This is a genomic window from Pseudomonas sp. BF-R-01 (genome assembly GCF_019946615.1).
Lineage (GTDB): Bacteria > Pseudomonadota > Gammaproteobacteria > Pseudomonadales > Pseudomonadaceae > Aquipseudomonas > Aquipseudomonas migulae.
Genome location: NZ_JAGYFX010000042.1, coordinates 1 through 53,203, shown reverse-complemented (window position 1 = coordinate 53,203; position 53,203 = coordinate 1). Strand labels below are relative to the sequence as shown.

The window sequence follows — 53,203 nt, the reverse complement described above, 5'->3', positions numbered from 1 at the left end:
GCCGCTGATTTATTGACTGGACGGACGCCATCGCCAGCAAGCCGGCTCCTACAGTGGGGGGCACCTCACTTCCGGGGTTTGATTCGTGCGGTCGCTTCGGCCACCAACGGATCATCCGGCCAATAATGCTTCGGATACCGCCCCTTCAGATCCTTTTTCACCTCGGCATAGGTGCTGCGCCAGAAGTTCGCCAGGTCCTGTGTCACCTGCACCGGCCGCCGCGCCGGGGACAACAGATGCAACTTCACCACCTGCCGCCCGCCAGCGATGCGCGGGGTTTCGGCCAAACCGAACAACTCCTGCAACCGCACCGCCAGAATCGGCGGCTGCTCGCTGTAATCCAGACGAATCGACGACCCCGACGGCACGCTCAAATGATGCGGTGCCAGCTCATCGAGCCGTTGCGGCAGCGGCCACGGCAATAGGTTATGAACAATGCTTGAGAGATCCAGATTGGCAAAATGACTGAGCCGCGAAACCTTCCCCAGATACGGCATCAACCAGTGCTCAAGGCTTTTGAGCAGCGCAGCATCACTGACATCCGGCCACTCACTCTGATCCTTGCTGGCCATGTCCAACTGCCGCAACAACGCCACCCGCGCCTGCCACTGACGCAACTCCGGCGTCCACGGCAACAGCTCCAGCCCCTTGCGCCGCACCAGATTCACCAGCGCCTGACTGCGCGCGGTTTCATCGAGCCCGGTCAACGGTTCACGGCTTAGGATCAACTCGCCAACCTTGCGCTGACGCTCGGCGCGTAACACGCCTTCGCGCTCGTCCCAATCCAGCTGATCGACCACCCGCACCTGTTCGGCGAGCACCGAATCGAACAACGCCGGATCGAAATCCGCCGCCAGATAAATCCGTTCCTCACGCTGCCCCTGACGGCTGCCGAGATCGGCGATTACCAGCCACGGTTGTTTCATCAAACTGTCGGCTTCGGCGAATAACGCCGCGCGACCGTTGGCCAGGCGATATTCCGCACCACCCGCTCGACGTTGCTGCGCGACACGGTCGGGATAGGCCAGCGCCAGCAAGGCGCCGAGCCAGCGCGGGTGCTCCGGATCGCTGACCGGCTCCGACGCCTTGCCACGCAGATAACCACGGTATTGACGCGCCAGTTGCCGCGCTCGCTGAACACCGCCCTGAGCACCGCGTGCGGCACGCTCTTCGCCGGACAACAGCACCAGTCGACTGTGCAGATCGGCGCCGGCACCGCGCAAGATATCCCGCTCGCCGAGCAACGCCGCAACATCGCACGCCATGTCCGCCAAGCCCAGCGCCTGACCGCGCAGCAGCAAATGGGCGATGCGCGGATGCGCCGGCAATTCGGCCATGGCCTGACCGTGGCGGGTCAGCGACTCACCGTCCAGTGCGCCAAGGCGATCAAGCAAGTCCTGAGCCTGGGCATACGCGGCGGCGGGCGGCACGTCGAGCCACACCAGTTGCGTCGGTGTCACGCCCCAGCGGCCAAGCTGCAACGCCAGACCGGCAAGGTCCGCCGAAAGAATTTCCGCACTGGCATACGCCGCCAGTTGCTCGTGTTGATCCTGCGACCACAAGCGATAACACACGCCCGGCTCCAGCCGACCTGCCCGCCCCGCACGTTGCGTGGCGCTGGCGCGAGAGATGCGCTGCGTGTCGAGGCGGGTCATGCCGCTGCCCGGATCGAAGCGCGGCACTCGTGCCAACCCGGCATCGATCACCACACGCACGCCGTCGATGGTCAGGCTGGTTTCGGCGATGTTGGTCGCCAGCACCACTTTGCGTTTGCCCGCCGGGGCTGGATCAATCGCGGCACGTTGCGCGGCGAGGTCCAGTTCACCGTGCAACGGGCAGAGCAACACCTGCGTGTTTTCGCCCAGCGCATCGGCCAGTTGTTGATGCACCCGGCGGATTTCCGCTTGTCCCGGCAGGAACACCAGGAGGCTGCCGGTTTCATCGTTCAAGGCTTCGAGGATGGTTTGCACCAGGCGCGGTTCGATGAATTCACCGGGCTGGAACTGTCGGCCCCAGCGCATCGCCACCGGGTACATGCGCCCTTCACTGCGCAGGATCGGCGCGTCATCGAGCAACCCGGCCAGGCGTTCGCCTTCAAGGGTGGCCGACATCAAAAGAATTTTCAGCGGTTGATCATCGCGGAACAGTTCCCGGCCATTCAGGCTGAGGGCCAAGGCCAGATCGGCATCAAGGCTGCGTTCATGAAATTCGTCGAAGATCAGCAAGCCCACGCCTTCCAGCGCCGGATCATCCTGCAAGCGCCGGGTGAGGATGCCTTCGGTGACCACTTCAATCCGCGTCCGGGGCCCGACTTTGCTGTCCAGCCGAATGCGATAACCGACGGTTTCACCGACCTTCTCGCCCAGCTCACTGGCCAAGCGCTCCGCCGCCGCACGTGCAGCCAACCGACGCGGTTCGAGCATCAGAATGGTCTGCCCGGCCAGCCATGGCTCGTTGAGCAGGGCCAATGGAACACGGGTGGTTTTACCGGCACCGGGCGGTGCTTCGAGCACGGCTTCGTGGCGTGTCGCCAAGGCTTCACGCAGGGCGGGTAAAACTTCATCAATCGGCAAAGAAATCATGCTGGCTCCCAAACAGAGGGCCGAGTATAACGGCGAACTGCTCGGCGTTTATCAGGGTCCTAATTCATAGAGACGCCCTTTCGTTTTGAAATTACCCAGGAGATTTCATATGCGTGTTCCCTTTCGCCTGATTGGCGGTGTATTGGTTGCCACCTTGCTGACCCAGGTAACCGCTTGCGGCTCGATCTTCTACCCTGATCGCCGCGGGCAGATCGAAGGCAAGATTGACCCGGCCATCGCCGCGCTGGATGCCGTGGGCCTGCTGTTCTACATCATCCCCGGCCTGATCGCGTTTGCCGTGGACTTCGCCACCGGCGCGATCTACTACGCACCGGGCGAGACCGCGCAGGTGGCACCGGAAAAACTCAAGGAAGCGATCGGTGCCGACGGCAAGGTCGATACCCACAAATTGCAGACTATTCTTGAAACCGAACTGGGCCGCAGCTTCCCGCTGGACGATCCACGTTTGATTCAACACAAGGGCAGCACTCAGCAACTGGCCTTGCTCGGCCTGCAACCTGCCGCGTAATCCGTGCACATAAAGGAATAGCCGCACTTATGATTTCCAGCTCCGAACACGCCCGCCTGCTGCGGCTGGCGACCCGTGCCTCGGTGGCGGTGGCGTGCACGTTGATCGTCGCCAAAGCCATCGCGTGGTGGTTGAGCGGTTCGGTGAGCATGCTCGCCGGGTTGACCGACTCGGCCCTCGACGGTATCGCCTCGCTGCTCAACCTGCTGGCAGTGCATCACGCCTTGCGCCCCGCCGATGAAGATCACCGTTACGGGCACGGCAAGGCCGAATCGCTGGCGGGCATGGCGCAGGCGTTGTTCATTGGTGGCAGTGCGGTGCTGATTGCGTTGCAGGCGTTTGATCGGCTCAAGCATCCGGAACCGGTGGGTGCTCCGTGGATCAGCATCGGCGTGATCGTGTTTTCCCTGGCGCTGACATTGGTCCTGCTGATGTTGCAGCATCGGGTCGTCAAGGCCACCGGCTCCAACGCGGTGCGCGCCGATTCCCTGCATTACCGTTCGGACTTGCTGCTCAATGGCAGCATTCTGGTTGCGCTGGTGCTGGCCGGGGTTGGCTGGCATCAGATGGACGCGTGGTTTGGATTAGGGATCGCCGCCTACATCTTCTGGAGCGCCATTCAAATCGCCCGGGAAAGTTTTAAGGTGCTGATGGACGAGGAGCTGCCGCCAGACGTCAGCCAACACATGCTCGAACTGGCCTGCAGCGTACCGGGGGTGTTGGGCGCGCATGACCTGCGCACACGGGTTTCCGGCAACCAGTGGTTCGTGCAATTGCACCTGGAATTGCCGGGGGAGCTGACCCTGTCAGTCGCTCACGGCATCAGCGATCAGGCGGCCGATGCAATTCACGCGGCGTACCCGCGAGCCGAGGTGCTGGTGCACGCCGACCCGCAGGAAGTGGTGAAGGCCGCCAGGGCAAATCAGAAACTCACCTGATACCCGCGACTGCTCAGGCAGTTGCCCTGGGCCTGGCGGTAGGCTTGCACCACCGACGGATCCGGCTGGTAGGTGGCCGTGCGCGGATCGAAGCCACTCTGCTGCACTGCGTATTGATAACACTCGTAGCCGTCCTGATTGACCTGCTGTGGCGACTGCCCGTTGGCGGGATACGCCACCACGTCATAGCCATTGCCGGTCGGTTGCGGTTGCACGGGCGGCTCGACCACCACGTAATCCTGAGTGCTTTCCTGATAGGCGTAGTACGAGCCCGCCGCCAGGAACAACAGCGCGCCACCGATCCACACTTCACGGGCGTAATCAGGCAGGTAGCTGACGCGAATCCCGCGCGGCGGCTGCACCACGACATAACGCGGGCCGAGCGGGCGATACCAGTAGCCGCCGGAGAAGAAATAATCCTGCCCACGATACGGCACGCGATAGTCGCGGTCCGGGAAGCGGTCGATCACATGCCCGGGACGGTACTGCGGGCCTGGCCCCCAACCGTTACCGTGGCCATTCGGACGACCGGCCCAATGATGATCGTCGGGACGTGAACCCGGCCCGACGGTCTGCCATTGCTGGTTGTAACCATTGTTTCGCGGGATGTCCTGATAGTAACCACGTTGCGGCTGCTGGGTCTGGCGCACGGTGTCGGGCCGGCCCTGGATCGGCAAGTCGTTGGCCGGCAATTGCGGCGGCGGCGGTGGTGGCCGGACGGGACTGTTGAAGTCGCGCGGCGGGTTGTCTCGCGGCTGATTGTTTTGCCACTGCCCGCCATTGCGCGACTGGCCGTTGTTCTCGAACTGACGACTGTTGTCGCCACGAATGATGTCGTTGTTTTGCGGACGCGGCTGATTGTTGCCGCCACGGCCCTGATTGTTGCCCTGATGACCGTCACCGCGTTGTCCATTGTCGGAACCCCGGTTCTGCGGCTCATCGGCCAGCGATTGCGCAGTGACACTGACACACAGCAAACCAACACCGGCCAAACGCCAGATGCGCGACTTCATGCTTTTCCTCACTGCGGGTTAGGGCCTGTACGTAAGACTGGGAAAGCACAGGCCGGTTCTGCAACAGGTTATCAGTCGCGCAACTTATTTATTGAGGGCGGGTGAAAAATTGCGGGCAAAAGAAAAGGGAGACCCGTCGGCCTCCCTTTGAGAACTTCGTCCGTGCTCGACGCTTATGACGTCGGCTCACCTCACGCCGTCTTCTGGACAGTGTGCAGCTCGGGGGCCGGCACATCCCCGGTGGGGGTGGCGGCCGCGACTGGCCTGATTGGGCGAGCCGCTGTGGACTGTTTGTCCGAGCAGTGATTCTGGTGATAAGAATAGGCCTGGGGCGCCGGCAGAGGATTGCGAAGATTGCTCAAATAAACATGACTTGCGCAATTTTTAACCCTGGATAGATAATCTGCCGCAATCGATATGACAAAGGCCTGATTGATGAGCAAACTCGACCGATACGACCTGAGCATTTTGGCGGAATTGCAGCGCGACGCGCGCATCTCCAACCAGGAGCTGGCCGAACGCATCGGCCTGTCACCTTCACCGTGCTCGCGCCGGGTCAAGCAACTGGAAGACGACGGCTACATCACCCGCCAGGTGGCCCTGCTGGATCGCAAAATGCTTGGCCTGAGCCTGACTGCTTACGTGCTGATCGGCATGGACCGGCATACGCCGGAGCGATTCGAGAACTTCGAAGCGGCGATTCGCACCTTGCCGCAAGTGCTTGAATGCAGCCTGGTGACGGGGATGGATGCGGACTATCAGCTCAAGGTGGTGGTGCCGGACATGGATCACTATCAGAAATTGCTGCTGGGGCACCTGACAAGGATTGAAGGGGTGACGAGTGTGCGGTCGAGTTTTGTGTTGAATCAGGTGCTCAACAGCACCGAACTGCCGCTGACTCATCTGCGTAGCTGAGGACGCCTTCGCGGGCAAGCCTCGCTCCTACAGGTTTTGCGCGAGCCTTTGTAGGAGCGAGGCTTGCTCGCGAAGGGGCCGGAACAGGCGACGAATAGCTGCGACACGCTGCCGCAGGTCAATGCCGCACCAATCCCCCATGCCGTATACTCCAGCGCCTTTTAGCCCCGCCCCCGCTGGAGATGTCCGATGGATCCTGCAGTATTCGAAGAGTGGATGATGACCGGACTGGTCAGCATTCTGATCATTTTCATGGGTTTCATCGTCTGGGATCTGGCAAAGAAATCCAAGGCCGGGCGCTTTGGCTCGTTCATCCTGTTCTTCGTGCTCGGTCTGGGCGTGGCCGCGTTCGTGATCAAGAGCGTGGTGATCGGCCTGATCGAATCCGGCACGTTATAAGCGCGCCGGCACTTCTTTCCACTGGCCCTGATCGAGCCCTTCGATCGACCAGTCGCCGATCCTGACCCGCACCAGCCGCAACGTCGGCAAGCCGACTGCGGCGGTCATGCGCCGGACCTGACGGTTACGCCCCTCGCGAATCACCAGTTCCAGCCAACTGGTCGGCACGCTTTTGCGAAAGCGCACCGGCGGATTGCGGGGCCACAGTTGCGGCTCATCCAGTTGCCGCGCTTGCGCGGGCAAGGTCATGCCGTCATTCAGCTCGACGCCATCACGCAAACGCTGTAACTGCTCGGCACTCGGCTCGCCCTCCACTTGCACCCAATACGTCTTGGCCAGTTTGTGCTTGGGGTCGGCAATCCGCGCCTGGAGCTGGCCGTCGTTGGTCAGCAGCAACAACCCTTCGCTGTCACGATCCAGACGGCCTGCCGGGTAAATCCCGGGAATCTCGATGAAATCCTTGAGCGTCGCCCGCCCTTCACCGTCACTGAATTGCGTCAGCACATCGAACGGTTTGTTGAACAGGATCAGCTTCGGCTCGGCCGGCGGCGCTTTGGCGACACGGCGCGGGGCTGATGACGGGGTGTTCGCGCCAGGGCGGCGAGAAACGGGACGTTGGGGACGGGACATGGCGAAGAGAACATCTAACGGTCAGGGCTGCTAATGCTAGTGCCCTGACCGCCAAATGACCATGACAACTCTCAATCAGCGGAACGGCGGCTCGTCGAAGCTGCGCAGTTTGCGCGAGTGCAATGAGTTGAGTTCGGTGCGCAACAAGTCCACCGCCTCGATACCGATCTTCAAGTGCTGGCTGACCGCGCGCTCATAAAAGGCGTTGGCCGAACCCGGCAGCTTGATTTCGCTGTGCAGCGGTTTGTCCGAGACGCAAAGCAATGTGCCGTACGGCACCCGCAAGCGATAACCTTGCGCGGCGATGGTGCCGCTTTCCATGTCCACCGCCACGGCGCGGGACAGGTTGATCAGCGGACGTTCCTGGGCCCAGCGCAATTCCCAGTTACGGTCGTCGTAAGTCAGCACGGTGCCGGTGCGCAGGCGTTTCTTCAGCTCGTCACCCTTTTCGCCAGTGATGTTGGCCGCCGCTTGCTGCAACGCCATCTGCACTTCGGCCAGGGCCGGAATCGGAATGTTCGGCGGCACGACCCGGTCGAGAATCCCGTCGCGGCGCATGTAGGCGTGAGCCAGCACGTAATCGCCAATGGTCTGCGACTGACGCAGACCGCCGCAGTGACCGATCATCAGCCAGCAATGCGGACGCAATACCGCCAAATGGTCGGTGATGTTCTTGGCGTTGGACGGGCCGACGCCGATGTTCACCAGGGTCACGCCATGACCGTCGCTGGCGATCAGGTGATAGGCCGGCATTTGATAGCGATGCCAGACCACGCCGGCCGCAATCGCCGACGCTTCGCCGTGATCCATGCTCTTTTCGATGATCACGTTGCCCGGTAGCACCATGCGCACGAAACGCGGATCGCTGCGCAACTGCTCGAGGCCATGAACAATGAACTGGTCAACGTAGCGGTGGTAGTTGGTCAGCAGAATCCACGGCTGCACATGGCGCCAGTCGCTGCCGGTGTAATGCACGAGGCGGCGCAGGGAGAAATCCACCCGCGCGGCGTCGAACAGGGCCAGCGGCAGCGGATCGGTGTTTTCCCAATCGTACAAACCGTCAGCGATACCATCGGTGGCGGCGGACAGGTCGGTACTCGGGAACACCCGCGCCAGCACGGCCGCGGTGACGCCGGAGCCGGCCAGTTCATCGCCCTGCTCGACCACGTACGGATAAGGGATGTTCTGCTGGCTGATGCCGACTTCCACGGTCACGGTGAAGTCGTGCATCAACGGCACGAGCTGTTCCAGCAAGTATTTACGGAAAGCCGCCGGATGGGTGACGGTGACGCTGTAGGTCCCCGGCAGCTGCACCTTGGCGTAGGCGCGGGTGGTTTGCGGGACTTCGCCCTGGCAGTGGTAGGTCAGACGCAGTTCAGGATAACGAAACATCGCACGCTGTTCGGCGTCCGGTTCAACTCGATCCTTGAGGTAACGCTTGAGCGCCTGGCTCAGCGCGGTGGTTGCGCGATTGTGCAAGTGAGCAAGCCGGTCCACGGCTTGCTCGGCGGTTTGAACGATAATAAAAGCTTCGGTCACGATCAGCATCCTGTGTTCTGACTTGCAGGCCTTCATCTTGCCTGCATCGTCGCTTCACGGGAACAGTGGTGGCTACACAAATGCCAAGTCCACAGTAGATCCAATGTGGGAGCGAGACCGGCTTGCCGGCGATGACGGTGTGTCAGTCAATGAATAAGTTGACTGCCAGTCCGCTATCGCCGGCAAGCCGGTCTCGCTCCCACAGGGGGTTTGTGTTGGTTATAGATGCGGGGTCGAGCGGGCGACGATCGCTTCGACATCCAGCCCACGCGGCAAAGCACCGTATACGCGACCAGCGTCGCCAAGTCGGCTGGCGATGAACGCATCGCTGACCGCCGAATTGCCGGCCTCCAGCAACAACTTGGCTTGCAGCCCCAACGCAATGTCCTCTGTGAGCTGCCGCGCACGATACTGAATGTCGCCGGTGTCCTTGAACGCCGCCTGCAACTGGCTGATGTGTGCGGCCAGCCGTTTGTCGCCGTGACCATCGCCCAACTCGCTGAACAGCACATCCAGCACACCCGGTTCTTTCGACAGCGCCCGCAACACATCCAGGCATTGCACGTTGCCGGAACCTTCCCACGTTGAATTGACCGGTGCCTCGCGGTACAAGCGCGGCAGGATGCTGTCTTCGACATACCCGGCACCGCCCATGCATTCGGCGGCTTCGTTGATCATCGCGGGCGCGCGCTTGCAGATCCAGTACTTGCCCACGGCGGTCACCAGCCTGGCGAATTTGGCTTCGTGCCCGTCATCCAGATGATCCAGCGCCTTGCCCATGCGCAGGCTCAACGCCAACGCGGCTTCGCTCTCCAAGGCCAGATCGGCGAGGACGTTCTGCATCAACGGTTGTTCGCTGAGCAGCTTGCCGCCGACGCTGCGATGGGCGCAGTGATGACTGGCCTGGGTCAGCGCCTGACGCATCAAGGCGCTGGAACCGACCATACAATCGAAGCGGGTCATGGCAACCATTTCGATGATGGTCGGAACGCCGCGCCCCTCTTCTCCGACCATCCACGCCAGCGCACCGCGAAACTCGACTTCGCTGGAGGCGTTGGAGCAATTGCCGAGTTTGTTTTTCAGGCGCTGGATGTAGAACTGATTGCGCGTGTCGTCGGGGCGATGGCGTGGCAACAGGAAGCAGGTCAAACCTTTGTCGGTCTGGGCCAGCGTGAGGAAGGCATCGCACATCGGCGCAGAACAGAACCATTTGTGGCCGACCAGTTCGTAGGCCTGGCCCGGTCCGCTGGCACCCACCGGATACGCCTTGGTGGTGTTGGCCCGCACATCGGTGCCGCCCTGTTTCTCGGTCATCGCCATGCCAATGGTGACACCGGCCTTGTGGGCCATGCCGACATTGCGCGGATCGTATTCGGTGGCGAGGATTTTCGGCAGCCACTGCTTGGCCAGGTCCGCTTGCAAGCGCATCGCCGGCACACTGGCGAAGGTCATGGTCAATGGGCAACCGCTGCCGGCTTCAGCCTGGCTGTGCAGGTAGGTCATGGAAGCGCGGGCGACATGGGCGCCGTCCTGTGGATGCGCCCAGGGCAGCGAGGTCAACCCGTGCTCGATCGCCGTGCGCATCAGCTCGTGATACGCCGGGTGAAATTCCACCAGATCGATGCGATGACCGTAGCGGTCGTGGCTGCTGAACACCGGTTTGTTCTGGTTGGCCAGGAACCCCGCTTCCATCAGCGGCCCGCCGGCCAGCGCGCCGTAAGCGTCGATCCGCGACTCGGCCCAACCGGCCCCGAAACGCTGCGACCACTCCTGCAAAGGCAGATCGATGCGATACAGGTTGGCGCCGTCCAGCGACGGCGGCTGGTTGGTGACTTCATGGGTTTCGGCGAACTGATGCAGGTTCATGACGGGGCTCCTTTGGTCAGCCAAGGAGTTCAGTTAAGCACTGCCCCGAGGCCGAACAAAGTGGCATATCCGCCTAACTGTCGGCGCTTTCGCCTTGTTTTGGACAAAGCACCCGTCGATACAACGCGGCCTGCAAATCTTCGAATTTCACCGGTTTGCTCAGGTAATCGATCAAGGCACCGGTTGGGCAGCGCTCCCGATCAGCACTCAAGGCAATCATGAACACCGGCAATTCGGCACACCCCGGCAAGTCCCGGATCTGGCAGCAGACAGACTCCCCGTCGAGGGGCGGTAGCTGACAATCGAGGAGTACAGCGTCGAAGGTTTCACGCTGCAGGACTTCCAGTGCGGCCACCCCGTTGTCCGCCGTACGGACCCGAAACCCGAGCTTGAGCAACATGCCACGCATCACCAATTGATTGATGCTGTTGTCGTCCACCAGCAGCACCGTGCAGTCCTGAGGCAGGCGCAGGCGCGGGAACTCCCGGGTCATCAATGGCGTTGTCACGCGCTCGACCACCGGCAATTCAAACTCGACGTCAAGCTGGAAGCGGCTGCCGCGACCTGGCTCGGAGCGGTGCGTGAGGTTCCCGCCGAGCAGGTCGACCAGTTGTCGACAGATCGCCAGGCCGACACCAAGGCCGCCATATTCACGGGTCATCGAGCCGTCGAGCTGGAAGAACCGCTGATACAGCGTCGCCTCGCCCAGATCGGTGAAACCGATGCCGGTGTCGATCACCGCAAAGGACAATGCCAGCTTGCCGGGCTCCGCGTTTTTACCCGAGACCCGCAGCGCCACCCCGCCCACTCGCGTGAACTTGATCGCGTTATCCAGCAGGCATTCCAGGCATTGCGCCAACTTGACGTTATCGCCGTACAAGCGGTCCGGCAGGCCCGGTGTCACCTCGACCTTGAAGTCCAGCGACTTGCCCGACGCGTTGCCTTCGAACTGCACGCGCAAGGTATCGACCACGCTGCGCAAACTGAAGGTGGACGCCGAAGCCTTGAGCTTGCCGGCCTGCAATTCGGTCAGGGTAAGAATGCCGTTGACCATGCGCATCATGTCGCGCGCCGAACCGGCGGCCGTTTGCTGGTATTGCTCCAGCTCCGGGTCCATCTCGACGGTTTGCATCAATTCCAGCGAACCGATCACGCCGTTCATGGGGGTGCGCAATTCGTGGGTCAGCGTGGCGAGGAATTCATCCTTGAGCTTGTTACTGTGCGCCAGTTGCTGGTTGAGCACTTCAAGCTTCTGCCCTGCATCGAACAAGGTTTGCGCCTGTTGCTCGCGCATGGCGTTGATGCGGTCGGCCAGGGCCAGGGACAGCAGCGCCACTTCAATCGCCGAACCGATCTGGCTGGAATACATGGTCAGGAATACGTTCGGCAGGTAACCCAGCACCATCATCGTATTGATGATGCCGCCGAGCAAAAACGCCGACCAGGCGATGATGAAATAGCGCGCCACCCGCAAGCCGCGCCACCAGGCGAAAAACCCTGCGGCGAAAATCACCACGGTGAACGACAGGGCCAGCGTCGTCGCCAGGCGCAGGGCCAGGGCGTAACTGGTCATCAATGACAACCCGACGACTACCGCACTGAACGCAATCAACGCCAGCAGCAGGCGATCGAGCCAGCGGCTGAGGGTCGCCGTTTGCAGGAAGCTGCGGGCGAACTGGCTGCCGAACAGCCCTGCGCAACCAATGAAGAACGGCGTCGCGGCGTTGGCCCACCACGGGTTGTCTGGCCAGAAATACTCTACGGCCGCGCCATTCACCGACAGCTGATACAGGCCGAACGAGGCAATATAAAAGATGTAATAGAGGTAGCTGGTGTCGCGCACGCTGAGGTAGATGAACAGGTTGTAGACCAGCATCCCCAGCAATACGCCGTAAATCATGCCCAACACATAAAGCCGCACCGGCTGTTCTTCAAGAAACGCGGTGCTCGACCACAACGTGACCGGCGCCTGGATCGACCCTTCGCTTTGCAGGCGCAAGTACACGGTTTGCGTTTGGTCGGGCGTGAAGTTCAGATCGAACAGGTAGTTGTTCTGGCGAATCTCGCGGCTGCTGAACGGCAAGGCATCGCCGGTCTGACGGGCCAATTGATAGCCACCGCCGGCATCAGGCAAATACAGATCAAGGTGATCGAGGGGCGGATAGGCCAGTTCCAGCAGCCACGTCCGCTGTGCAGCGGGATTGGTCGGGCGGTAATGCAGGTCGATTTTCAGCCAGAATACCGAACGCGAGTAACCGGCGTTGAGCGTGGCCTTGTCATGGGGCTTGAAGTGTCCGGCAGCGGCTTGCGCGCGGATATCGGCAATGCTCGCCTGACCATCGGCGTCTTCGAACACTTGCAGGGTTCGGCCCAAGGGCAGGCTTTGAGTGAACTCATCGAACTCGACTGCGCTTGCCATGAGGGGCAAGCAAAACAGCAACATCAGCAAATAGCGCATTTAAGCCCCAGCGTGGCCTGTCCGGTTATCTCAGGAAGCCCCTCATTCCTTTTGAGTAGACGTAAAACCGGCATTACCTGTTATTGGTTTGGATCCACTCTAGCATAGCCGTTGATGGCCATTGAACACCATTGAAATTTTTCTTGAAAAGGCTCTAGCACGGGCGTTCCAGCGAAGCATATCGAGCCATTACTGTTTGCTCGGTCAGATTATGACAATCCCGGAGGGCTGCATTGCCAGCCCATGACTCTCTATCGGCAGACCTGGCGGGCACTGCACCCGAAAATCGATGTTTGGTGGTAAGCTCGCGCACCATGAATATCTACAGCTCTCGCCCCGTTGTCCTCTGTCTCTCCGGCCACGACCCAAGTGGTGGCGCCGGCTTGCAGGCAGATATCGAAGCCCTGCTTGCCCAGGGATGTCATGCGGCTCCGGCCGTCACCGCCCTGACCGTGCAAGACACGGTCAACGTCACGGATTTCCGCGTCCTCGACCGTGAGTGGGTGCTGGCTCAGGCCAACGCCGTGCTCAACGACTCCGAAGTCGCCGCCGTCAAGCTGGGCATGCTCGGTTCCCTGGAGATGGTCGACACCGTCGTCGAACTGCTTCAGGCGCACCCGCATTTGCCGATGGTCTGCGACCCGGTGCTGCGCGCCGGCGGCGGCGGACGACTGGGCAAGGACGAAGTCGGCTACGCCATGCGCGAACGCCTGCTGCCCCTGGCTATCATCGCCACCCCTAACCTTCCCGAAGCCCGCATCCTCGCTGAACTGCCAGAAGGCACCGCCGACGAGTGCGCTGAAAAACTCCTGCCGTTCGTCAAACACCTGCTGATCACCGGCGGCCACGGTGATGAACACGAAATACACAATCGCCTGTACAGCCGCGACGGTCTGCGCGAAACCTATACCTGCCAGCGCTTGCCCGGCAGTTACCACGGTTCGGGTTGCACATTGGCGAGCGCCCTCGCCGGTCGTCTGGCCCAGGGTGAAAACCTCATCAGTGCCGTGCAGAGCGCGCTTAACTACACGTGGCGCACCCTGCGCGATGCCGAGCAGTTGGGCAAAGGCCAGTTCGTGCCGCGCCGTCTGCCACTGGATTTCTGTTCGTAACGCCATGAGGCATGCCCGATGAAACTACGTGGCCTGTACGCCATTACCGACAGCCAGTTACTGGCCGGTAAATTTCTTTCGTACGTGGAGGCGGCGCTGGAAGGCGGCGTCACCCTGCTGCAATACCGCGACAAGAGCAGCGACGAGGCCCGCCGTCTGCGTGAAGCTGAAGCCCTGCGTGATTTGTGCGAACGCTACAAGACCCATCTGATCATCAATGACGATGCCGAACTGGCCGCACGCCTGAACGTCGGCGTGCACCTGGGCCAGACCGATGGCCCGCTGACCCCGGCCCGTGCGTTGCTCGGTCGCCAGGCGATCATCGGTTCGACCTGTCACGCGCAACTCGAACTCGCCGAACAAGCGGCCAAAGAAGGCGCCAGTTATGTCGCCTTCGGCCGTTTCTTCAATTCCAGCACCAAACCCGGCGCACCGACTTGCAGCCTCGAACTGCTCGACCAGGCCCGCAGCACATTGCACCTGCCGATCTGCGCGATCGGCGGCATCACCCTGGAAAACGCCGCCCCGCTGGTGGCCCACGGGGTCGATCTGCTGGCGGTGGTCCACGGCCTGTTTGGCGCCGAGAGCACGGCTGAAGTGACCCGTCGCGCCCGCGCATTCAACGAATTACTAAAAATCTGATTTGAGAGCCCCATCATGTCTCGTTCCGAAACGCTGTTTGCCAATGCCCAGAAACACATTCCCGGTGGCGTGAATTCACCTGTTCGCGCGTTCAAGAGCGTTGGCGGCACCCCCCTGTTTTTCAAACACGCTGAAGGCGCCTACGTCACCGACGAAGACGACAAGCGTTATGTGGATTACGTTGGTTCCTGGGGGCCGATGATCCTCGGCCACAGCCACCCGGACGTGCTGGACGCGGTGCGCAAGCAGCTGGAACACGGCTTGTCCTATGGCGCCCCGACCGAGATGGAAACCGAGATGGCGGACCTGGTCTGCTCGATCGTCCCATCGATGGAAATGGTGCGCATGGTCAGCTCCGGCACCGAAGCGACCATGAGCGCGATTCGCCTGGCCCGTGGTTTCACCGGTCGCGACAGCATCATCAAGTTCGAAGGCTGCTACCACGGCCACTCCGACAGCCTGCTGGTTAAAGCAGGTTCCGGCGCCCTGACCCAAGGTGTGCCGAGCTCGGCCGGTGTACCGGCGGCCTTCGCCAAACACACCCTGACCCTGCCGTTCAACGACATCGACGCCGTGGCAACCATGCTCGCTGAAGTGGGCCAGGACGTGGCCTGCATCATCGTCGAGCCGGTGGCCGGCAACATGAACTGCGTACCGCCGGCACCGGGCTTCCTCGAAGGCCTGCGGACCCTGTGCGACAAGCACGGCGTGGTGCTGATTTTCGACGAAGTGATGACCGGTTTCCGCGTTGCCCTCGGCGGTGCTCAAGCGCATTACGGCGTTACGCCGGACCTGACCACATTCGGCAAGATCATCGGTGGTGGCATGCCGGTTGGCTGCTTCGGCGGCAAACGCGCAATCATGTCGCACATCGCGCCACTGGGCCCGGTGTACCAGGCTGGCACCTTGTCGGGTAACCCGCTGGCAATGGCGGCCGGCCTGACGACCTTGCGCCTGATCAGCCGCCCAGGCTTCCACGCCGAACTGAGCGACTACACCAGCCGCCTGCTCGATGGCCTGCAACAGCGCGCCGACGCTGCCGGCATTCCGTTCGTGACCACCCAGGCCGGTGGCATGTTCGGCTTGTACTTCAGCGGCGCCGACGACATCGTCACCTTCGATGACGTGATGGCCAGCGACGCGAAGCTGTTCGGCCGCTTCTTCCACCTGATGCTCGAAGGTGGCGTGTACCTGGCGCCAAGTGCATTCGAAGCCGGCTTCACCTCGATCGCCCATGGCGAAGCCGAGTTGAAACTGACCCTGGATGCCGCCGAGCGCGCCTTCGCTGCATTGAAATAACGTTGTACCGCTGACGTTGGCGATTGCCAGCGTCAGCTTTCACCTACATTCCCGCCTCTTTTCCTACTCACCTGCCAATAATCCCCCGTAAAGTGGGCGATATATTCCCCGTGCAGCAGAAAAACGAGTAAAGACTTTGTAAGGTTGGCCCTGCTTATTTCATAATGCGCGCTTATTGGATCCCCTCGTTGGGTCCGCGCGCCCTTCAGAGGTAAGTCGATTCCCATGAACCGCACCGGCCGCGCCCTTGCAATGGGCTGCCTGTTGCTCCTTCAGCCCCTGCTCGCGCTCGCACAAGCAGGCGGCAACTCGTTGTTAATCCCAGCGATGGGTCGCTGCACCCTCAATACCCAGCCGCAAGACCTGGCACAGGCGCTCGCCGCCTGTCAGAAAGCGTCGGATGAAGGGGATGCGCAAGCGCAATACGAGTTGGGTGAGTTCTACTACGACGGCAAAAACACCCCGCGCGATCTGAAAAAAGCCCTGGATTACTTCGAAAAGGCCTCGCTGCAAGGCCATGCCCAGGCGCAATTCAAACTCGGCACCATGTTCTTCCACGGCGAAGGTGTACCGGCCAATAACGTTCAGGCATACATCGTGCTGAAAATGGCGGCGGTCAATGGTGCGGAAGAAGCGCTGGATACGGCGGATGAAGTCGCCGAGAAGATGCCGCGTGAAGAGCTTGAAGTGGCGACTCAGGTGCTTGGGCAGATCTTCCGCAAGTACCTGATGGAATTGCAAAGCGCCGATGGGCGTACGCCGTTTTCGCCTCTTCCCTGATTTCTGCCTCGATCTTTCTGGCCCCTTCGCGGGCAAGCCTCGCTCCTACAGGTCTTATGTGCACACATAACCTGTAGGAGCGAGGCTTGCCCGCGAAGGGCGCGACCCGGTCTTGAGCCTTACTTCTCAGGCATCGGCATCGGAAACGGCATCACATTGCCGACCGCGCCACGGGCTTCGCTGATTTTCGGGGTGCCCAGACGCTCGACTTCGTCGATGCGCACGATCGAATGCATCGGCACAAAACTGCGCACCACGCCCTCGAACTGAGCCTTGAGCTTCTCTTCGCTCGGGTCGACGACCACTTGCGTGCGCTCGCCAAAGACGAACTCTTCCACTTCCAGGAAGCCCCACAGATCACTTTGATAGATCTGCTTGGCGTACATTTCGTACACCTGGCCCTGATTGAGGAAAATCACCTTGTAGATTGGAGCTTCACGTTTGGTCATGGTGGGCGAGCAACACATCGGGGGATAAAAATGAGGGCGCGAACTATAGCATAGCCACCGGACGCGCAACGGTAGGAACCTTGGGACATGTTCCCTATAATGCGCGGTTCTTTGAATCACGTGATGACTGTATCCATGGCCAAGAAGCTTTACATCGAAACCCACGGTTGCCAGATGAACGAGTACGACAGCTCGCGCATGGTTGATCTGCTGGGTGAACATCAGGCCCTGGAAGTCACCGCTCGCGCTGAAGACGCCGACGTGATCCTGCTCAACACCTGCTCGATCCGCGAACGCGCCCAGGACCGGGTGTATTCCCAGCTCGGCCGCTGGCGTGAACTGAAACTGGCCAACCCGGAGATGGTGATCGCCGTCGGCGGTTGCGTCGCCAGCCAGGAAGGCGCCGCCATCCGCGATCGCGCACCGTACGTCGACGTGGTGTTCGGCCCGCAAACCCTGCACCGTCTGCCGGAAATGATCGACGCCGCCCGCGCTACCAAGCTGCCGCAAGTCGACGTCTCGTTCCCGGAAATCGAAAAATTCGACCACCTGCCCGAGCCACGCATCGATGGCCCGAGCGCTTATGTGTCGGTGATGGAAGGTTGCAGCAAGTACTGCACATTCTGCGTGGTGCCCTACACCCGCGGCGAAGAAGTCAGCCGCCCGTTCGATGACGTGATTGCCGAGATCATCCATCTCGCCGAGAACGGCGTGCGTGAAGTGACGTTGCTGGGCCAGAACGTCAACGGCTATCGCGGAACCACTCACGATGGTCGCCTGGCGGACCTCGCCGAGCTGATCCGCGTGGTCGCCGCTGTCGATGGCATCGACCGCATCCGCTACACCACTTCGCACCCGCTGGAGTTCTCCGACAGCCTGATCCAGGCACACGCCGAGGTACCGGAGCTGGTGAAACACCTGCACCTGCCGGTGCAATCGGGTTCGGACCGCATTCTGTCGGCGATGAAGCGCAACCACACGGCGCTGGAATACAAATCCAAACTGCGCAAGCTGCGCGCCGCCGTTCCGGGGATCTGCATCAGCTCGGACTTCATCGTCGGCTTCCCGGGCGAAACCGAAAAAGACTTCGAACAGACCATGAAGCTGATCGAAGACGTCGGTTTCGACTTCTCCTATTCGTTCGTCTATAGCCAGCGCCCAGGCACGCCGGCAGCCGATCTGGCCGACGAAACGCCGGAAGAACTGAAAAAAGAACGCCTGAACGCCTTGCAACATCGCCTGAACCAGCAAGGTTTCGAAATCAGCCGACAAATGGTCGGTTCGGTCCAGCGGATCCTGGTGACCGATTACTCGAAAAAAGACCCTGGCGAGCTGCAGGGCCGGACCGAGAATAACCGGATCGTCAACTTCCGCTGCGACAATCCAACCCTGATCGGCCAATTCGCCGACGTGCACATCGATGCGGCACAACCGCACTCGCTGCGCGGCTCTCTAATTCAATGACACCACAAAACCTGTAGGAGCGAGCGGTGCGGCGATCCGACTTGCCCGCGAAGGCCGCACCGAGATCTGTCATACGGACCGCGTTATCGTTCTTCGCGGGCAAGCCTCGCTCCTACAGGGGACGGTGTTTGGCGCTGGATTATTTAAGAGCTTTCGCACCCAGGCCACTGGCGTTATCCTTGATTTCATCTTAATTGCCCCAGGGCGGCTAAATACGACCTTGAACGCACCCATAGAACCACATCGTTTTATCCTCGAGCCCTTTGAGGCTCGCCGCTTTGCCAATCTGTGCGGGATGTTCGACGAGCACCTGCGCTTGATCGAGCAACGCCTGACCATCGAAATCCGCAACCGCGGAAATCAGTTCGAGCTGATCGGCGACCCCAAACACACCACCTCCGCGGAAAACCTCCTGCGCCGCCTGTACCGGGAAACCAAGGGTACCGAGCTGTCGCCGGACATGGTTCACCTGTTCCTGCAGGAATCGGCCGTCGAAGAGCTGGACAACGTTTCGCCGTCCGAACCTTCCGTGGCCCTGCGCACCAAAAAAGGCATGATTCGCCCTCGCGGCTTGAATCAGCTGCGCTACGTGAAGGAAATCCTCGGCAACGACATCAACTTCGGCATCGGTCCGGCCGGTACCGGCAAGACCTACTTGGCCGTTGCCTGCGCGGTAGATGCATTGGAACGCGAGCAGATCCGCCGCATCCTGCTGGTGCGCCCAGCGGTTGAAGCGGGCGAAAAACTCGGCTTCCTGCCCGGCGACCTGTCGCAAAAAATCGACCCGTACCTGCGTCCGCTCTACGACGCACTCTACGAAATGCTCGGCTTCGAATACGTCGCCAAGCTGATCGAGCGCCAGGTAATCGAAGTCGCGCCGCTGGCCTACATGCGCGGTCGCACGCTGAACAACAGCTTCATCATCCTCGACGAAAGCCAGAACACCACCGTCGAGCAGATGAAGATGTTCCTGACCCGGATCGGCTTCGGTTCCACAGCGGTCATCACCGGTGACATCACCCAGGTCGACCTGCCGAAAGGCACCAAGTCCGGGCTGCACCATGTGATCGAAGTGCTGAAAGACGTACCGGGCATCAGCTTCACCCATTTCATGCCCAAGGACGTCGTGCGCCATCCACTGGTGCAGCGGATCGTCGAAGCCTACGAGCGCTTCGAGAATCGCGGGGTAGACGAAACACCAAAGGACAGCCGCCGCGATGCTTGAGCTTGATCTGCAACTGGCCACCGAAGCATCTGCGCCAAGTGAAGCCGAGTTCCGCCAATGGTGTGAACTGGCCCTGCGCCAGCGCACCGCCGACTCCGAAATGACCATTCGCCTGGTCGACGAAGCGGAGGGGCGCGAGCTGAATCACACCTGGCGGCAAAAGGACTACGCCACCAACGTGCTGTCGTTTCCTGCCGATGTGCCTGACGAGTTTCTCGACATCCCGCTGCTGGGCGATCTGGTGATCTGCGTGGCGGTGGTCGAGCGCGAAGCCGCCGAACAAGGCAAGGAACCCAAGGCCCACTGGGCACATCTGGTCATTCACGGCTGCTTGCATCTGCTGGGTTACGACCATATAGATGACGACGAAGCCGAAGAAATGGAAGCACTGGAACGAACGTTGCTTGCTGAGTTGGGCTACCCCGACCCGTACGCGGACGACGAAACAGAAACATCCCCTATCGTTACAACAAAGGATTCAGAGTAATCGCTATGAGCGAAGATCGATCGAGCAACGGGCAGAAGTCATGGCTGGGTAAGCTCACCCAGGCTTTTGCCCACGAGCCGAAGAACCGTCAGGAGCTGCTGGAGCTCCTGCGCGATGCACATCAAAACAAGTTGCTGGACAGCGAAGCGCTGGCCATCGTCGAAGGCGCCATCCAGGTTGCAGACCTGCAAGTACGGGACATCATGGTCCCGCGTTCGCAGATGATCAGCATCAAGGCGACCCAGACACCCCGCGAGTTTTTGCCCGCCGTGGTCGACTCTGCCCACTCCCGCTACCCGGTCATCGGCGAAAGCCACGATGACGTGATGGGCGTGTTGCTGGCCAAGGACTTGCTGCCGTTGATCCTCAGGGAGAACGGTGACAGCTTCAACATCAAGGATCTGCTGCGCCCGGCCACCTTCGTGCCCGAGTCCAAGCGCCTGAACGTGCTGCTGCGCGAGTTCCGCGCCAACCACAACCACATGGCCATCGTCATCGACGAATACGGCGGCGTGGCAGGTCTGGTGACCATTGAAGACGTGCTGGAACAGATCGTCGGCGACATCGAGGACGAGCATGACGTCGAGGAAGACAGCTACATCAAGCCGCTGCCCAGCGGTGATTTCCTGGTCAAGGCCCTGACGCCGATCGAGAACTTCAACGAATTCTTCGACAGCGAGTTCTCCGACGACGAATTCGACACCGTTGGCGGCCTGGTGATGAGCGCGTTCGGGCACTTGCCAAAACGCAACGAAATCACTGAAATCGGCCCTTACCGCTTCCGTATCCTCAATGCGGACAGCCGTCGAATCCACCTTTTGCGCCTGACTCCAATTGCCCGTTAAGGACTGACATGCTCCGCGTAACCCGCCCCGGCTGGCCCGGTAACCTGCTGGCCGTGGCGGCCGGTGCACTCACCACCCTGGCCCTGGCGCCGTTCGATATCTGGCCGCTGGCACTGCTGGCGGTCGGGTTCTTTTATGCCGGTTTGCGCGAACTGAACCCACGTCAGGCCCTTGGCCGTGGCTGGTGTTTCGGTTTTGGCCTGTTTGGCGCGGGCACCAGCTGGATCTACTACAGCATTCACAACTTCGGTGGCGCTTCCGTGCTGCTGGCCGGGTTCCTGATGCTGCTCTTCACTGCAGCGATTGCCTGGTTTTTCGCCCTGCCCGCCTGGATCTGGGCGCGCTGGCTGCGACGCAACGAGGCGCCGCTGGCCGATGCCCTGGCGTTTGCGGCGTTGTGGGTCGGCCAGGAAGCGTTTCGTGGCTGGTTCCTGACCGGTTTCCCGTGGCTCTACTCCGGTTACAGCCAGCTCGACGGCCCGTTGGCCGGGCTCGCACCCGTGGGCGGGATGTGGCTGATTTCCTTCACCCTGGCCCTGACCGCCGCACTGATCTACAACGCCTTGCGCCTGGTGAAAGCGGGTCGTAAAGCCTTCATCGCCGCTGGCGTATTGCTGTTGCTCGGCCCTTGGGTCGCCGGCATCGCACTCAAGGGCCATGCCTGGACCACCCCGGCCGGCGAGCCGCTGAGCGTCGCGGCGATTCAAGGCAATATCGAACAAAGCATGAAGTGGGACCCGGCGCAGCTCAATGCGCAACTGGCGCTGTACCGCGACATGAGCTTCAGCTCCAAGCCAGTCGACCTGCTGATCTGGCCGGAAACCGCCGTCCCGGTGCTCAAGGAATCCGCCCAGGGCTACCTGAACATGATGGGAAACTTCGCCGCAGAACGTAAGAGCGCGCTGATTACCGGCGTACCGATCCGTGAAGAAGTCCACCACCAGAAGCGCTTCTACAACGGCATCACCGTAGTGGGTGAAGGCGATGGCACGTACCTCAAGCAGAAACTGGTGCCGTTCGGTGAGTACGTACCGTTGCAGGAAGTGCTGCGCGGGCTGATCGCCTTCTTCGATTTGCCGATGTCGGACTTTGCCCGCGGCCCCGCCGATCAGGCGATGCTGCAAGCCAAGGGTTATCAGATTGCGCCGTTCATCTGCTACGAGGTGGTTTATCCGGAATTCGCCGCCAGCCTTGCCGCTCGCAGCGATCTGTTGCTGACCATCAGCAACGACACCTGGTTCGGCACTTCCATCGGCCCGCTGCAACACTTGCAGATGGCGCAGATGCGCGCACTTGAGGCCGGTCGCTGGATGATCCGCGCCACCAACAACGGCGTCACCGGCCTGATCAACCCGTTTGGGCAGATCACTGTCCAGATCCCACAGTTCGAACGCGGCATTCTGTATGGCGAAGTGGTGCCAATGCACAACCTGACGCCGTATCTTGAATGGCGCTCGTGGCCGCTGATCATCGTGTGCGTGTTGTTGTTCGGCTGGGCGCTAGTGGCCAACCGGATGGCGAAAACCGTCTGAATCTCTGTAGGAGCGAGCTTGCTCGCGATGGACGTGAACGATGACGCGTGTTTGCCGCAAACAAGCGCCGCTTTCAGACTCATCGCGAGCAAGCTCGCTCCTATAGGGAATGTGCAAGTTTTGGGCTATCGGTAAAACAGCGGATACCCCACCTGCCCCGCCGCCTCATTCAACAACATCCCGCTTTGCCACACCGACTTGAATTCCGGGACCCAGCCCGCCAACGGCCGGGCATTATCCACCCCGAGAAACCCCATCGGCGCCGCCACCACCTCAAAACCCGCCTTCTGAAAACTCCAGACCGCTCGCGGCATGTGCCAGGCCTGGGTGACAACGACCACGCGCTTGACCCCTTCCGGCAACAACACCTCAGCACTGAATTGAGCGTTCTCCCACGTGGTGCGGCTGCGCTCTTCCTGCCAGCGCACGGTCACGCCGAAATCATCGCGCAACGAATCGGCCATCAACCTGGCTTCGCTCGGTGGTGTCCCGTAATGCAATCCGCCGCTGGTCAGGATCGGCAAGCCCGACGCCTTCGCCAGCCGCGCCGCATAGCGTTCGCGCTCCAGCGCGACACCGGTCGGCTGGTCGGCACCCCAGGCCAGGTCGCCACGTTCGCGCCCCGCACCGAGCACGATGATCGCGTCGGCGCGCTGAGCCAGGGTTGCCCACTCCTCGCGAGCCAGCGGCGGCTCGCGCTCCAGGGCTTTGGCGCCCCATTGCACAGCCACCGGCAGGCTCATCAGCCAGAAGCCGCCCGCCCCCAGCGCAAAGCACACACCGGCAAGGCGCGGTCTTGAGCGGCGAAACCACCAGGCAAGCACCAACAACAGCAACAAAATGCCGGGCGGCATGAGAAGGTGTTTAACGAAGTAACGAAAAGGCATCGAGCATCTCCTGAAGATGCTCGAAGCCTAAGTGGGTTGACGCAATGCGACAACAAATGCGAAAGGACTATGCTTTAAAAAACCACACGCCATGGGTTCAAGTGCCCTTACTTGAATTGCAGAGACCGGACCTTTACCGCGTCTTTGCCGGGTGCCTTGTCCTTGAGCCAGATGATCTTGGCCGAACGTGGTGCGTCGAGTTGCTTCACTGCTTCTGACAAGCATCCGTGTGTTTCACGTTCACTGCGATCCAGATACGCCTTGACCAGTTCAAACTCTGCGGGGCTCAGGCCACGCAGTTCCAGCTCCAGGGGACGTTCATCGCGCAACCGGCCAGCGGTTTTTGCCGCGTCCAAGGCCAATCCCAGACGATCGATCAGTCTTTCGTACAACTCCGGTTTTGTAACTTTTTGCTGTGACTCAACCATCCCTCACCTCATTGAAGATAAGACTCACTCCCCATTTAGAGCTTAGCTTCCATGAACAAACCGGCTGAACGCCGCGACCAACGGCCCTCGCAGCCATTTCTGCGAGACGCGCGGCAGTAATCAGGGTTTCCCTCGGTAGAGTGCGGTCATGTATGCTACGGCGCTTCCTGTAACTCCACTTCCAGCTCGTCTGGGCACCGAAACGCCGATTTGGCGTGATCACCGTCCAGCGTCGCATTGAAGAGGATTAGGCCACCCCTATTCAGTTCAAAAGTAGCCATGCACGAACAATATCAGCCCCGTGAAATCGAAGCCGCCGCCCAGTCGTTCTGGGACGAGCAAAAGTCCTTTGAAGTCAGTGAACAGCCAGGCAAGGAGACGTTCTATTGCCTGTCGATGTTCCCTTACCCCAGCGGCAAGCTACACATGGGGCATGTGCGCAACTACACCATCGGCGACGTGATCTCCCGCTACCAGCGCATGCAAGGCAAGAACGTCCTGCAACCCATGGGTTGGGACGCCTTCGGCATGCCGGCGGAAAACGCCGCGATGAAGAACAACGTAGCGCCCGCCAAGTGGACCTACGAAAACATCGCCTACATGAAATCCCAGCTGCGCAGCCTGGGCCTGGCGGTGGACTGGTCGCGTGAAGTGACCACCTGCAAGCCCGATTACTACCGCTGGGAACAATGGCTGTTCACTCGCCTGTTCGAAAAAGGCGTGATCTACAAAAAGAGCGGCACCGTGAACTGGGACCCGGTCGATCAGACCGTCCTGGCCAACGAGCAAGTGATCGACGGTCGCGGCTGGCGCTCCGGCGCGCTGATCGAAAAACGCGAAATCCCGATGTACTACTTCAAGATCACCGCGTACGCGGATGAACTGCTGGAGAGTCTCGACGATCTGCCGGGCTGGCCTGAACAGGTCAAGACCATGCAGCGCAACTGGATCGGCAAGTCCCGCGGCATGGAAGTGCAGTTCCCGTACAACGTCGACTCCATCGGCGAAGCCGGCGCGCTGAAAGTCTTCACCACCCGTCCGGACACCCTGATGGGCGCGACCTACGTCGCCGTGGCCGCCGAACACCACCTGGCCACCCTGGCCGCACAGAACAACCCCGAGCTGCAAGCGTTCATCGCTGAATGCAAGGGCGGCAGCGTCGCTGAAGCCGACGTCGCCACCCAAGAGAAAAAAGGCCTGCCGACCGGCCTGTTCGTCGAGCACCCACTGACCGGCGAGAAACTGCCAGTGTGGGTCGCCAACTATGTGCTGATGCACTACGGCGACGGCGCCGTCATGGCGGTTCCAGCGCATGACGAGCGTGATTTCGAGTTCGCCCACAAGTACAACCTGCCGGTCAAATCGGTGGTGCGCACCAGTTCAGGCGACACCAATCCGGCGCCGTGGCAAGACGCCTACGGCGAACACGGCACGCTGATCAACTCCGGCGAATTTGACGGCCTCGACTTCGCAGGCGCTTTCGACGCCATCGAAGTCGCGCTGATCAAGAAAAACCTCGGCGCATCGCGTACCCAGTTCCGCCTGCGCGACTGGGGCATCAGCCGTCAGCGTTACTGGGGCTGCCCGATCCCGATCATCCACTGCGGCACCTGCGGTGACGTGCCGGTCCCGGAAGACCAGCTGCCTGTCGTACTGCCGGAAGACGTGGTTCCGGACGGCGCCGGTTCGCCATTGGCCCGCATGCCCGAGTTCTACGAGTGCACTTGCCCGAAATGCGGCGCACCGGCCAAGCGTGAAACCGACACCATGGACACCTTCGTCGAGTCCTCGTGGTACTACGCCCGTTACGCCTCGCCGCACTATGAAGGCGGCCTGGTGGAAAAATCCGCAGCCGACCATTGGCTGCCGGTTGATCAGTACATCGGCGGCATCGAACACGCAATTCTTCACCTGCTCTACGCGCGCTTCTTCCACAAGCTGATGCGCGACGAAGGCCTGGTGAGCTCCAACGAGCCGTTCAAGAACCTGCTGACCCAGGGCATGGTGATCGCCGAGACTTACTATCGTCGCGAAGCCAATGGTGCTTACACCTGGTTCAACCCGGCGGACGTCGAACTCGAACGCGACAGCAAGGCCAAGGTCATCAGCGCCAAGTTGATCGCCGACGGCCTGCCGGTGGAAATCGGCGGCACCGAGAAGATGGCCAAGTCGAAGAACAACGGCGTCGACCCTCAGTCGATGATTGACCAGTTCGGCGCAGACACCTGCCGCCTGTTCATGATGTTCGCCTCGCCGCCTGACATGAGCGCGGAATGGTCCGACTCCGGAGTAGAAGGTTCGCACCGTTTCCTCAAGCGCGTCTGGCGTCTGGCTCAGGCCCACGTGACTCAGGGTCTGCCGGGCAAACTGGACATCGCCAGCCTGAACGACGAGCAGAAAGTCATTCGCCGTTCGATCCACCAGGCCATCAAACAGGCCAGCCACGACGTTGGCCAGAACCACAAATTCAACACCGCCATCGCCCAGGTGATGACGCTGATGAACGTGTTGGAAAAAGCCCCACAAGCGACCGAACAGGATCGCGCGCTGGTTCACGAAGGTCTGGAAACCGTGACGCTGTTGCTGGCTCCGATCACCCCGCACATCAGCCATGAGCTGTGGCATCGCCTGGGTCACGCCGATCCGGTGATCGACGCCGGTTGGCCAGTGCTGGACGACAGCGCACTGGTGCAGGACAGCCTGACACTGGTTATCCAGGTCAACGGCAAGCTGCGCGGCCAGATCGAAATGCCGGCCAGCGCGACTCGTGAAGAGATCGAAGCCGCTGCCCGCATCAACGAAAACGTGCTGCGTTTTGTCGACGGCCTGACTATTCGTAAAGTGATCGTAGTGCCCGGGAAACTGGTCAATATCGTCGCCAGCTAATTGGATCAGGCGCCAGGTGAGCCTGGCGCCGAGTAAAACCTTTCGGGCCGCATGATCGGCCCACATGGTTTCAAGGGGAGCAACAAGATGATCAAACGCAATTTGCTGGTGATGGGCCTCGCGGTCCTGTTGAGCGCCTGCGGTTTCCAGCTGCGCGGCACCGGCACCTATGAAATGGCGATCAAGGAAATCGACCTGAGCGCGCGCAATTCCTACGGTGAAACCGTGACGCTCATGCGTCAGGTGATGGAAAACAGCGGCATCAATGTCCACAGCGGCGCACCTTACAAACTGGTGCTGGCCGACGAAAAAGAAACCCAGCGCATTCTCAGCTACGCAGGCGCCGGCCGTACTGGCGAGTATGAGCTGAATACCGTGCTCGACTACGTCATCCTGGGTCGGAACGACCTGCTGCTGGTGAGCGACAAGATTGAAACGCAGCGAGTCTTCATTCACGACGGCAACAACCTGGTGGGTTCCGACCAGGAAGCCGCCGATGCCCGCAGGGACACGCGTCGTGAAATGGTTCAACGCATGATGATCCGCATGCAACAGCTCACGCCATCTCAGCTGGATCAGTTGCAAGAGACTGCCGAAGCCAGGGCCAAGGCTGAAGCCGCGGCACTTGAAGCAGCGCAAAAGGCTGAAGCGGAAACGCCGCGTCAGTCGCCTGTCGAAATCCCGCAGCAATAAGACTTACGGGGCGCTCAGGCGCCCCGTTTGCCCTCGCCTATGAAACTCGCCCCCGCCCAACTCGCCAAACACCTGCAAGGTACGCTCGCGCCGGTCTACATCATCAGTGGCGACGATCCGCTGCTGTGTCAGGAAGCCGCCGACGCCATTCGCGCAGCCGCCCGTCAACAGGGCTTCGATGAACGCCAGGTGTTCGCCGCCGAAGCCAGTTTCGACTGGGGAACGCTGCTGCAAGCCGGCGCAAGCATGTCGTTGTTCGCTGAAAAACGCCTGCTGGAACTGCGTCTGCCGTCCGGCAAACCCGGTGACAAAGGCGCAGCCGCATTCATCGAATACTGCTCGCGACCCGCCGAAGACACCGTGCTGCTGATCAGCCTGCCGAAGCTCGACGGCAGCGCGCAGAAAACCAAATGGGGCAAGGCGCTGGTCGAAGGTCAGCACACTCAGTTCGTGCAGATCTGGCCGGTGGACGCCAGCCAGTTGCCGGGCTGGATCCGGCAGCGCTTGTCCCAGGCCGGCCTGTCCGCCAGCCAGGACGCCGTGGAACTGATCGCCGCGCGAGTCGAGGGCAACTTGCTGGCGGCCGCGCAAGAGATCGAAAAGCTCAAGCTGATGGCCGAAGGCGGGCAGATTACCGTCGAAACCGTGCAAGCCGCAGTGGCCGACAGCGCGCGCTTCGATGTCTTCGGCCTGACCGATGCGATTCTCAACGGCGAGGCCGCTCACGCCCTGCGCATGCTCGAAGGGCTGCGCGGTGAAGGCGTCGAACCGCCCGTGATTCTCTGGGCGCTGGCCCGGGAACTGCGCTTGCTGGCCAACCTCTCGCTGCAATACAGCCAGGGCGTGCCGCTGGACAAGGCCTTCAGCTCTGCCCGACCGCCGGTCTGGGACAAACGCAAACCGCTGATGAGCAAAGCCTTGCAACGTTACTCGGCGCAACGCTGGGCACAGTTGTTGTTGGAAGCACAGCGCATCGACGCACAGATCAAAGGTCAGGCGGCGGGTTCGCCGTGGATGAGTTTGAGTCGGTTGTCGTTGTTGATGGCTGGGCAGAGATTGTCGTTGCCCGCAGAGTAATCGCATAACGGCCGTTCGCGGGCAAGTCGGACCGCCGCACCGCTCGTTCCTACAGTCAATCGATGACCCTGTAGGAGCGAGGCTTGCCCGCGAATGGCGTCCGAAAGGTCCTACGCAATGTGGGGTCTAGACAGAACCCCAACTTCGGCAGATTATTTCCCCCCGCAAAACCCCACTCAATCGAGAGATCCGATCATGAGCAAAAAGCCATCTAAACATGGCCCCAACAAGGCCAAATCCATCATCGCCCAGCCACTGTTCCGCAGCCATCAGGAACGAGCCGGCAAGGGCAAAGGCAGCTACCGCCGCGAAGCCTTCCAGTCTGACAACTGGGAGGCTTCTTACTTTCTGGCGGCCTGAAAGGCAAGCCATCGCTCAACATGTTAAGGTCTGCACCTGATCCGTATTCCCTGGACCCGTGCATGCCCCTTTGTATTTCCCGTCGTTGGCATTTGCGCCAATTGATTGCTGCCTCCAGCCTCGTTCTGCTTGTCGCCTGCGCGGAAAAACCGACCGCCGCCGACGCCCAACCGCTTCAGACCCTTCCCGTCGCGACAGCCCCAGCGGTGATCCCGCCCGTGGTGCCGACCGGTGAAAATCTCGACATCCAGCCGACCCAGACCTTCGCCGAATGGCAGGCGGGTTTCCGCAAGGATGCGCTGGCCGCCGGCATCCGCGCCGACCTGTTCGACCGCGCCTTCGCCAATGTCAGCCTGGACACCAGCGTGATCCGTGCCGACCGCAGCCAACCGGAATTTTCCCGCCCGGTGTGGGAATACCTCGATGGTGCCCTGTCGCCGCTGCGCGTGCGCAAAGGTCAGGCACTGGTCAGCCAGTACGCCGACATCCTGCAAAGCATCGAACAACGCTACGGCGTCGATCGTCAGGCACTGGTTGCGGTGTGGGGCATGGAAAGTAACTTCGGCCAGTTTCAGGGCAGCAAGTCGGTGATCAACTCCCTGGCGACCCTGGCCTACGAAGGCCGGCGCCCTGGTTTCGCCCACGCGCAATTGATCGCGGCCCTGCAGATCCTGCAACAGGGCGACATCGCGCCAGAGAAAATGCTCGGCTCCTGGGCCGGCGCCATGGGCCAGACCCAGTTCATCCCGACCACCTACAACACCCACGCCGTGGACTTTGATGGCGACGGCCGTCGCGACATCTGGGGCAGCTCCGCCGACGCCCTGGCGTCGACCGCGCACTACCTGCAAAGCTCTGGCTGGCAGAAAGGCCAGCCATGGGGCTTTGAAGTGCAGCTGCCGGGCAGCTTCAACTACGTGCTGGCCGATGGCTCGATCCGCAAGAGCGTCGCCGAATGGCAGCAATTGGGCGTCACGCTGCCGAACGGCGGCCAGGTTCCGGCCGGCTCGGAACACCTGTCCGCGGCCCTGCTGCTGCCGGCGGGCTATCGTGGCCCGGCATTCCTGGTGCTCGACAACTTCCGTGCGATCCTCAAGTACAACAACTCGTCGTCCTATGCGCTGGCCGTCAGTTTGTTGTCCGAGCGCTTCAACGGCGCGGGGTTCATCAATGGCACCTGGCCCAAGGATGATTTGCCGCTGAGCCGTACCGAACGGATCGAGCTGCAAAACCTGCTGAGCGCGCAGAAATACGAAGCGGGCACCGCCGACGGCATCATCGGCGCCAACACCCGCAAAGCGATCCGCAGCGCCCAGCAGTCGTTTGGCTGGCCGGCGGACGGGTATCCGACGCATAAGCTGCTTGAAGGGCTGCGTAACCGCTAAAAGCTTCGCGGGCAAGTCGGATCGCCGCACCGCTCGCTCCTACAGGAGTTACATGTTCCCTGTAGGAGCGAGGCTTGCCCGCGAAGACTGACTATCAAACGACAAATATCTACCGTTTGATCACAACATCCTGCTCCAACACCAATTCCTTATTGCCCGCATCCAGCCGGACCAATGCCCCCATCGGCAACGTCAGGTTCGGATCGCAATGCCCGCTTCGCCACCCGGCCAGAACCGGAATCCGCAGCGGTTCAAAGGTCTGCTTGAGCAACCGCTCCAGCGCAATCGAATCGACCCCCGCCACATCCCCCACCAGAACCCCGCGCAACTTGCCCAGCGTGCCGGCCAGACGCAGATGAGTCAGCAGCCGGTCGATCCGATACAACGGCTCGTTGATGTCCTCGATAAGCAGGATGACGCCCTCGGCCTCGATTTCATAAGGCGTGCCCATGGTCGCGGCAATCATCGACAGATTACCGCCCAGCAAGCGCCCGTGAGCGATGCCAGGCTCGATTGTGGTCAACGGGTAAGCCACCGGGTGCGTCAACACACTGCCCGCCTTCACCTGCCCCCTGAGCATGTTGAAAAACGAGGACTCGGTAGGTTTTTGCTTGTCCCCCAACAAATCAGCGTTGAGCAGCGGGCCATGAAAAGTCACGAACCCGGCATAACGGCTGATCGCCAGGTGCAGCGCCGTGATATCGCTGTAGCCGATGAACGGCTTGGCGTTGTTCTGCAATAGTTCGAAATCAATGCGATCGAGCAAACGCGGCGTGCCGTAACCACCGCGCAGGCAAATGATCGCATCGACCTCGCTGTCCGCGAACGCGGCGTGCAGGTCATTGAGCCGCACATCGTCGCTGCCGGCCAGGTAGCCGTCCTGCTCATACACACCGGGGAAAATCCGCAACGCGTAACCGCGCGCGCGCATCCAGCTGATGGCCTTATCGGTGTCCAGTGCAGCGGGGCCTGCGGGCGCAATGACGCCGATCAGCCCTTGCGAGGGCAAGGCCGGAACGGGTTTATGGGGAAAAAGAGTGTGGGTCGGTCGAACGGTCATCCATGAATCTCCCTGCGCGAAAGCTTCTGCACACAGTAGTCAGGAACGGGAATAAACAGAAGAGGGACAGTCGCCCCACAGCGTGCAGGAAAAGACTGTAGTTGCCGTAAGCACGGCAAAAAAATGCCCGCAAGGCTGAAAAGCCTTGCGGGCGTTTTGTTACAACGACGAGATCAGTTCAGCTTTAACCAGCTTCGCCTGCTCGTCGGCGTGGTACGAGGAACGTACCAACGGACCGGAAGCGACGTTCTTGAAGCCCATCTTGTAACCTTCCTCGGCGAACCAGGCGAAGGTGTCCGGGTGCACGAAACGTTGCACCGGCAAGTGGCTGCGGGACGGTTGCAGGTACTGGCCGAGGGTCAGCATGTCGATGTCGTGCTCGCGCATGCGCTTCATGACTTCGATGACTTCTTCGTCGGTCTCGCCCAGACCCAGCATCAGGCCGGACTTGGTCGGAATGTGCGGCATCATCTGCTTGAAGCGTTGCAGCAAGGTCAGCGACCACTGGTAGTCCGAACCCGGACGCGCAGCCTTGTACAGGCGCGGCACGGTTTCCAGGTTGTGGTTGAACACATCCGGTGGCTCGGCGGCGGTGATTTCCAGCGCCACGTCCATGCGCCCACGGTAATCCGGGACCAGGGTTTCGAGCTGCACGTTCGGCGACAGCTTGCGGATTTCGCGGATGCAGTCGGCAAAGTGCTGGGCACCGCCGTCACGCAGGTCGTCGCGGTCAACCGAAGTGATCACTACGTATTTCAGTTTCAGGTCGGCGATGGCAATGGCCAGGCTTTCCGGCTCATTCACGTCCAGTGGTTTCGGACGGCCGTGGCCAACGTCGCAGAACGGGCAGCGACGGGTGCAGATGTCGCCCATGATCATGAAGGTCGCGGTGCCGCCGGAGAAGCACTCGCCCAGGTTCGGGCAGGACGCTTCTTCGCACACACTGTGCAGCTTGTGCTTGCGCAGCAACGCCTTGATGCGGTCGACTTCCGGGGAAACCGGGATGCGCACGCGGATCCAGTCAGGTTTCTTCGGCAGTTCGGTGGTAGGAATGATCTTTACCGGGATGCGTGCAACCTTCTCGGCGCCGCGCAGCTTGACGCCGGCTTCAACCTTGGCACGCGGGGCCGGACGCTCGGTGACATCCAGCGTCGGGATCATGGTTTGCACTGCATCAGTAGTCATATCAGTCGATTCCGCCCGTTAGGGTCGTCTGCTCAGCATAGTCGAGGTGTTTGACGAGCTGCGCGCGCAGCCGGGCACTTACCTCGGCAAATTCAATCGATCCTGCGTGATCGCTCAGCTGGGTCATCGCCAGCCCGGCGTAGCCGCAGGGATTAATCCGTCGAAACGGTTCCAGGTTCATGTCCACGTTCAGGGCCAGGCCATGAAAGGAACAACCGTGGCGGATCCGCAGACCCAGGGAAGCGATTTTCGCCCCATCGACGTAGACACCCGGTGCATCCGGCTTGGCCGCAGCCGTCACGCCGTAGCTGGCCAGCAGCTCGATCAGGCAGAGTTCCATGCGGGTGACCAGGTCACGCACGCCAAAACCCAGCTTGCGCACATCGAGCAACAGATAGGCGACCAACTGGCCGGGACCGTGATAAGTCACCTGACCACCGCGATCGACCTGCACCACCGGAATATCCCCCGGCAGCAACAAGTGCTCGGCCTTGCCGGCCTGGCCCTGAGTGAACACCGGTGGGTGCTCAACCAGCCAGATTTCGTCCGCGGCATCGCTGCCGCGTTCGTTGGTGAAACGTTGCATGGCATGCCAGACCGGCTCGTACGCCATCTGGCCGAGCTCGCGAAAGCCCAGCGTGCCAGACATCACAGCACCATGTGCACGAAGCCGGTAGCCCGCAGTTCGCTGTTGATGTTGTACAGCTGGTCCTGGTCGGTGGCGACGATGTGCAATTGAATCGTGGTGTATTTGCCGTTGGTGCTTTGGCGTTCATCCACACGGTCATGGTTGATCGTCGCGTGTTTCTTGACGATCTCGATGATCCTGTCTTTGTTGCCAACACCGGTATCGCTGATCACCTTAACCGGGTAATCAACGTTGGGGAATTCGATCTTGGGCGCCTTTACTTCAGTATCGGTCATGGCGTAACGGCCTCGTAAGCGTAAGCCGTGGCGACGGGCATGACCCCGCGCCGGATGAGCGCGGGACCATGCAGGTGCACACTAATTCAGTTGAACAAGCCGTAGAAGAATAGACGGATGCTATCCCACATGCGACGGAAGATACCACCCTCTTCGACGCCATCCAGAGCGATCAGGTCAGCGCTGTGCACCACCTTGTCGTCCAGTTTGACTTCGACTTTACCGATCACGTCGCCCTTGGCGATTGGCGCAACCAGTTGCGGGTTCATGGTCATGCTGGCAGCGAGCTTTTTCAGCTGGCCTTTTGGCAGGGTCATGGTCAGGTCTTCAGCCAGGCCGGCCTTGACTTGATTGGTGGAGCCTTTCCAGACAGGGGCCTGAGCCAGCTCGGCGCCTTTCTGATAGAAGGTCTGGGTTTCGAAGAAACGGAAACCGTAGGTCAGCAGCTTCTGGGTTTCCGACGCACGTGCCACTTCGCTGTTGGTGCCGAACACCACGGCGATCAGGCGCATGCCATCACGTACGGCCGAAGACACCATGCAGTAGCCGGCTTCATCGGTGTGGCCGGTTTTCAGACCGTCGACCGTCTTGTCGCGCCACAGCAGCAGGTTACGGTTAGGTTGCTTGATGCCGTTCCAGAAGAACTCTTTCTGCGAGTAGATCGCATAGTGAGCCGGGTCTTCGTGGATGATCGCGCGAGCCAGCACGGCCATGTCGTGAGCCGACGAGTAGTGCTCAGGGTTCGGCAGACCGGTCGGGTTCATGAAGTGGCTGTTGGTCATGCCCAGGTCGGCCACGGTTTTGTTCATCATGTCGGCGAAAGCGTCTTCGCTGCCGGCGATGTGCTCGGAGAGCGCAACACTGGCGTCGTTACCCGACTGAATGATGATGCCGTGCAGCAGGTCGCTGACGGTCACTTGCGAACCGACTTTGATGAACATCCGCGAACCGCCGGTGCGCCAGGCGTTTTCGCTGACGGTCACCGGGTCGTTTTCGCCGATCTGGCCACGACGGATTTCCAGCGTCGCGATGTACGCGGTCATCAGCTTGGTCAGGCTGGCAGGCGGCAGACGCTGGTCACCGTTGTTCTCGACCAGCACGTTGCCGCTGCTGGCATCCATGAGCACATAGGCTTTGGCGGCCAGTTGTGGCGGCGACGGCATCATCTCGACCGCGAAAGCGGCAGGCGAGAGGAGCAGCGGGACTAGAAGGCACAGGCGTTTGGCAAAGGTGGTGATGTTCATCCGTCTCTCGAAATCGCTAATGGAAACTGCCCGAAGGCAAAACTAATCTAGATGACCTTCTGACGGGCCATCGCGTGTTCAGTCGTTCACTCAGTACCCTTGCCGGGCTTTTGTTCTTCAACGAGCCAACAACCAGGTCCACCCCTCAAAACCGCAAGTGAACCGTCAATCAAGTACTACGTATTACTCGGCGGTGACCACGCTCGGCGAACCGAGATTGGCCAGGCGCACGCTGTTCTGCACTTGCTGGATTTCACCCGGCGAGCCGATCGGCCCCAGGCGCACCCGATGCAGTGTCTGTTGATTGCGCACGATCGAGCTGATGAACACCGGAGCGCTCACCATCCCGCTGAGCTTCGATCTCAGGAGTTCTGCAGCGTCCGGGTTGGCGAACGCGCCCACCTGCAGATACTGGCCAGAGGCTGGTACAGAAGCGTTTTTTTTTGCATCGATCTGCACGGGAACAACGGCCGCGGCGTGTTGCTGCGGCGGAGGCGTCCATTGCTCGACCGTGCCGGCCGATGCGGTAATCGTCGGCGCGGCATTTTGCGCTACTTGTGGCTCGTTGAGCATCAAAGGCGCCGGACGGCCTTTGGCCGCCCACCATTGCTGCGGGTCGATGCCTTCGACCTTGACCCGTGCGGTGCCGGTTTCGGCGTAGCCGAGTTTCTTCGCGGCAGCGTAGGACAAGTCGATGATGCGATCCGAGTAAAACGGCCCGCGATCGTTGACCCGCAAAATCACTGACTTGTTGTTGTCGAGATTGGTCACCCGAACGTAACTCGGCAGTGGCAAGGTCTTGTGAGCGGCGCTCATGCCATACAGGTCGTAAACCTCGCCATTGGCGGTGTTCTGGCCGTGGAACTTGGTGCCGTACCAGGACGCCGTGCCCGAGGCGACGTAGGTCTTGGATTCTTGCAGCGGGAAGTAAGTCTTGCCCAGCACGGTGTACGGGTTGGCTTTGTAAGGGCCGGTGTGCAGGGTCGGCGTGGCATCCGGGATGCGCGATACGTCGACGTCCCACCACGGTGCGCCATCTTTGTGGGCGCGGTTGATGTCCAGCCCTGGCGCCGAGCGCACGGCGGTGGATGATTTCTGTGACGGTGCGCGGCTGGTCGAACAACTGGCGACCAGCACTGCCAACGCGGCGAATGCCATCAGCTTCAGGGGTTTATTCATAGGCAATGCCCGCATTACTTGACGCCCCGTGCTTGGACCAGCTGTTCAGACAGTTGATGTACTGCCATGGCGTACATCACGCTGCGGTTATAACGCGTGATTGCGTAAAAATTCGTCAGGCCCATCCAGTATTCAGGGCCATTGTCACCTTCCAGGCGGAATGCCGTGACCGGCATATCATCGCGCAGCGCATCATGACTTGACCACCCTAGAGCCCGCAACTCCCCGACGGTTTTAGTCGGTTCGATGCCGGTGGTCAAACCTTCGTCGACCTGATCGCCACGCACATCGGCGCGGCTGACCACCGGTTCGCCGGCCACCCAGCCGTGACGCTTGAAGTAACTGGCGACGCTGCCGATGGCATCGTCCGGATTGGTCCAGATATTAATGTGGCCGTCACCGTCGAAGTCCACCGCATAGGCGCGGAAGCTGCTCGGCATGAACTGCGGCAAGCCCATCGCCCCGGCGTAGGAACCTTTGAGGGTCAATGGATCGACCTGCTCTTCCCGGGCCAGCAACAGGAATTCACGCAATTCCTTGCGGAAGAATTCGGCACGGGGAGGATAGTCGAAACCCAGGGTCGACAAGGCGTCGATAACCCGGTAATTGCCGGTATTTCGACCAAAAAAGGTCTCAACGCCGATGATCGAGACAATCACCTGGGCCGGTACGCCATATTCCTGCTCGGCACGGGCGAGTACCGCCTCGTGCTGCCGCCAGAAATCCACGCCGCGTGCGATACGCGCGTCGGTGATGAACATCGGGCGATATTCTTTCCACTGTTTGACCCGCTCGGCGGGCTTGGAGATAGCGTCCAGAATCGACTGCTTGCGCTCGGCTTCGCGGAACACGCCCATCAGCTGTTCACCGGCAAAACCGTAGTCGCGGGTCATTTCACCGACGAAGCCGGCCACCTGGGGTGAGCCTTCGTAATCGCCGGCCAACGCGTCCTGCGCTGTGCCAAGGATGCTTACCAGGCCGACCCATGGCGCGTATCGAGTCGCCCAGCCACGCATTACTTGCATTGAAATCTTCACCTTATTCAAACCTGTGCGATCCACTTGCGATGGGTATGGATCGACATCAAAACCCCAAACGCTGACAGCAGCGTTACCAGCGAAGTTCCTCCGTAGCTAATGAACGGCAACGGCACCCCTACAACCGGCAACAGGCCACTGACCATACCGATGTTGACGAAAACGTAAACAAAAAACGTCATGGTCAGGGCGCCCGCGAGCAGTTTGCCGAACAATGTCTGGGCCTGGGCGGTAATCACCAGCCCGCGACCGATCAACAGCAGGTAAATCAGCAGCAGTGCGCAGATACCCACCAGGCCGAACTCTTCACCCATCACCGCAATAATGAAGTCGGTGTGGCTTTCCGGCAGGAAATCGAGGTGCGATTGCGTGCCCAGCAGCCAACCCTTGCCGAACACGCCGCCGGAACCGATGGCGGCTTTCGACTGAATGATGTTCCAGCCGGTGCCCAGCGGATCGCTTTCCGGGTCGAGGAACGTCAGGATTCGTTGCTTCTGGTAGTCGTGCATGATGAAAAACCACATCCCCACGGCCACCGGCACGGCGGCGGCCAGCACGCTGATGATCCAGCGCCAGCGCAGCCCGCCCATGAACAAAACGAATGCGCCACCCGCCAGGATCAGCAGCGAAGTGCCGAGGTCGGGCTGACGCACGATCAGAATGAACGGCAAACCGATCAGGAACAGGCTGACGCCCACATGTTTGAGCTGCGGCGGCAAGGTGCGCTTGGACAAGTACCAGGCGATGGTCGCCGGCATCAGGATCTTCATGAACTCCGAAGGCTGGAAGCGGATCACCCCCGGAATGTTGATCCAGCGCGTCGCGCCCATGGCGTTGTGGCCCATGACGTCCACCACCACCAGCAACAGCACGCCGACGACATAAGCGACCGGCACCCAACGGGCCATGAAGCGCGGTTCGAATTGGGCGATGACAATCATCGACACCAGACCGATGCCGAACGAAGTGGCTTGCTTGGCCAGCAGGTCCCAGCTCTTGCCGCTGGCCGAATACAGCACGAACAGGCTGCCGGCGGCGAGGGTCAGCAGCAGGATCAGCAGCGGTCCGTCGATGTGCATGCGTTGCAACAGCGTCGCACGGCGACGCATCACATCCTCGCTGGAGAGGATGCGATCGAAATTACTCTTCACGGGCCGTAGCCTCCGCACTGATAGGGCTGGCGTATTCGGCTTTCAGTCGGCCGTCCTGGTCGAGGAGCCAGGCGTCCATGACTTGACGCACCACAGGCGCGGCGACACCGGAACCGGACTCGCCGTTCTCGACCATCACCGACACCACGATTTTCGGGTCGTCGGCCGGCGCGAAGCCGACAAACAAGGCGTGGTCGCGATGACGTTCCTGAACCTTCGAGCGGTCGTACTTCTCGCCCTGCTTGATCGCGACCACCTGGGCGGTACCACTTTTGCCGGCGATCCGGTATTGCGCGCCGATCGAAGCCTTGCGCGCCGTACCGCGCGCACCGTGCATCACTTGCTGCATGCCGTGGTTGACCCGGGTCCAGTCGGACGGATCGCGCAGGATGATGTCCGGCATCGGGTTGTCATCCTTCGGCCGCTCGCCTTCGACGGTCTTGGCCAGGTGCGGACGGTTCCACACGCCTTTGTTGGCCACCAGCGCCGTGGCCTGGGCCAGTTGCAGCGGCGTGGATTGCATGTAGCCCTGACCGATCCCGAGAATCAGCGTTTCACCCGGGAACCAGGCCTGGCGACGGGTCGCGCGCTTCCACTCACGGGACGGCATCAGCCCCGGCGACTCTTCGAACATGTCCAGCGAGACCTTTTGGCCGATGCCGAACTTGCCCATGTAGGCCGACAAGCGATCAATCCCCAGCTTGTGGGCCAGGTCATAGAAGTAGGTGTCGTTGGACCGCATGATCGCCGTGTCCAGATCGACGTAGCCGTCACCGGTACGGTTCCAGTTGCGATACTTGTGATCGTAATTGGGCAGCATGTAGTAGCCGGGGTCGAAGACCCTGGTCGACGCGGTGACAACGCCCGAGTCCAGGCCCGCAATGGCCACCGCTGGCTTGATGGTCGAACCCGGTGGGTAAAGGCCACGCAGCACGCGGTTGAACAACGGCCGGTCGATGGAATCACGCAGTTCGGAATAAGCCTTGAAGCTGATGCCGGTCACAAAAAGGTTCGGGTCGAAACTCGGCTGACTGACCATTGCCAGCACTTCGCCGGTTTTCGGGTCCAGCGCGACCACCGCACCACGGCGACCACCGAGTGCCGCTTCGGCCGCTTCCTGCAACTTGATGTCCAGGCTCAGGACGATGTCCTTGCCGGGAATCGGATCGGTACGCTTGAGCACCCGCAAAACGCGGCCTCGTGCGTTGGTTTCGACTTCTTCGTAACCCACCTGACCATGCAGCTCGGGCTCGTAGAAACGCTCGATGCCGGTCTTGCCGATGTGGTGGGTGCCGCTGTAATTGACCGGATCGAGAGACTTCAGCTCTTTCTCGTTGATCCGCCCCATGTAACCCACCGAGTGCGCAAAGTGCGCGCCCTGCGGGTAATGCCGCACCAGCTGCGCAACCACTTCCACACCCGGGAGGCGGAACTGGTTCACGGCGATGCGGGCGATCTGCTCTTCGGTCAGCTCGAACAGGATCGGCACCGGCTCGAATGGCCGACGCCCCTGGCGCATGCGTTTCTCGAAGATCACCCGATCCTCGGGCGTCAGCTCCAGCACTTCGACGATCACGTCGAGCACTTGCTGCCAGTCGCCGGAACGCTCGCGGGTCATGCTCAGGCTGAAGCTGGGCCGGTTGTCGGCCACCACCACGCCATTGCGGTCGAAGATCAATCCGCGGGTCGGCGGAATCGGCTGCACATGGACGCGGTTGTTTTCCGACAGGGTCGAGTGGTACTCGTACTGGATCACCTGGAGGAAATACAGGCGAGCGATCAGCACGCCGATCAGCACCACCACTGCAATAGCCCCGAACACGACGCGGCCACGCACCAGACGGGCGTCTTTTTCGTGGTCCTTGATGCGGATCGGCTGGGACATGAGGCAGAACTACTTGTGGTAAGGGTGACCGGACAGAACTGTCCAGGCACGGTACAGCTGTTCGCCGATCAGAATCCGCACCAGCGGGTGCGGCAACGTCAACGGTGACAACGACCAGCGCTGATCGGCCCGCGCACACACTTCCGGCGCCAGCCCTTCGGGGCCGCCGACCATGAAATTCACCGTGCGCGAGTCCAGCCGCCAGCGATCGAGCTCGACCGCAAACTGCTCGGTACTCCAGGGCTTGCCGTGGACTTCGAGGGTGACAACGCGCTCGTTCGGCCCGACCTTGGCCAGCATGGCTTCGCCTTCCTGACGGATGAAGCGTGCCACGTCGGCGTTCTTGCCACGGGTGTTGAGCGGTATTTCCACCAGTTCCAGCGCCAGCTCGGACGGAAGACGCTTGGCATATTCATGCCAGCCTTCTTCCACCCACTTGGGCATGCGTGAACCGACGGCGATCAGTCGCAGTCGCACAGCAATCCCTTACAGCTGGTCTTTGTTGAGCTTGGTGAAATGCTCGTGGGTGTTTTCCGGGCTGTGATGCGCAGCGCTGGCCGAACGGCTCTGCTCTGCACCGGCCCACAGGCGCTCCAGGTCGTAGAACTGGCGAGCCGAGGCGGTCATCATGTGCACGATGACGTCGTCCATATCCAGCAGGACCCAGTCGCTGTCGCCCTTGCCTTCTTCACCCAAAGGCTTGACGCCCTGGGCTTTGACGGCTTCGCGGACCTTGTCCAGCATGGCGCCGATCTGGCGGTTGGACGTACCGGTAGCGATGATCATGAAGTCAGTAATGCTCTGCTTTTCACGAACGTCGATGACCTGGATGTCCTGGGCCTTCACGTCTTCCAGGGCTGCCACGGCAACCTTGACCAGCGCTTCGCCAGCCAGCTCAGGGCCGGTTGGAGCTTCTACTGGCAGCGGGGCGCTCTTGAATGTGCCTTTGCGCTTTACTTTAGCTACGTCTTTGTCAGTCATATAAAACTCGTTTTGCTCGTATGTTCGGGCGCTTCGCTACACGCATTCACGTGCCTTGAAGCGCACCCTTTTTCAGTTCGACGCACGGTAAAGTCCGTGCGCATCGATGTAGGCCAGGACCGCGTCGGGCACCAGGAAACGTACCGACTTACCGCTGGCCAGCAGTTGACGGATCTGGGTGGCGGATACCGCGAGCGGCGTCTGCCAGACGAATGCAATCTGTCCGCTCGGCCCTTTAAGGGCCAGCGGGTCGCTCACCGAGCGCGCTGCCAGCAGGTTGCGCAAGGCATCCGGCGGTTCGCTGTCGGCATCCGGGCGTTGCAGCACCAGGATGTGGCAATGCTGGAGCAACTCTTCCCAGCGGTGCCAAGTGGGCAGGCCGCAAAATGCGTCCCAGCCCAAAAGTAGAAAAACCTGGTCTTCAGCGGCCAGTTCGGCACGCATCAGTTCCAGGGTGTCGATGGTGTAGGACGGCTTGTCCCGCTGCAATTCGCGGGCGTCCACCACCAACGGCGCCACACCGGCCACCGCGCACTCGACCATCGCCAGACGGTCCTTCGCCGACACCTGCGGCGTACTGCGATGCGGCGGCCTGGCACTGGGTGTCAGGCGTAACTCGTCGAGCGCCAGCGCTTCGGCGACTTCCAGCGCACCGCGCAAATGGCCGATGTGCACCGGGTCGAACGTCCCGCCCAGCATGCCGATACGCCGAGGCGCAGGTTCGCTGGTGGTTACCGGGGCCGACGGATTAAGGTCGCCCAAGTCAGACCGACGCCTGGCCGCGCAACTGGCCATCACCGACCACGATGTACTTCTCGCAGGTCAGACCTTCGAGACCCACCGGGCCGCGGGCGTGCAGCTTATCAGTAGAAATGCCAATCTCGGCACCCAATCCGTATTCGAAGCCATCAGCGAAGCAGGTCGGGGTGTTGATCATCACCGACGACGAATCGACTTCCGCGACGAAACGCCGGGTGTCTGCAAGGTTTTCGCTGACGATCGAATCGGTGTGATGGGAGCCGTACTTATTAATGTGCTCGATGGCCTGGTCCAGCCCGTCGACCACGCGGATCGAGAGGATCGGCGCCAGGTACTCGGTGTGCCAGTCTTCTTCAGTGGCCACTGCGGCATCAATGATCGCCCGAGTGCGCTCGCATCCCCGCAGTTCAACGCCTTTTTCGCGGAACTGGGCAGCCATCGACGGCAGGAAATCTTTGGCAACGGTTTGATCCACCAACAACGTCTCCATCGCACCGCAAATGCCATAACGGTAAGTCTTGGCATTGAAGGCAATACGCTGGGCCTTCGGCAGATCGGCGTGGGCACTGACGTAAACGTGGCAGATACCGTCCAGATGCTTGATCACCGGCACGCGCGCATCACGGCTGACGCGTTCGATCAGGCCACGGCCGCCACGGGGCACGATGACGTCGACGTATTCAGGCATGGTGATCAGCGCGCCAACGGCGGCACGGTCGGTGGTTTCGACCACTTGAACCACGGCGGCCGGCAGATCGGCTTCGGCCAGGCCGCGCTGGATGCAGGCGGCGATGGCACGGTTGGAATGAATCGCTTCGGAACCGCCGCGCAGGATGGTCGCGTTGCCGGACTTCAGGCACAGGCTGGCGGCGTCGATGGTCACGTTGGGCCGGGATTCGTAAATGATCCCGATCACGCCCAGCGGCACACGCATCTTGCCGACCTGAATCCCCGACGGACGGAAGCTCATGTCGCGAATGGCGCCGACCGGGTCCGGCAACGCTGCAACCTGGCGCAAACCGACGATCATGCCGTCGATACGCTCCGGGGTCAGCGCCAGACGTTCCAGCAGCGCAGGTTCCAGGCCATTGGCTCGACCAGCCGCCAGATCCAGCTCATTGGCGGCCGTCAGCTCGGCACGCGCGGCATCCAGCGCATTGGCAGCCGCCTGCAAGGCGCGGTTTTTCTGCGCGGTGCTGGCACGGCCGATGATGCGCGACGCTTCACGGGCGGCGCGACCCAGGCGGGTCATGTAGTCGAGAACGGACTCAGTCATTGTCTGCTGTGATCTTGGCAAAGATGAAAGCGGCAGATTATAGCTGTCGCGTCCCCTGACTAACAGCGGTGACGGGCGGATGGTCGAAATGGAGGGCAATTTGCCGACGTTCAGCCGTGATTAAGCTGCAAATTGTTATCATCACGACTCAATCAGCTTTGATAAATGCCGTTCATCATGTCCAACCTGACTGTTCGTGCGACCGCTGCGGGCCTGCCCACCGGGCTCCCGGACGCATTTTTCGACCGGGATGCGCAAACGCTGGCCCGGGATTTACTTGGCAAAGTCATCCGGCATCGGGTCGGTGAACTGTGGCTCAGCGCCCGGATCATCGAGACCGAAGCCTATTACTTCGAAGAAAAAGGCAGCCATGCCTCTCTCGGCTACACAGAAAAGCGTAAGGCTTTGTTTCTGGATGGCGGCCACATCTATATGTATTACGCCCGGGGCGGCGACTCCCTGAATTTCAGCGCTCAAGGTCCGGGCAATGCGGTTTTGATCAAATCCGCTTATCCGTGGGTCGATGAGTTGAGCGGCCCGGCAAGCCTGGCGCAGATGCTGCTGAACAATCCCGACGCCCAGGGCCGCCCTCGCCCGTCGCAAAAACTCTGTGCCGGGCAAACGCTGTTGTGCAAGGCGCTGGGTTTGAAGGTGCCGGTATGGGACGCCAAGCGTTTTGATCATGAAGTGCTGCTGGTGGAGGATGTCGGCCCGGCGCCGGGTCACATCATTCAAACCACACGCCTGGGTATTCCCCATGGGCGCGATGAGCATCTGATGTACCGCTTCGTCGACGCGGCTTACGCGCCGTATTGCACGCGAAACCCGCTGCGACGGGGGCAGGTCGAAGGTCGCGATTATTTTTTGCTGACCTGAATAATTGTGCCCCCCCCCTGTAGGAGCGAGCCTGCTCGCGATAGCGGTCTGACAGTCGAAGCAGATGTTGCCTGACACTCCGCCATCGCGAGCAAGCTTGCTCCTACAAGGGTCTGTAGTGTTTTGAAGAGTGCGTTCGGCCCTTGAGGCCAATTGATTATTCAATGGAGTTGTTTTTATGGGCCCATGGCTCGATAGCGTGACCGGATGGCTGACGGTCAACCCGCAATGGCTGGCTGCGGCGGTGTTCATCGTGGCCTTCGTGGAATGCCTGGCGATTGCCGGACTGATCGTACCCGGCACGGTGTTGCTGTTTGCCGTCGCCGTGCTGGCTGGCAGCGGTGCACTGTCGTTGAGCGAAACCTTGCTGCTGGGATTCGTCGCCGGCGTGCTGGGCGATATCGTTTCCTACTTTGTCGGGCGACATTTCCATCAGAACATCCGGCGCCTGCCCGGCCTGCGCCATCACCCGGAGTGGATCGCCGGTGCCGAGGCTTACTTCCAGCGCTATGGCATCGCCAGCCTGCTGGTCGGACGATTCATCGGGCCACTAAGGCCGATGCTGCCGATGGTCGCCGGGATGTTCGACATGCCGTTCCCGCGCTTCGTCGCCGTCAGCCTGTTGGCCACTGCCGGCTGGAGCGTCGCCTACCTGCTGCCCGGCTGGGCCACGGGCGCGGCGATTCGCCTGCCATTACCGGAAGGTTTCTGGCCTGAGGCCGGGATCGTCGCCGGCAGCATCGCCGTGATGATCGGCCTGAGCGCAACCAGCAGCCTGCGCCGCCATCGCAAGGCCACGATACTGATCGCCAGCATGAGCTTGTTGATTCTGGCCGGATTGTTTATCGGCTACCCGCACCTCACCGCTCTCGACCAGGGCTTGATGACACTGGTGCAGGAACACCGCAGCCCGATGCTCGATGAAGTCGCCGTGACTTTCACGCTGATCGGCGAGTTCCGCAACATGCTGCTGTTCAGCGCCCTGCTCACCGTTTTGCTGCTGCTGACCCGGCAATGGCGACAGGCGATTTTCGCTGGCAGCACGCTGCTCGTCACCGCACTCGGTAATACGTTCACCAAACACTTTTTCGCCCGGTTGCGCCCGGAAGTCCTGAGCGACCCGCTTACCAGCTACAGCATGCCCAGCGGCCATGCCTCGGGCTCTTTCGCGCTGTTTCTGACGCTCGCCGTGCTGGCCGGTCGCGGACAACCGCCAAGGATGCGCCTGACCTGGTTGCTGCTGGGTTGCCTGCCGGCGCTGGCGATTGCCTTGTCGCGCGTGTACCTGGGCGCGCACTGGCCAACGGATGTGCTGGCCGGCGCCATGCTGGCGGCGTGCGTGTGTGCGGCGAGCCTGGGGTTGAGTCAGCGCCAGACACCGCTCAACGCCATGCCACCCAAAGTCTGGTGGCTGGTGTTGCCGGCGATGGTGGTGTTATTCGGCTTCTTTGCGTTGCGGCATTTACCGCACGCAATGTTGCGGTATGCCTATTGATCGAACACAAAAAGCCCGAGCATTGCTCGGGCTTTTTTTATCCAGCGAAATTGTTCAAGTACGTCGAGCTTCGCGTTTTTCGATCAGCGCATCCGCGGCATCGGCGGCAGCCTGAGCAGCGACTTCATAGTTGAATCGCTGTTGACTCTTCAGCACTACCAGCATGACCTCAACGGCGCATTGATCCCAGATAGCCTGTTTTTGTGTTGCGTCGGAATCCATTTACATCTTCCTTTTCAAGTGTGAACCCACTTCCTGTGGGCAGACTTGAAACTATGCGTATCCGTTGCTTCCGACAATGCTGGCCTGAGGCCCAAACTGCTACCAAATGCGTTCATCAGCCCTTCGCTTTCAAGCGAACAACTCACCCTGCAATTCATCGAGCAGCGCCTGGATCGCATCCAGTCGTTGCTGCGGATCGTCGAGTTGCAGCAGGTCGATCTTGTCCACCTCGGCGAATGGCAGCAGGTACGCCAACTGATTGGCCAGCGACTGTTGCCCGGTCGCTTCGGTGCCCATGTTCAGCGCTTCGACCATCGGGTGTTCGGCCAGGGCCTTGAGCAGTGCGACGAGGTCGGCATCCTCATCCTGCAAGGGTTGCTCTGGCTCGTCTTCCAGCCACTCGACCTCGGCGACGGTCAACTGATCGCGCTGAACCTCGGTGCGCAATACGTGAAAGCGCCGCCCGCCCTGCACCCGAATGCCCAGCAGGCCATTGTCCTGCTGCTTGAAATCGGTGATCAGCGCCTCACACCCGACCAGCGCATAACCTGACGGGGCGATGCCGACCTCTTCACCCTCAAGAATGCACACCACGCCGAAGCCGCCGCCCTGTTTCATGCAGCGACCAATCATGTCCAGGTAGCGCGCCTCGAAAATCTGCAAGTCGAGGATGCAGCCCGGAAACAGCACCGTATTCAGCGGGAAAAGCGGCAGGCTCATAGACATTTCCTTACACCACCATCGACACCGCCAACGGCAGGAACACCGCCGTGGCCACGCCCATCAGACTCATCGCCAGCGCCGCGAAGGCGCCGCATTCTTCACTTTCCTGCATCGCCACTGCCGTGCCCACCGCATGGGCGGTCATACCCAGCGCCATGCCGCGCGCCTCGGGGCTGTGGACGCCGAGCCGGTTCAGCAGGCTCGGCCCAAAGATCGCCCCGATCACGCCGGTGATCAACACAAAAACCGCCGCCAGCGCCGCGACGCCGCCGATCTGTTCGGCCACCAGCATGGCGATCGGCGAGGTCACCGACTTCGGCGCCATGGTCATCAGGATCATGTGCTCGGCACCAAACGACCACCCCAGCAACACGCCCATGCCGGTGGCAATCACGCCACCTATCACCAGCGTAGTAAATATCGGCCAGAACAACTGCCGAATCCGCCGCAGGTTGAGGTAAAGCGGCACGGCCAGCGCAACGGTGGCCGGGCCGAGCAAAATACTGAGGATCTCGGTGCTCTTGCGGTACTCGGCGTAGGTCAGGCCGCAGCCGACCAGCACGCCAATGACCAACAGCATGGAGACCAGCACCGGCTGCAGAAAAATCCAGCGGGTTTTCTCGAACGCCGCCAACACCAGCTGATAGGCGCCGAGGGTGATGCCGATGCCGAACAATGGATGATGAATCACCGACACCCAGGCGCCCTGCCAGTCGAAGATCATTGCGAGTCCTCGCGGTGCGCGTGGCGTTTGACCATGCGTTGCATCAGCACACCGGCGAACGCCATGGACAGCAGCAGCGACAACACCAGTGCGCCGACGATGGCCCAGAAGTCCGCGGCAATGTCCTTGGCGTAAACCATCACGCCCACGGCCGGCGGCACCAGCAACAACGGCAGGTAACGCAGCAGGCTGCCGGCCGCCAGGCTCAACGGCTCGCCGACCTGGCCACGGCTGATCAGGAACACCAGCAGAAGCAGCAGGCCGATGATCGGCCCCGGCAGCACCGGCAAAAACAAATGGTTGATGGCGGTGCCCAGCAATTGGAACAACACCAGCCAGGTCAGGCCACGTAACAACATCCGTCCTCTCCCCCGAAAAATCGCGCCCGGCATTATAAGCATGCCAACGCTATAGACCGGCATTCGCCAAAAGCATGGTCAGTTGACCGGAGCAATTTGCCATGTTGATCTAAAGTGGTAATCCGGGAGGTCAAATCCCCCCACCTCAAAACTATAAAACCGATGAACCCAAGGAGAGTCTCAATGCCCTATGTTCCAGTTGCAGAGCTCAAAGATTATGTCGGCAAGGAACTTGGACGTTCCGAATGGCTAACTATCGATCAGGAGCGCATCAACCTGTTCGCCGAAGCCACTGGAGACTATCAGTTCATCCACGTCGACCCGGTCAAAGCCGCGCAAACGCCATTTGGCAGCACCATTGCCCACGGTTTCCTGTCGCTGTCGCTGATCCCGAAACTGATGGAAGACATCCTCATCCTGCCTGAAGGCTTGAAGATGGTGGTCAATTACGGCCTCGACAGCGTGCGGTTCATTCAGCCGGTCAAGGTCAATTCGAAAGTGCGCCTCAAGGTCGACCTGACCGAAGTCACCGAGAAGAAGCCCGGCCAATGGCTGCTCAAGGCCACCGCCACGCTCGAGATCGAAGGTTCGGAAAAACCGGCCTATATCGCCGAGCCACTGTCGCTCTGCTTCGTGTAAACGCTCCCGGATGCGAAGCAGCTCACGCTGTTTCGCGACCTCTCTCTATATCTCAGTCATAGAGCTGCGGCATACTCGGTCGCCTAATTGCCCGGATCCCGCTATGCGCTCACTTGCACTCATTGCCTTGACCCTGATGCTCACCGCTTGCGGCGACAGCGAATCGCTGTTGCCGCCCGATGCGCGCCTGCCGGACGGCGGCCGCTATCGCGGTGACCTGGTCAACGGATTGCTGCAAGGCCAGGGTCGCGTCGATTACCCGAACGGCAGCTGGTACGCCGGCAGTTTCGACAAGGGCCAGTGGCACGGCCAGGGCGAATGGCACGGCAGCAACGGCGAGCTGTATCGCGGCAATTTCAACCTGGGGCTGTTCGACGGCCAGGGCACGCTGACCACCAGCGGCAGCAGCTACACCGGCGGCTTCAAGGCGGGTCGGCGCGAAGGCGAAGGCACCCTCAAAGAAAACGGCATGACCTACCGCGGCGAATTCAAGGCCGATCAATATTCGGGGCTCGGCCGTCTGGAACTCGAAGACGGCAGCTCGTATCAAGGCCAGTTCGCCCATGGCAAACCCAACGGCGAAGGCCAGCGTGGCGACGCCAGCGGCAATCAGTTCACCGGGCATTTCAAGGGCGGTCAGCTGGAAGGCAACGGGACATTCAACAGCGCTGAAGGCGACATTTACGTCGGCAGCTTCAAGAACAACCAACTGCATGGCAAGGGCCGCTACGAGAACGCCGACGGCGATGTCTGGCTCGGCCAGTTCAAGGAAGGCTCGCTGAATGGCAAAGGCGAGTTGATCGGCGCGGATGGCAGCCACTATATCGGCCAGTTCAGCGACTGGCGCTTCACCGGTCAGGGTCGACTGAACCTTTCAGATGGCAGCTTCTACATCGGCCAGTTCGACGGCGACAATTATCAGGGACGCGGCACGCTGGTGCTGACCGATGGCACCGTGCAGAGCGGCACGTGGGCCAATGGTCAGCGAGTACGCGATGCCGACGGCAAGCTGTTGCCCGACAGCCTTGAACTCGGATTGCTGGCACAGGGCCGCTTGCTCGAAGACGCGCTGGCCAATGTGCCGGCTTCGACCCCGGCGATCGAGTTGTACACCTTGACTGTCGGCGGTGACGGCAAGCAGAGCGTGTTCCTGCGTGAATCCGATTACGTCAGCAACATGCTCACCAGCCGTTTCGGTGCGTTTGGCCAGATCCGCCTGGTGAACCATCGCGACCACCTCGTCGACCGGCCGATGGCCACCCGGGAAAACCTGCGCCGTGCGGCGCTGACGCTGGCCGAGCGCAGCGGCCCGGAAGACCTGATCTTCATCTACCTGACCAGCCACGGCACCAGCGAGCACGAACTGGTGCTCGACCAGCCACGCATGGAGCTGTCCGACCTGCCGGCCAACGAACTCGGCGCCGTGCTCGCCCCGCTGAAAAACCGCGACAAGATCATCGTGATTTCGTCTTGCTACTCCGGTGGTTTCATCCCCGCCCTGAAGGACGAACGCACCCTGATCATGACTGCGTCGCGCGCCGACCGCGTGTCCTTCGGGTGCTCGGAAGAAGCCAACTTCACCTACTTCGGCGACGCGCTGTTCGCCCAGGCCCTGAACCAGACCGACGACCTGGAACAAGCCTTCAAGCTGGCCAAGGCCTCCGTGGCCGAGCGTGAATTGGCGGACAGTTTCGAAGCCTCTGAACCGCAAATCTGGGCGCCGAAAACCGTTCTCTCCCATTGGCAGCTGTTACGTAAACAGCAGGCACGAAAAGCGCTACAAAGTGTCTCTATCGACAGCAAGGACGCAAAGAGCAACTAAGCTGATCAGTATCAAGGGGGACATATTATGTACTTGACGCCTCAGCACGTATTGCTTGCCGGAGCTACCGGGTTAACCGGTGAACACTTGCTTGATCGCCTGCTCAACGAGCCCACGATCACGCGCGTATTGGCCCCCTCACGCCGGCCGCTGGCCGAGCATCCGCATCTGGAAAACCCGGTCGGCGACCCGGCGATGTTCCTGCCGCAACTCAGCGGTCGCGTCGACATCGCCTACTGCTGCCTCGGCACCACGATCAAACAGGCCGGCTCGGAAGCGGCGTTCCGCGCGGTCGATCTGGACATGGTAGTGGCCTTCGCCAAACGGGCGCGGGAAATGGGTGCGCGACACTTGATTGTGATCAGCGCTCTGGGGGCTGATCGCAGGTCCTCGGTTTTCTACAACCGGGTCAAAGGCGAGATGGAGTACGCATTGCGCGCACAAAACTGGCCACAGCTGACCATTTGTCGACCTTCGGTGTTGCTGGGTGAGCGCCTCGAACCGCGCCTGGCCGAGCAGGTCGCCGGTCCGTTGTCCCGCTTGATCCCCGGCAAATACCGCGGCATCGAAGCTTGCCAACTGGCCAGGGCGATGTGGCGACTGGCGCTGGAAGAGCAGGATGGGATACGGATTGTCGAGTCGGATGAGTTGAGGAAGCTAGGCAAATAATTCTTTGTCGTTTGAGCGGACGCCTTCGCGGGCAAGCCTCGCTCCTACAGGGTCAATGGTGAACCTGTAGGAGCGAGCGGTGCGGCGGTCCGACTTGCCCGCGAAGGCCGCAACACCGATCTAACGCCGAACGCTACAACCCACCCGTCGCCTGAAAACTCACGCCGATCACCGTCAACACCGACAACGGCAACAGCAACGTATCAAGCAACGCGCTGGCCGGCAGATCGACACCCGGATAACTCGGCGCCTCCGCCCCAAAACGATCCATCGCACAGCAACCGCCATTCAGGGCGTACAAATCCAGGCGCGTGCCCGCATACACCACCGGCGCCCCCGGTTTGGCAGCATCCAGCGTGCGTGCCGTGGCGCACCCCGCCAGTTGCAGCGCCAGCACAATCGTCAGCAGCTTATTCATCGCTGGTCAGATGATGCTCGCCCCAACGCGGCAGCATGTCTTGTGGAATGTTCAGCAGGTTGAGAATCCGCGCCACCACGAAATCGATCAGGTCATCGATGGTCTGCGGCTGATGATAGAAGCCCGGCGACGCAGGCAAAATGGTCACACCCATGTTCGACAACTTGAGCATGTGCTCCAGATGAATGCTCGAATATGGCGCTTCACGCGGCACCAGAATCAGCTGGCGACGCTCCTTCAGCGTGACATCGGCGGCGCGCTCGATCAGGTTGTTGCAGGCACCGGTGGCAATGGCCGACAGCGTACCGGTCGAACACGGCACGACCACCATCGCCGACGGCGCACCGGAGCCCGAGGCCACCGGTGACATCCAGTCTTCCTTGCCGTACACCCGAATCTGCCCGGCGGCAGCGCCGGTGTACTCGGTGAGGAAGGCCTGCATCATTTGGGTTTTCGGCGGCAGCGTGACGTCAGTCTCGGTGGCCATCACCAGTTGCGCAGCCTTGGAAATCAGGAAGTGCACCTCGCGGTCTTCGCGGATCAGGCAGTCCAGCAGGCGCAAACCATACTGGGCGCCCGAAGCGCCGGTCATCGCCAGCGTGATGCGTTCCGGGCCGTTGTTCATTGCAGCGCCTCGGCGAGTTTGCCGTGCAGGCCGCCGAAGCCGCCGTTGCTCATGATCACCACGTGAGTGCCGGGCTGCGCCTGGCTCTTCACACGGTCGATGATGCCTTCCAGTGATTCGCTGACAATCGACGGCACACTGCACAGCGCGGCGGTCGCGCCCAAATCCCAACCGAGGTTGGCCGGTGCGTACCAGATCACCTGATCGGCATCGACCACGCTTTCCGGCAAACCGTCGCGGTGCGCGCCAAGTTTCATGGAGTTGGAGCGCGGCTCGATGATGGCGATCAGCGGCGCGTCGCCGATGCGTTTGCGCAGACCGTCGAGGGTCGTGGCGATGGCCGTCGGGTGATGGGCAAAATCGTCATAGATGGTAATGCCGCGGACCTCGGCGACTTTCTCCATACGGCGCTTCACGCTTTTGAACGCGCTCAACGCGGCAATGCCCATCGATGGCACAACACCGACATGCCGCGCGGCTGCCAAGGTGGCCAGTGCGTTGGCAACGTTATGCTGGCCGGTCATGTCCCAATCGACCACGCCTTGAGCGACGCCTTCGAACATCACTTCGAATTTCGAACCGTCTTCGCTCAGCAGTTTGACCTGCCACTGACCACCGGCGCCGGTGGTTTGCACCGGGGTCCAGCAGCCCATCTCGATCACGCGCTGCAATGCCGGCTCGGTGGTCGGATGGATCACCAGGCCTTCGCTCGGGATGGTCCGCACCAAATGGTGGAACTGTCGCTCGATGGCTGGCAGATCGGGGAAGATGTCAGCGTGATCGAACTCCAGGTTGTTCAGGATCGCCGTGCGCGGGCGGTAGTGAACGAACTTGGAGCGCTTGTCGAAGAACGCACTGTCGTACTCGTCGGCTTCGATCACGAAGAACGGCGTGCCGCCCAGACGCGCCGACACCGAGAAATTCTGCGGCACGCCGCCGATCAGGAAACCGGGGCTCATGCCCGCGTGTTCCAGCACCCAGGCCAGCATGCTGCTGGTGGTGGTTTTGCCGTGCGTACCGGCGACGGCCAGCACCCAGCGCCCCTGCAGCACGTGATCGGCCAACCATTGCGGACCGGAGACGTATGGCAGGCCTTTGTTCAGTACGTATTCAACAGCCGGGTTGCCGCGGGACATGGCGTTGCCGATGACCACCAGATCCGGCGCCGGATCGAGCTGCGCGGGGTCATAACCTTGGGTCAGTTCAATGCCCTGCGCCTCGAGCTGAGTGCTCATCGGCGGATAGACGTTGGCATCGGAGCCGGTCACGTGATGGCCCAGCTCTTTGGCCAGAACCGCCATCGAACCCATGAAAGTGCCGCAGATACCAAGAATATGAATGTGCATTAGTCGACCTCGTAAAACATGGCCGCAGGTTAGCGTAGGGAGGCGAAAATCGCACCTTTGTTTCGTGTCAGCCTCTGTAGGAGCCCGGCTTGCTGGCGATGACGTCCTTGAAATCGCCATCGCCGGCAAGCCGGGCTCCTACAGGTCCGGCGTTTTAACCGAAGAATGGGAAACGCCCCATTTT

The 53,203-nt window shown here is 61.0% G+C and carries 52 protein-coding genes; 23 read left to right on the top strand and 29 right to left on the bottom strand.

Going from position 1 to position 53,203, the window contains the following annotated elements:
* Window positions 1-65: 65 nt before the first annotated feature.
* Complete coding sequence (gene hrpB / locus KGB27_RS17075; protein WP_223555427.1) at window positions 66-2,582, bottom strand: ATP-dependent helicase HrpB; 2,517 nt, start codon at window positions 2,580-2,582, stop codon at window positions 66-68.
* Between the two features lie 109 nt (window positions 2,583-2,691).
* Between hrpB and KGB27_RS17070 the strand changes: the two genes are divergently transcribed.
* Both KGB27_RS17070 and KGB27_RS17065 read left to right on the top strand, forming a co-directional pair.
* On the top strand, window positions 2,692-3,111 hold the full coding sequence (locus KGB27_RS17070; RefSeq protein WP_008035153.1) for a hypothetical protein: 420 nt from the start codon (window positions 2,692-2,694) through the stop codon (window positions 3,109-3,111).
* Between the two features lie 29 nt (window positions 3,112-3,140).
* A complete protein-coding gene (locus KGB27_RS17065; RefSeq protein WP_223555425.1) occupies window positions 3,141-4,049 on the top strand; it encodes a cation diffusion facilitator family transporter in 909 nt (302 codons plus the stop codon).
* Here KGB27_RS17065 and KGB27_RS17060 read toward each other — a convergent pair.
* The gene (locus KGB27_RS17060) at window positions 4,034-5,062 is read right to left on the bottom strand and encodes a DUF6515 family protein (RefSeq protein ID WP_223555423.1); all 1,029 of its coding nucleotides are present in this window, start codon (window positions 5,060-5,062) and stop codon (window positions 4,034-4,036) included. The genes KGB27_RS17065 and KGB27_RS17060 overlap by 16 nt on opposite strands.
* A gap of 435 nt (window positions 5,063-5,497) precedes the next feature.
* On the opposite strand from KGB27_RS17060, the gene KGB27_RS17055 reads away from it, so the two are divergent.
* Together KGB27_RS17055 and KGB27_RS17050 are read left to right on the top strand one after the other, a co-directional pair.
* A complete protein-coding gene (locus KGB27_RS17055) occupies window positions 5,498-5,977 on the top strand; it encodes an Lrp/AsnC family transcriptional regulator (protein ID WP_007894448.1) in 480 nt (159 codons plus the stop codon).
* Window positions 5,978-6,166: 189 nt separating this feature from the next.
* A complete protein-coding gene (locus KGB27_RS17050; protein WP_007937369.1) occupies window positions 6,167-6,376 on the top strand; it encodes a DUF2788 domain-containing protein in 210 nt (69 codons plus the stop codon).
* Here the strand turns inward: KGB27_RS17050 and KGB27_RS17045 are convergent.
* The 4 genes from KGB27_RS17045 to KGB27_RS17030 all read right to left on the bottom strand — a co-directional run bounded on the left by KGB27_RS17045 (window position 6,371) and on the right by KGB27_RS17030 (window position 12,869).
* Window positions 6,371-7,006, bottom strand: a complete 636-nt coding sequence (locus KGB27_RS17045) for a pseudouridine synthase (RefSeq protein ID WP_008035145.1) — start codon at window positions 7,004-7,006, stop codon at window positions 6,371-6,373. The two genes, KGB27_RS17050 and KGB27_RS17045, sit on opposite strands and share 6 nt — an antisense overlap.
* Before the next feature lie 75 nt (window positions 7,007-7,081).
* Complete coding sequence (gene amn / locus KGB27_RS17040) at window positions 7,082-8,581, bottom strand: AMP nucleosidase (RefSeq protein WP_177318196.1); 1,500 nt, start codon at window positions 8,579-8,581, stop codon at window positions 7,082-7,084.
* A gap of 183 nt (window positions 8,582-8,764) precedes the next feature.
* Window positions 8,765-10,411: an acyl-CoA dehydrogenase family protein gene (locus KGB27_RS17035; RefSeq protein WP_223555420.1), complete on the bottom strand. Its 1,647-nt coding sequence runs from the start codon at window positions 10,409-10,411 to the stop codon at window positions 8,765-8,767.
* Window positions 10,412-10,484: 73 nt separating this feature from the next.
* On the bottom strand, window positions 10,485-12,869 hold the full coding sequence (locus KGB27_RS17030) for a hybrid sensor histidine kinase/response regulator (RefSeq protein WP_223555418.1): 2,385 nt from the start codon (window positions 12,867-12,869) through the stop codon (window positions 10,485-10,487).
* A gap of 314 nt (window positions 12,870-13,183) precedes the next feature.
* Here KGB27_RS17030 and KGB27_RS17025 point away from each other — a divergent pair, with 314 nt between their 5' ends.
* The 4 genes from KGB27_RS17025 to KGB27_RS17010 all read left to right on the top strand — a co-directional run bounded on the left by KGB27_RS17025 (window position 13,184) and on the right by KGB27_RS17010 (window position 16,702).
* A complete protein-coding gene (locus KGB27_RS17025) occupies window positions 13,184-13,981 on the top strand; it encodes a hydroxymethylpyrimidine/phosphomethylpyrimidine kinase (protein WP_008044566.1) in 798 nt (265 codons plus the stop codon).
* 18 nt (window positions 13,982-13,999) lie between these two features.
* Complete coding sequence (gene thiE / locus KGB27_RS17020; protein ID WP_008044565.1) at window positions 14,000-14,623, top strand: thiamine phosphate synthase; 624 nt, start codon at window positions 14,000-14,002, stop codon at window positions 14,621-14,623.
* 15 nt (window positions 14,624-14,638) lie between these two features.
* On the top strand, window positions 14,639-15,922 hold the full coding sequence (hemL, locus tag KGB27_RS17015; RefSeq protein WP_223555416.1) for a glutamate-1-semialdehyde 2,1-aminomutase: 1,284 nt from the start codon (window positions 14,639-14,641) through the stop codon (window positions 15,920-15,922).
* A 225-nt stretch (window positions 15,923-16,147) separates the two neighbouring features.
* Window positions 16,148-16,702, top strand: a complete 555-nt coding sequence (locus KGB27_RS17010; protein WP_008035122.1) for a tetratricopeptide repeat protein — start codon at window positions 16,148-16,150, stop codon at window positions 16,700-16,702.
* Window positions 16,703-16,821: 119 nt separating this feature from the next.
* On the opposite strand, the gene KGB27_RS17005 is transcribed toward KGB27_RS17010, so the two are convergent.
* Window positions 16,822-17,151, bottom strand: coding sequence for a DUF1820 family protein (locus KGB27_RS17005; protein WP_007894425.1), 330 nt, complete (start codon window positions 17,149-17,151; stop codon window positions 16,822-16,824).
* A gap of 135 nt (window positions 17,152-17,286) precedes the next feature.
* Here KGB27_RS17005 and miaB point away from each other — a divergent pair, with 135 nt between their 5' ends.
* The 5 genes from miaB (at window position 17,287) to lnt (ending at window position 22,704) form a co-directional block, all read left to right on the top strand.
* Window positions 17,287-18,615, top strand: a complete 1,329-nt coding sequence (gene miaB, locus KGB27_RS17000) for a tRNA (N6-isopentenyl adenosine(37)-C2)-methylthiotransferase MiaB (RefSeq protein ID WP_032832882.1) — start codon at window positions 17,287-17,289, stop codon at window positions 18,613-18,615.
* 220 nt (window positions 18,616-18,835) lie between these two features.
* Window positions 18,836-19,840, top strand: coding sequence for a PhoH family protein (locus KGB27_RS16995; protein ID WP_207285484.1), 1,005 nt, complete (start codon window positions 18,836-18,838; stop codon window positions 19,838-19,840).
* The gene (gene ybeY / locus KGB27_RS16990) at window positions 19,833-20,327 is read left to right on the top strand and encodes an rRNA maturation RNase YbeY (RefSeq protein WP_008035119.1); all 495 of its coding nucleotides are present in this window, start codon (window positions 19,833-19,835) and stop codon (window positions 20,325-20,327) included. The genes KGB27_RS16995 and ybeY overlap by 8 nt, the downstream gene beginning before the upstream one ends.
* Window positions 20,328-20,332: 5 nt before the next feature.
* Complete coding sequence (locus KGB27_RS16985) at window positions 20,333-21,172, top strand: HlyC/CorC family transporter (protein WP_008035118.1); 840 nt, start codon at window positions 20,333-20,335, stop codon at window positions 21,170-21,172.
* Between the two features lie 8 nt (window positions 21,173-21,180).
* Window positions 21,181-22,704, top strand: a complete 1,524-nt coding sequence (gene lnt, locus KGB27_RS16980; RefSeq protein WP_008044556.1) for an apolipoprotein N-acyltransferase — start codon at window positions 21,181-21,183, stop codon at window positions 22,702-22,704.
* A gap of 125 nt (window positions 22,705-22,829) precedes the next feature.
* On the opposite strand, the gene KGB27_RS16975 is transcribed toward lnt, so the two are convergent.
* Window positions 22,830-23,591: a YdcF family protein gene (locus KGB27_RS16975; RefSeq protein ID WP_008044554.1), complete on the bottom strand. Its 762-nt coding sequence runs from the start codon at window positions 23,589-23,591 to the stop codon at window positions 22,830-22,832.
* A 107-nt stretch (window positions 23,592-23,698) separates the two neighbouring features.
* The gene (locus tag KGB27_RS16970; protein ID WP_008044553.1) at window positions 23,699-24,019 is read right to left on the bottom strand and encodes a hypothetical protein; all 321 of its coding nucleotides are present in this window, start codon (window positions 24,017-24,019) and stop codon (window positions 23,699-23,701) included.
* 279 nt (window positions 24,020-24,298) lie between these two features.
* On the opposite strand from KGB27_RS16970, the gene leuS reads away from it, so the two are divergent.
* From leuS to KGB27_RS16945, 5 genes are all read left to right on the top strand, one after another.
* On the top strand, window positions 24,299-26,905 hold the full coding sequence (gene leuS / locus KGB27_RS16965) for a leucine--tRNA ligase (RefSeq protein ID WP_008044551.1): 2,607 nt from the start codon (window positions 24,299-24,301) through the stop codon (window positions 26,903-26,905).
* 87 nt (window positions 26,906-26,992) lie between these two features.
* Window positions 26,993-27,598, top strand: a complete 606-nt coding sequence (gene lptE / locus KGB27_RS16960) for an LPS assembly lipoprotein LptE (RefSeq protein WP_008044550.1) — start codon at window positions 26,993-26,995, stop codon at window positions 27,596-27,598.
* 39 nt (window positions 27,599-27,637) lie between these two features.
* Entirely contained in the window at window positions 27,638-28,675 is a 1,038-nt protein-coding gene (gene holA, locus KGB27_RS16955) for a DNA polymerase III subunit delta (protein ID WP_223555413.1), read from the top strand.
* A gap of 195 nt (window positions 28,676-28,870) precedes the next feature.
* Window positions 28,871-29,035: an alternative ribosome rescue factor ArfA gene (gene arfA / locus KGB27_RS16950; protein ID WP_223555410.1), complete on the top strand. Its 165-nt coding sequence runs from the start codon at window positions 28,871-28,873 to the stop codon at window positions 29,033-29,035.
* Between the two features lie 62 nt (window positions 29,036-29,097).
* Complete coding sequence (locus KGB27_RS16945) at window positions 29,098-30,420, top strand: lytic murein transglycosylase (protein WP_192228051.1); 1,323 nt, start codon at window positions 29,098-29,100, stop codon at window positions 30,418-30,420.
* Window positions 30,421-30,529: 109 nt separating this feature from the next.
* Here the strand turns inward: KGB27_RS16945 and KGB27_RS16940 are convergent, their stop codons facing one another.
* The 13 genes from KGB27_RS16940 to KGB27_RS16880 all read right to left on the bottom strand — a co-directional run bounded on the left by KGB27_RS16940 (window position 30,530) and on the right by KGB27_RS16880 (window position 43,101).
* On the bottom strand, window positions 30,530-31,480 hold the full coding sequence (locus tag KGB27_RS16940) for an LD-carboxypeptidase (RefSeq protein ID WP_223555408.1): 951 nt from the start codon (window positions 31,478-31,480) through the stop codon (window positions 30,530-30,532).
* Between the two features lie 159 nt (window positions 31,481-31,639).
* Window positions 31,640-32,665, bottom strand: a complete 1,026-nt coding sequence (gene lipA, locus KGB27_RS16935) for a lipoyl synthase (protein ID WP_008035102.1) — start codon at window positions 32,663-32,665, stop codon at window positions 31,640-31,642.
* 1 nt (window position 32,666) lies between these two features.
* Entirely contained in the window at window positions 32,667-33,314 is a 648-nt protein-coding gene (gene lipB / locus KGB27_RS16930) for a lipoyl(octanoyl) transferase LipB (RefSeq protein ID WP_008044547.1), read from the bottom strand.
* Window positions 33,314-33,589: a DUF493 domain-containing protein gene (locus KGB27_RS16925; protein WP_008022933.1), complete on the bottom strand. Its 276-nt coding sequence runs from the start codon at window positions 33,587-33,589 to the stop codon at window positions 33,314-33,316. Before KGB27_RS16925 ends, lipB begins: the two co-directional genes overlap by 1 nt.
* 86 nt (window positions 33,590-33,675) lie before the next feature.
* On the bottom strand, window positions 33,676-34,833 hold the full coding sequence (locus tag KGB27_RS16920) for a D-alanyl-D-alanine carboxypeptidase family protein (RefSeq protein ID WP_008035100.1): 1,158 nt from the start codon (window positions 34,831-34,833) through the stop codon (window positions 33,676-33,678).
* Window positions 34,834-35,016: 183 nt separating this feature from the next.
* Window positions 35,017-36,027, bottom strand: a complete 1,011-nt coding sequence (locus tag KGB27_RS16915; protein WP_008044546.1) for a septal ring lytic transglycosylase RlpA family protein — start codon at window positions 36,025-36,027, stop codon at window positions 35,017-35,019.
* Entirely contained in the window at window positions 36,027-37,037 is a 1,011-nt protein-coding gene (gene mltB / locus KGB27_RS16910) for a lytic murein transglycosylase B (RefSeq protein ID WP_008035098.1), read from the bottom strand. The genes KGB27_RS16915 and mltB overlap by 1 nt, the downstream gene beginning before the upstream one ends.
* A 17-nt stretch (window positions 37,038-37,054) precedes the next feature.
* Window positions 37,055-38,158 carry a rod shape-determining protein RodA gene (rodA, locus tag KGB27_RS16905; RefSeq protein ID WP_050550375.1) on the bottom strand — a complete coding sequence of 368 codons (1,104 nt, stop codon included), beginning with the start codon at window positions 38,156-38,158 and terminating at the stop codon, window positions 37,055-37,057.
* A 31-nt stretch (window positions 38,159-38,189) separates the two neighbouring features.
* The gene (mrdA, locus tag KGB27_RS16900) at window positions 38,190-40,085 is read right to left on the bottom strand and encodes a penicillin-binding protein 2 (protein WP_008035095.1); all 1,896 of its coding nucleotides are present in this window, start codon (window positions 40,083-40,085) and stop codon (window positions 38,190-38,192) included.
* A gap of 9 nt (window positions 40,086-40,094) precedes the next feature.
* Window positions 40,095-40,562: a 23S rRNA (pseudouridine(1915)-N(3))-methyltransferase RlmH gene (rlmH, locus tag KGB27_RS16895; RefSeq protein ID WP_223555406.1), complete on the bottom strand. Its 468-nt coding sequence runs from the start codon at window positions 40,560-40,562 to the stop codon at window positions 40,095-40,097.
* A gap of 9 nt (window positions 40,563-40,571) precedes the next feature.
* Window positions 40,572-41,066, bottom strand: coding sequence for a ribosome silencing factor (gene rsfS / locus KGB27_RS16890; protein ID WP_008035092.1), 495 nt, complete (start codon window positions 41,064-41,066; stop codon window positions 40,572-40,574).
* 72 nt (window positions 41,067-41,138) lie between these two features.
* The gene (nadD, locus tag KGB27_RS16885) at window positions 41,139-41,828 is read right to left on the bottom strand and encodes a nicotinate-nucleotide adenylyltransferase (protein ID WP_263290089.1); all 690 of its coding nucleotides are present in this window, start codon (window positions 41,826-41,828) and stop codon (window positions 41,139-41,141) included.
* Window position 41,829: 1 nt separating this feature from the next.
* Window positions 41,830-43,101, bottom strand: coding sequence for a glutamate-5-semialdehyde dehydrogenase (locus KGB27_RS16880; RefSeq protein ID WP_008035088.1), 1,272 nt, complete (start codon window positions 43,099-43,101; stop codon window positions 41,830-41,832).
* 177 nt (window positions 43,102-43,278) lie between these two features.
* Between KGB27_RS16880 and KGB27_RS16875 the strand changes: the two genes are divergently transcribed.
* Together KGB27_RS16875 and KGB27_RS16870 are read left to right on the top strand one after the other, a co-directional pair.
* Complete coding sequence (locus KGB27_RS16875) at window positions 43,279-43,977, top strand: DNA-3-methyladenine glycosylase (RefSeq protein ID WP_032832881.1); 699 nt, start codon at window positions 43,279-43,281, stop codon at window positions 43,975-43,977.
* Between the two features lie 178 nt (window positions 43,978-44,155).
* Complete coding sequence (locus KGB27_RS16870; RefSeq protein WP_223555404.1) at window positions 44,156-45,472, top strand: bifunctional DedA family/phosphatase PAP2 family protein; 1,317 nt, start codon at window positions 44,156-44,158, stop codon at window positions 45,470-45,472.
* 54 nt (window positions 45,473-45,526) lie between these two features.
* On the opposite strand, the gene KGB27_RS16865 is transcribed toward KGB27_RS16870, so the two are convergent.
* The 4 genes from KGB27_RS16865 to KGB27_RS16850 form a co-directional block, all read right to left on the bottom strand.
* On the bottom strand, window positions 45,527-45,694 hold the full coding sequence (locus tag KGB27_RS16865) for a hypothetical protein (RefSeq protein ID WP_008044534.1): 168 nt from the start codon (window positions 45,692-45,694) through the stop codon (window positions 45,527-45,529).
* 129 nt (window positions 45,695-45,823) lie between these two features.
* Window positions 45,824-46,414: an LON peptidase substrate-binding domain-containing protein gene (locus tag KGB27_RS16860; protein ID WP_008035081.1), complete on the bottom strand. Its 591-nt coding sequence runs from the start codon at window positions 46,412-46,414 to the stop codon at window positions 45,824-45,826.
* A 10-nt stretch (window positions 46,415-46,424) separates the two neighbouring features.
* Entirely contained in the window at window positions 46,425-47,141 is a 717-nt protein-coding gene (locus KGB27_RS16855; RefSeq protein WP_008035079.1) for an LrgB family protein, read from the bottom strand.
* Window positions 47,138-47,500, bottom strand: coding sequence for a CidA/LrgA family protein (locus tag KGB27_RS16850; RefSeq protein WP_008044533.1), 363 nt, complete (start codon window positions 47,498-47,500; stop codon window positions 47,138-47,140). The genes KGB27_RS16855 and KGB27_RS16850 overlap by 4 nt, the downstream gene beginning before the upstream one ends.
* A gap of 183 nt (window positions 47,501-47,683) precedes the next feature.
* On the opposite strand from KGB27_RS16850, the gene KGB27_RS16845 reads away from it, so the two are divergent.
* The 3 genes from KGB27_RS16845 to KGB27_RS16835 all read left to right on the top strand — a co-directional run bounded on the left by KGB27_RS16845 (window position 47,684) and on the right by KGB27_RS16835 (window position 50,630).
* Entirely contained in the window at window positions 47,684-48,139 is a 456-nt protein-coding gene (locus tag KGB27_RS16845) for a MaoC family dehydratase (protein ID WP_017341009.1), read from the top strand.
* Window positions 48,140-48,242: 103 nt separating this feature from the next.
* Window positions 48,243-49,961 carry a C13 family peptidase gene (locus tag KGB27_RS16840; RefSeq protein ID WP_223555402.1) on the top strand — a complete coding sequence of 573 codons (1,719 nt, stop codon included), beginning with the start codon at window positions 48,243-48,245 and terminating at the stop codon, window positions 49,959-49,961.
* Between the two features lie 27 nt (window positions 49,962-49,988).
* Window positions 49,989-50,630: an oxidoreductase gene (locus KGB27_RS16835; protein WP_008042977.1), complete on the top strand. Its 642-nt coding sequence runs from the start codon at window positions 49,989-49,991 to the stop codon at window positions 50,628-50,630.
* Window positions 50,631-50,763: 133 nt separating this feature from the next.
* Here the strand turns inward: KGB27_RS16835 and KGB27_RS16830 are convergent, their stop codons facing one another.
* Genes KGB27_RS16830 through mpl form a run of 3 tightly spaced genes read right to left on the bottom strand, consistent with a single transcriptional unit; the run spans window position 50,764 to window position 53,019 of the window.
* Entirely contained in the window at window positions 50,764-51,048 is a 285-nt protein-coding gene (locus KGB27_RS16830) for a YceK/YidQ family lipoprotein (RefSeq protein WP_008035760.1), read from the bottom strand.
* The gene (ubiX, locus tag KGB27_RS16825) at window positions 51,041-51,673 is read right to left on the bottom strand and encodes a flavin prenyltransferase UbiX (RefSeq protein ID WP_008035761.1); all 633 of its coding nucleotides are present in this window, start codon (window positions 51,671-51,673) and stop codon (window positions 51,041-51,043) included. Before ubiX ends, KGB27_RS16830 begins: the two co-directional genes overlap by 8 nt.
* Window positions 51,670-53,019, bottom strand: coding sequence for a UDP-N-acetylmuramate:L-alanyl-gamma-D-glutamyl-meso-diaminopimelate ligase (gene mpl, locus KGB27_RS16820; RefSeq protein WP_207285480.1), 1,350 nt, complete (start codon window positions 53,017-53,019; stop codon window positions 51,670-51,672). Before mpl ends, ubiX begins: the two co-directional genes overlap by 4 nt.
* Between the last annotated feature and the right edge of the window lie 184 nt (window positions 53,020-53,203).

Coding starts and splice junctions, on each gene's coding strand:
- thiE (WP_008044565.1), top strand. CDS start 14,000: ATGAAACTACGTGGCCTGTACGCCATTACCGACAGCCAGTTACTGGCC.
- KGB27_RS17060 (WP_223555423.1), bottom strand. CDS start 5,062: ATGAAGTCGCGCATCTGGCGTTTGGCCGGTGTTGGTTTGCTGTGTGTC.
- amn (WP_177318196.1), bottom strand. CDS start 8,581: ATGAAGGCCTGCAAGTCAGAACACAGGATGCTGATCGTGACCGAAGCT.
- lipA (WP_008035102.1), bottom strand. CDS start 32,665: ATGACTACTGATGCAGTGCAAACCATGATCCCGACGCTGGATGTCACC.
- KGB27_RS17055 (WP_007894448.1), top strand. CDS start 5,498: ATGAGCAAACTCGACCGATACGACCTGAGCATTTTGGCGGAATTGCAG.
- KGB27_RS16920 (WP_008035100.1), bottom strand. CDS start 34,833: ATGAACATCACCACCTTTGCCAAACGCCTGTGCCTTCTAGTCCCGCTG.
- KGB27_RS17065 (WP_223555425.1), top strand. CDS start 3,141: ATGATTTCCAGCTCCGAACACGCCCGCCTGCTGCGGCTGGCGACCCGT.
- KGB27_RS16945 (WP_192228051.1), top strand. CDS start 29,098: ATGCCCCTTTGTATTTCCCGTCGTTGGCATTTGCGCCAATTGATTGCT.
- KGB27_RS17030 (WP_223555418.1), bottom strand. CDS start 12,869: ATGCGCTATTTGCTGATGTTGCTGTTTTGCTTGCCCCTCATGGCAAGC.
- hemL (WP_223555416.1), top strand. CDS start 14,639: ATGTCTCGTTCCGAAACGCTGTTTGCCAATGCCCAGAAACACATTCCC.
- KGB27_RS16870 (WP_223555404.1), top strand. CDS start 44,156: ATGGGCCCATGGCTCGATAGCGTGACCGGATGGCTGACGGTCAACCCG.
- rodA (WP_050550375.1), bottom strand. CDS start 38,158: ATGCGTCGCCGTGCGACGCTGTTGCAACGCATGCACATCGACGGACCG.
- KGB27_RS17070 (WP_008035153.1), top strand. CDS start 2,692: ATGCGTGTTCCCTTTCGCCTGATTGGCGGTGTATTGGTTGCCACCTTG.
- KGB27_RS16915 (WP_008044546.1), bottom strand. CDS start 36,027: ATGCGGGCATTGCCTATGAATAAACCCCTGAAGCTGATGGCATTCGCC.
- ubiX (WP_008035761.1), bottom strand. CDS start 51,673: ATGAACAACGGCCCGGAACGCATCACGCTGGCGATGACCGGCGCTTCG.
- KGB27_RS16985 (WP_008035118.1), top strand. CDS start 20,333: ATGAGCGAAGATCGATCGAGCAACGGGCAGAAGTCATGGCTGGGTAAG.
- lipB (WP_008044547.1), bottom strand. CDS start 33,314: ATGTCTGGCACGCTGGGCTTTCGCGAGCTCGGCCAGATGGCGTACGAG.
- KGB27_RS16970 (WP_008044553.1), bottom strand. CDS start 24,019: ATGGTTGAGTCACAGCAAAAAGTTACAAAACCGGAGTTGTACGAAAGA.
- KGB27_RS17045 (WP_008035145.1), bottom strand. CDS start 7,006: ATGTCCCGTCCCCAACGTCCCGTTTCTCGCCGCCCTGGCGCGAACACC.
- arfA (WP_223555410.1), top strand. CDS start 28,871: ATGAGCAAAAAGCCATCTAAACATGGCCCCAACAAGGCCAAATCCATC.
- KGB27_RS16855 (WP_008035079.1), bottom strand. CDS start 47,141: ATGATCTTCGACTGGCAGGGCGCCTGGGTGTCGGTGATTCATCATCCA.
- miaB (WP_032832882.1), top strand. CDS start 17,287: ATGGCCAAGAAGCTTTACATCGAAACCCACGGTTGCCAGATGAACGAG.
- KGB27_RS16850 (WP_008044533.1), bottom strand. CDS start 47,500: ATGTTGTTACGTGGCCTGACCTGGCTGGTGTTGTTCCAATTGCTGGGC.
- mpl (WP_207285480.1), bottom strand. CDS start 53,019: ATGCACATTCATATTCTTGGTATCTGCGGCACTTTCATGGGTTCGATG.
- KGB27_RS17035 (WP_223555420.1), bottom strand. CDS start 10,411: ATGAACCTGCATCAGTTCGCCGAAACCCATGAAGTCACCAACCAGCCG.
- KGB27_RS16925 (WP_008022933.1), bottom strand. CDS start 33,589: ATGACCGATACTGAAGTAAAGGCGCCCAAGATCGAATTCCCCAACGTT.
- holA (WP_223555413.1), top strand. CDS start 27,638: ATGAAACTCGCCCCCGCCCAACTCGCCAAACACCTGCAAGGTACGCTC.
- KGB27_RS16835 (WP_008042977.1), top strand. CDS start 49,989: ATGTACTTGACGCCTCAGCACGTATTGCTTGCCGGAGCTACCGGGTTA.
- KGB27_RS17025 (WP_008044566.1), top strand. CDS start 13,184: ATGAATATCTACAGCTCTCGCCCCGTTGTCCTCTGTCTCTCCGGCCAC.
- rsfS (WP_008035092.1), bottom strand. CDS start 41,066: ATGACTGACAAAGACGTAGCTAAAGTAAAGCGCAAAGGCACATTCAAG.
- KGB27_RS16875 (WP_032832881.1), top strand. CDS start 43,279: ATGTCCAACCTGACTGTTCGTGCGACCGCTGCGGGCCTGCCCACCGGG.
- hrpB (WP_223555427.1), bottom strand. CDS start 2,582: ATGATTTCTTTGCCGATTGATGAAGTTTTACCCGCCCTGCGTGAAGCC.
- KGB27_RS17005 (WP_007894425.1), bottom strand. CDS start 17,151: ATGACCAAACGTGAAGCTCCAATCTACAAGGTGATTTTCCTCAATCAG.
- KGB27_RS16940 (WP_223555408.1), bottom strand. CDS start 31,480: ATGACCGTTCGACCGACCCACACTCTTTTTCCCCATAAACCCGTTCCG.
- KGB27_RS16975 (WP_008044554.1), bottom strand. CDS start 23,591: ATGCCTTTTCGTTACTTCGTTAAACACCTTCTCATGCCGCCCGGCATT.
- KGB27_RS16845 (WP_017341009.1), top strand. CDS start 47,684: ATGCCCTATGTTCCAGTTGCAGAGCTCAAAGATTATGTCGGCAAGGAA.
- KGB27_RS16880 (WP_008035088.1), bottom strand. CDS start 43,101: ATGACTGAGTCCGTTCTCGACTACATGACCCGCCTGGGTCGCGCCGCC.
- KGB27_RS16860 (WP_008035081.1), bottom strand. CDS start 46,414: ATGAGCCTGCCGCTTTTCCCGCTGAATACGGTGCTGTTTCCGGGCTGC.
- KGB27_RS16865 (WP_008044534.1), bottom strand. CDS start 45,694: ATGGATTCCGACGCAACACAAAAACAGGCTATCTGGGATCAATGCGCC.
- KGB27_RS16830 (WP_008035760.1), bottom strand. CDS start 51,048: ATGAATAAGCTGCTGACGATTGTGCTGGCGCTGCAACTGGCGGGGTGC.
- lnt (WP_008044556.1), top strand. CDS start 21,181: ATGCTCCGCGTAACCCGCCCCGGCTGGCCCGGTAACCTGCTGGCCGTG.
- ybeY (WP_008035119.1), top strand. CDS start 19,833: ATGCTTGAGCTTGATCTGCAACTGGCCACCGAAGCATCTGCGCCAAGT.
- mltB (WP_008035098.1), bottom strand. CDS start 37,037: ATGCAAGTAATGCGTGGCTGGGCGACTCGATACGCGCCATGGGTCGGC.
- mrdA (WP_008035095.1), bottom strand. CDS start 40,085: ATGTCCCAGCCGATCCGCATCAAGGACCACGAAAAAGACGCCCGTCTG.
- KGB27_RS16840 (WP_223555402.1), top strand. CDS start 48,243: ATGCGCTCACTTGCACTCATTGCCTTGACCCTGATGCTCACCGCTTGC.
- KGB27_RS17050 (WP_007937369.1), top strand. CDS start 6,167: ATGGATCCTGCAGTATTCGAAGAGTGGATGATGACCGGACTGGTCAGC.
- leuS (WP_008044551.1), top strand. CDS start 24,299: ATGCACGAACAATATCAGCCCCGTGAAATCGAAGCCGCCGCCCAGTCG.
- KGB27_RS17010 (WP_008035122.1), top strand. CDS start 16,148: ATGAACCGCACCGGCCGCGCCCTTGCAATGGGCTGCCTGTTGCTCCTT.
- lptE (WP_008044550.1), top strand. CDS start 26,993: ATGATCAAACGCAATTTGCTGGTGATGGGCCTCGCGGTCCTGTTGAGC.